The following is a 57,671-nucleotide window of genomic DNA, read 5'->3' on the forward strand; positions in this document are numbered from 1 at the left end:
GAAGTTGTTCTTGAAGTTGGAGAACGTGTTGTCCAGGCTGTCTTTGCTCCTTTCTTAATTGCAGATGGAGATGCGGCAGACGGCGTGCGGACTGGTGGATTTGGATCGACTGGGCACTAGGATGAAAATTATCTTTGTACGTCATGGAGAGCCAGATTACCGTGAGTTAGAGGAGCGCTCTTATACGGGATTTGGGATAGATTTGGCACCCTTGTCTGAGAAGGGACGGCAGCAAGCTCAGGAACTGAGCAAAGATCATTTCCTCTCTTCAGCAGAAATAATCGTATCTTCTGCAGTCACAAGAGCTTTAGAAACGGCTTCTTATGTGGCTTGTGCTACGGGACTTCCTTTGAGAGTGGAGCCATTATTGCATGAATGGCAGGTCTATGAAAGTGGAACAGATAATTTTGAAAAAGCTCGTACTATGTTTCTAGAAAATAATGGGGAGTTACTTCCTAATAGTCCTATTCAATATGAGACAGCTACGGAAATGAAGTCTCGTTTTCTAGAATGTATGTCTAAGTATCGAGAACACCAGACTGTGGTAGTTGTTGCTCATCGAATGCTCATGCGCCAGTTTGTACCAAATGAGAAGATTGATTTTTGCCAAGTGATTGAGTGTGAGTTAGAGATATAGAAAGAGGTTTATCATCGCAAAGAAAAAAGCGACATTTGTATGTCAAAATTGTGGGTATAATTCCCCTAAATATCTGGGACGTTGCCCCAACTGTGGATCTTGGTCTTCTTTTGTCGAGGAGATTGAGGTTGCCGAGGTAAAGAATGCGCGTGTGTCCTTGACAGGTGAGAAAACCAAGCCCATGAAACTAGCTGAGGTGACTTCAATCAACGTCAATCGAACCAAGACGGAGATGGAGGAATTCAACCGTGTACTTGGAGGCGGAGTGGTACCGGGAAGTCTCGTCCTCATCGGTGGGGATCCTGGAATCGGGAAATCAACCCTTCTCCTACAAGTCTCAACCCAGTTGTCCCAAGTGGGTACGGTTCTCTACGTCAGTGGGGAGGAGTCTGCCCAGCAGATTAAGCTACGAGCAGAGCGTTTGGGAGATATTGATAGCGAGTTTTATCTCTATGCAGAGACCAATATGCAGAGTGTTCGAGCTGAAGTGGAGCGCATCCATCCAGACTTTCTCATTATTGACTCCATCCAGACCATTATGTCTCCTGAGATTTCAGGGGTGCAGGGGTCTGTTTCTCAAGTGCGTGAGGTAACGGCTGAACTTATGCAGCTGGCCAAAACCAATAACATTGCCATCTTTATCGTAGGCCATGTGACTAAGGAAGGAACCTTGGCTGGTCCGCGTATGTTGGAGCATATGGTAGATACGGTGCTTTACTTTGAAGGGGAACGCCACCACACCTTTCGTATTTTGAGAGCGGTCAAAAATCGTTTTGGTTCTACCAATGAAATTGGGATTTTTGAGATGCAGTCGGGTGGTCTGGTTGAGGTACTCAATCCGAGTCAAGTTTTCCTAGAAGAGCGTTTGGATGGGGCGACTGGTTCCTCCATCGTTGTGACTATGGAAGGGACGCGTCCTATTTTGGCTGAGGTTCAGGCTTTGGTGACACCGACTATGTTTGGAAATGCTAAGCGTACGACGACAGGTCTTGATTTTAACCGTGCTAGCTTGATTATGGCTGTCTTGGAAAAACGAGCAGGTTTTCTCTTGCAAAATCAGGATGCTTATCTCAAATCTGCTGGTGGTGTAAAATTGGATGAGCCTGCTATTGACTTAGCTGTTGCAGTTGCCATTGCTTCGAGCTACAAGGACAAGCCAACCAATCCTCAGGAATGTTTTGTGGGAGAACTTGGCTTGACGGGAGAAATTCGCCGTGTCAATCGTATCGAGCAACGCATCAATGAAGCTGCTAAACTGGGCTTTACTAAGATTTATGTACCTAAGAATTCCTTGACAGGAATCACTCCACCCAAGGAAATTCAGGTCATTGGTGTGACAACGATTCAGGAAGTTTTGAAAAAGGTTTTTGCTTAATCTGTGACAAATCCTCTTAAAAATGATAAGATAGGAGAAATATTTGACTATCAAATTTTCGAGGAGGGAATCATGTCGTATTTTGAACAGTTTATGCAAGCCAATCAGGCTTATGTTGCCCTACATGGGCAGTTAAATCTGCCACTTAAACCCAAAACAAGAGTTGCCATTGTGACCTGTATGGACTCACGTTTGCACGTTGCGCAAGCTCTAGGTTTGGCACTTGGGGATGCTCATATCTTGCGGAATGCAGGTGGTCGAGTGACTGAGGACATGATTCGTTCGCTAGTTATTTCCCAGCAACAGATGGGGACAAGAGAGATTGTGGTGCTGCACCATACAGACTGTGGTGCTCAGACCTTTGAAAATGGTCCTTTTCAGGAGTATTTGAAAGAGGAACTGGGTGTCGACGTGTCAGACCAGGACTTCTTGCCCTTCCAAGATATAGAGGAGAGTGTGCGAGAGGATATGCAAGCCCTTATCGAATCTCCCTTAATACCAGACGATGTCATTATCTCTGGTGCTATTTATGATGTGGATACAGGAAGTATGACAGTCGTAGAATTATAAATACTTCATTTAGAAAGAAAGTGTATGAAGAAAAACAGTATTTTATTTATTTTTATTTTATTGCTCTGTATTGGTTTACAGTATGAAACCATCTACTATACGGACGGTTCGATGTCAGGTGCGGAATATGGACTAATGGGAGTTTCTATCTTTCTAGCTCTCTTTTACATGATTCCGGCTCTTTATTTCCTTTTCCGTATTGGGAAAAAATGGGAATTGCCAAAGAATGCCCTGATTTTGTCTTTATTGGGTGGGATGTTCCTTTCCGGCTGGTTATCTAGCTTTACGAATACCTATATCCATGATTTACTAGGTGTTCTTTTCCCAGATAGTGCATTTTTAAATGCCTTTGAAAGTGCTATTGTGGCTCCTTTGGTAGAAGAACCCTTGAAATTGTTGCCACTTGTCTTTGTTTTGGCTTTGGTTCCTGTACGAAAATTAAAATCTTTGTTTTTACTAGGGATTGCTTCTGGTTTGGGATTCCAAATGATTGAGGATATTGGTTATATTCGTACGGATTTGCCAGAGGGATTTGACTTTACCATTTCGAGAATTTTAGAGCGCATCATCTCAGGAATTGCCTCTCACTGGACTTTTTCAGGTCTGGCTGTAGTGGGTTTTTACTTGCTTTACAGAGCCTATAAAGGACAGAAGGTTGGAAAGAAACAGGGGATTATCTTCCTAAGTTTAGCCTTAGGAACTCACTTCTTGTTTAACTCTCCTTTTGTAGAATTAGAGACAGAGTTGCCACTAGCGATTCCAGTAGTTACAGCCATTACTCTCTATGGTTTTTATCAGGCTTATCGCTTTGTTGAGAAGCACAATGAGTTGATGAACTAGAATATTTTTCAAAAGAATGATGCAGGGGTACAAATATGGTGCCCTTCTTTTATTTTTGATTGAAAAATAGTGCAAAAAGCGCTACAATGGTAGATGGAAAAATCTTGTGAAAAGCACAAGCGATACATATATACCGGAGGAAATCATGTCTTTTTCTGATTTAAAGCTGTTTGCCCTTTCTTCTAATAAAGAATTGGCAGAACGTGTGGCGCAGGAGATTGGGATAGAGTTGGGGAAATCAAGTGTTCGCCAATTTTCAGATGGAGAGATTCAGGTCAACATCGAAGAATCAATCCGTGGGAAACACGTCTTTATCCTACAATCAACTAGTTCGCCTGTAAATGACAATCTGCTTGAAATTTTGATTATGGTAGATGCTTTGAAGCGTGCGAGTGCAGAATCTGTCAATGTTGTTATGCCTTACTATGGGTATGCACGTCAGGATAGAAAGGCGAGAGCGCGTGAGCCAATCACTTCAAAACTTGTCGCAAATATGCTTGAAGTAGCTGGAGTAGATCGTTTATTGACCATCGACTTGCATGCTGCGCAGATTCAAGGGTTCTTTGATATTCCTGTGGATCATTTGATGGGAGCTCCTCTGATTGCGGATTATTTTGAGCGTCGTGGCATGGTTGGTTCTGACTATGTGGTTGTCAGCCCAGACCATGGAGGGGTGACTCGTGCTCGTAAGTTGGCAGAGTTTTTGAAAACATCTATCGCTATCATTGATAAACGTCGTAGCGTTGATAAGATGAATACTAGTGAAGTCATGAACATCATCGGTAAGGTCGAAGGCAAGACTTGTATCTTGATTGATGATATGATTGATACAGCTGGAACGATTTGTCACGCTGCAGATGCCCTTGCAGAAGCTGGTGCTGTTGAAGTCTATGCAAGCTGTACGCACCCAGTTCTATCTGGTCCTGCTATGGACAATATCCAAAAATCAGCTATTAAGAAATTGGTTGTTTTGGATACCATCTATCTGCCAGAAGAACGTTTGATTGATAAGATTGAACAGATTTCAATCGCTCATCTCCTAGGGGATGCTATCGTACGTATCCATGAAAAACGCCCACTTTCTCCACTTTTCAGTATTGAGAAAAAGATTTAATGACCAAGCCTGAGATGATTCTCAGGTTTTTTTCATCTCTTTTCCGAATAAATAGATAGTAGCAGTGAATCTAGCCAATCTAGATTTAAAAATGTGCTATAATGAAAGGAGAGGAAAAGGATGATTCTAAGACATCCGGGCATCAGCCCAACCAATGATTTAGTGGCTAAGAAAATCTTTAGCAATCCAGAAATCACTTGTCAATTTATCCGCGATATGCTGGACTTGCCAGCCAAAAATGTGACGATTTTGGAGGGAAGCAACATTCACGTATTACCTTCCCTGCCGTACTCGGCACAGGATTTTTACACTAGTATAGATGTTTTGGCTGAACTAGATAATGGGACGCAAGTAATTATTGAAATTCAGGTGCATCATCAGAATTTTTTCATCAATCGCCTGTGGGCTTATCTGTGCAGTCAGGTCAATCAAAACCTAGAAAAAATTCGCCAACGGGAAGGTGATACCCATCAGAGTTACAAACACATCGCACCCGTTTATGCTATTGCCATTGTAGATAGTAATTACTTCTCAGATGATTTGGCTTTTCACAGCTTCAGTATGCGAGAGGACACTACAGGTGAAGTCTTAACCATCACAAATAATGGACAAGAAAACCATCTAGTAAAGATGGCATTCTTAGAATTAAGAAAGTACAGAGAAACCAGCAAAGATAAGGTTCGCAAACCGTGGTTGGAGTTTTTCGGCAACAAGCCCTTTACCCAAGAACCCGAGCGAGCCATAAGCCAAGCAGACCAACTGCTGGACTACAAGAGCTGGTCCGAGGAGGACAGGAAGATGTTTAGTCAACTACGTATGCGAGAAGAACAAGCTTTGTTAGCGCAGGGCTATGCCTTGGAAACCGCTAGGGCTGAGGGTATTGAACAAGGTTTAGAGCGTGGCCTTGAACGTGGTCGTGCAGAGGGTCTTGAACGAGGAAAAGTTGAAGGAAGTCTGTCTATGCTACTAAATCTCGTTCGCCAACATCTTCTGACTTCGGAGGTAGCCAGCCAGCAATTAGGCATGACAGTCGCTGAGTTTGAGGCACTCTTGTAAGACTATCACAAATAACGGTCAAGAAAACCATCTAGTCAAGATGGCGTTCTTGGAACTAAAAAAATACAGAGAAACCAGCAAAGACAAGGTTCGCAAGCCGTGGTTGGAGTTTTTTGGGAACAAACCCTTTACCCAGAACCCAGCGCGAGCCATCAGCCAAGCAGACCAACTGCTAGACTACAAAAGCTGGTCCGAGGAGGACAGGAAAATGTTTAGTCAACTACGTATGCGCGAAGAACAAGCCTTGTTAGCACAGGACTATGCCTTGGAAACAGCTAGGGCTAAGGGGATTGAACAAGGTATTGAACAGGGACTGGAGCGTGGACTTGAACGTGGGAAAGTTGAAGGGAGGGAAGAAGGAAAACTCTTTGCCTTCCTAGATATGGTCCGCCAAGGTCTTCTGACAGCTGAGGTTGCTAGTGAACAATTGGGTATGACTGTCGCTGAGTTTGAGACGCTGTTGTAAGACCATCACAAACAATGGGCAGGAAAATCATCTGGTCAAGATGGCATTCTTGGAATTAAAAAAATACAGAGAAACCAGCAAAGACGAGGTTCGCAAGCTGTGGTTAGAGTTTTTTGGGAACAAACCCTTTACCCAAGAACCCGAGCGAGCCATCAGTCGGGCAGACCAACTGCTGGACTATAAAAGCTGGTCCGAGGAGGACAGGAAAATGTTTAGTCAACTACGTATGCGCGAAGAACAAGCCTTGTTAGCACATAACTATGCCTTGGAACGAGCTGAAGAAAAAGGCCTAGAACGTGGTCGTCCAGAGGGTATTGAAGAGGGGGAAAAGTAGGTTTAGCAAATCTCGTTCGTCAAGGCCTTCTAACTTCAGATGTTGCCAGCCAGTAATGATTCGAATAGTCGGGAATATAAAGGATTATTGTTCGTTTGATTGAAATAAGTTAGCTTTTAAGAGTGATTAGAGTTCAACATTTAAAGTTTGGACTGTTTTCTCCAATATTTTCTTAAAAATAAGATAAAAATTGTTGACACCAATTATTTAAGTGGTATAATGGTGGTAGTAAAGAAAACTCTTTACAATCAAATAAAAAATAAAAGAGGAGATAAAACAATGAAAAAAGTTTTATTGACATCAGTAGCAGCTCTTGCAGTATTTTCTGCAGTAGCACCAGTATTCGCACAAGGTGAAAATCCTAATGCTTCTAACCAATTGCTTCAAAAGAAATATGTTTCTGAGCGTGATATCGCTGACGAAGCTAACACACAAGTAGCAGCACATGAGTCTGAAATCCGTGCTGAGGCAGAGCGTCAATTTGCTCAACAAGGTGGTCAAACAGTAGCGGCAGCAGAAAAAGCATTGCAAGACTTCTTGGATTCAGGATACAACGGACATGATTTTTCTGATAAAAAAGCAGCATTGGAAGCAAACATTGCAGCAGCAAAATCAAACCAAAAATTTGAAGATATCTATAATACTGTTCGTAACCGTTATGTTCAAAAATTACAAGAACAATATCGTGCAGCAGCTCAGAAACAAGGTAACTACTGGAATGACGCAACTGGTGTTGAAGATAATAAACCAAACGATGTTCGTAAATCAGAAGATCAAGCTAACCAAACTGGTAAAACTGCTCAAAACGGACAAACAGCTCCATCAGCTACTCCAGAACCAGGTAAACCAGGTGCAGTAGAGCAAGCTAAAAAAGCAGAAGCAGCAGCTAAACAAGCAGGTGCAACAGCTAAAGCTGGTCAAAAAGCTCTTCCAAAAACACACGCTTCTAAATAATTTATTTATTTAATGAAGTAACTAATCACTGAAACTTCGTTTCAGTGATTTTTTTGATAAAAGTAAATAAACAAGGGAGATAAAAATGAGCAGACGTTCAACTAAAAATAAGTCACCTATGAAGAAAATTATCGCTTCGCTTGTTGCTGTAGCTATTGTCGCTTTAGGAGGTTTATTCCTTTATAAGACATTCTTAGCTCCAACTGATCAGGCGAGTGAAACTAAGGTAGCGCAAACGACACAAAAAATTGATACGACATCAGCAGAGGAAAAAGAATATCTTAAGAATAAGTTCAGTGGTTTGCTGAATACAAACTCTGACACGATTGCCTATGTGTATGCGCCCGGAACAGAGTTGGATGAGCCAGTTGTTCAAACAACTGATAATTCAACTTATTTAGATAAGAGATTTGATGGTGGTCACGAACCTTATATGGGAACAGTGTTTATGGACACAGACAATAAAAAGGATTTTAGTGACCGTTTAACTTGGTTATTTGGTCATGCTCGTGGTAGTAAAGTTGGGGATCATCGTATGTTTAATGATGTGAACTACTATAGTCGTCAAGATTATTTTGATGAACATCCATATGTTGTGATTGAGACTCCAGAGAGAAAGTATTATTATGAAGCAGTTGCTATGATTATAGTACCGGAAGAAACAGCCTTTTATCGCACTTCATTTGATGATGATAAAGATTTTCAAACACAGTTAACAACTATTTATGAAACAGCTGAAGTTAAGAAACCAAATGTTAAAGTATCAGCTAAAGATAAGTATTTAGTTCTTTCAACTTGTCGTGAAGAAGATGAAACGATTCGTGCAAATCTATATCTTCGTCAAATACCAGACTCAGAAATGAGTGAGTTTGTCAAACAGCACAAAGATCAATTAACGTATAAACCAACAAGATAAATATATAGACTATTACTACAATAGGAATGAATATAGTCTAGCAAGAATAGAAGTTCTTTGCAGTTGAAAAGGATTTCACTTTTATAATTATAAAGCATAAAAACAGAATTTAGTCATGGGCTAAGTTCTGTTTTTTTTAAAACTAAATGGCTATATTCGGAAAAAGTTTGAAAAATACTTGCTCTTGCTCTTCCTAATGGTATTTTTTGGTGCTTTCCTTTATAATGGGTGTATGGATAAGAAAAAATTATTATTGATTGATGGGTCTTCTGTTGCTTTTCGGGCGTTTTTTGCGCTCTATCAGCAGTTGGACCGTTTTAAGAATGCGGCTGGTTTACATACCAATGCGATTTATGGTTTCCAGTTGATGTTGAGCCATTTGTTGGAGCGGGTTGAGCCGAGTCATATTTTGGTGGCTTTTGATGCGGGTAAGACGACCTTCCGTACAGAGATGTATGCGGACTATAAGGGTGGTCGAGCTAAGACTCCTGATGAGTTTCGTGAGCAATTTCCTTTCATTCGTGAGTTGCTGGATCATATGGGGATTCGCCACTATGAGTTGGCTCAGTATGAGGCGGATGATATCATCGGGACGCTGGATAAGTTAGCTGAGCAGGATGGTTTTGATATTACCATTGTCAGTGGGGACAAGGACTTGATTCAGCTGACGGATGAGCATACGGTGGTTGAGATTTCCAAGAAAGGTGTGGCTGAATTTGAGGCCTTTACGCCAGACTATCTCATGGAAAAGATGGGACTCACACCGACTCAGTTTATCGATCTCAAGGCGCTCATGGGTGATAAGTCGGATAATATCCCTGGGGTGACCAAAATCGGTGAAAAGACGGGTATCAAGCTCTTGCTGGAGCATGGTTCGCTTGAGGGTATTTATGAAAATATCGATGGGATGAAGGCTTCTAAGATGAAGGAAAATCTCATCAATGATAGGGAACAGGCCTTTTTGTCTAAAACACTGGCGACCATTGATACTAAGGCACCGATTGAGATTGGTTTGGAGGATTTAGTCTATAGTGGTCCAGATGTGGAAAGTCTCGGGAAATTCTACGATGAGATGGGCTTTAAACAGCTCAAACAGGCTTTAAATGTGTCGTCAGCTGATGTGTCTGAGAGTTTGGACTTTACTATCGTTGACCAAGTCAGTCAAGATATGTTGAGTGAGGAGTCTATCTTCCATTTTGAACTTTTTGGTGAGAATTACCATACGGATGATTTGGTTGGTTTTGCTTGGTCTTGTGGGGATAAGCTCTATGCTACAGACAAGCTTGAGCTTTTGCAAGAGCCTATTTTCAAGGACTTTTTAGAAAAAACACCTCTGAGAGTTTATGACTTTAAGAAGGCTAAAGTTCTCTTGAATCGTTTTGGTGTGGATTTGCAGGCGCCTGCTTTTGACAGTCGCTTGGCTAAATACCTCCTTTCGACTGTGGAGGACAATGAAATTGCGACCATCGTGAGTCTTTATGGTCAGACTTATTTGGTTGATGATGAGACTTTCTATGGCAAGGGTGTCAAGAAGGCCATTCCTGAACGTGAGAAATTCTTGGAGCATTTAGCTCGTAAGCTTGCTGTTTTGGTTGAGACTGATCCTGTTTTGCTTGGAAAACTCAGCGAAAATGGGCAATTAGAGCTTCTTTATGATATGGAGCAACCTCTAGCTTTTGTCCTTGCTAAGATGGAAATTGCTGGGATTACGGTCAAGAAAGAGACCTTGCTTGAGATGCAGGCTGAAAATGAGCTTGTCATTGAAAAACTCACTCAGGAGATTTACGAACTGGCTGGTGAGGAGTTTAATATCAACTCGCCTAAGCAGTTGGGCGTACTTCTCTTTGAAAAATTGGGACTTCCTCTAGAATATACCAAGAAAACCAAGACGGGTTACTCGACAGCGGTGGATGTGCTAGAGCGTCTGGCTCCGATTGCACCGATTGTTAAGAAAATCCTGGATTACCGTCAGATTGCTAAGATTCAGTCTACTTATGTGATTGGCTTGCAGGACTGGATTTTGGTTGATGGCAAGATTCATACTCGCTATGTGCAGGATTTGACCCAGACTGGGCGTTTGTCTAGTGTGGATCCAAACCTGCAAAATATCCCTGTGCGTTTGGAGCAAGGCCGTCTCATTCGTAAGGCTTTTGTGCCTGAGTGGGAGGATAGTGTGCTGCTCAGCTCCGACTATTCACAGATTGAATTGCGCGTTTTGGCGCATATTTCCAAAGACGAGCACTTGATTAAGGCCTTCCAAGAGGGGGCAGATATTCATACTTCGACAGCCATGCGTGTCTTTGGCATTGAACGTCCTGAGGATGTGACTGCAAATGACCGTCGTAATGCCAAGGCGGTGAACTTTGGAGTGGTTTACGGGATTTCAGACTTTGGCTTGTCTAATAATCTGGGCATCAGCCGTAAGGAGGCAAAAGCCTACATTGATACCTACTTTGACCGCTTCCCAGGTATTAAAAACTATATGGATGAAGTGGTGCGTGAGGCGCGTGATAAGGGCTATGTAGAGACCCTCTTCAAGCGTCGTCGTGAGTTGCCAGATATTAATTCGCGCAACTTCAACATTCGTGGTTTTGCGGAGCGGACAGCTATCAACTCACCTATCCAGGGTTCGGCAGCAGATATTCTCAAAATTGCTATGATTCAGTTAGATAAAGCCTTGGTTGCCGGTGGTTATCAGACTAAGATGCTGTTACAAGTGCACGATGAAATCGTCCTTGAAGTTCCTAAATCTGAATTGGCAGAGATGAAAAAGTTGGTGAAACAAACCATGGAAGAAGCTATTCAACTCAGTGTTCCCCTCATCGCAGATGAAAATGAAGGGGCAACCTGGTACGAGGCTAAATAAAAAGGGGGCTAGTCCTCCTTTTTTGTAGTAGAATTCTGCAAGCCTTTTCAAAATGTGCTATACTGATGAAAAAGGAGGATTTTTATGAGTCAAGAATTTATCAATCCAAGTGATGGCGTGATTCGTCAGTATCTAGCAACGAGTAAAACCCTTGCTGTGGTGGGCTTGTCTGACCGCGAAGAAACAACCAGCAATCGAGTGACTAAGGAAATGCAGGCTCGGGGTTATAAAATTATTCCAGTCAATCCCAAGGCGGCAGGTGGCGAAATCTTGGGTGAAAAGGCTTATGCTAGCCTAGCAGAGATTCCTTTTCCTGTAGATATTGTCAATGTTTACCGTCGCAGTGAGTTTTTGCCAGATGTGGCGCGTGATTTTCTCAAGGCTGATGCTAAGATTTTTTGGGCGCAGCTAGGACTTGAAAGTCTAGAGGCGGAAGAAATCTTGCGTGCTGGTGGATGTGATGACATCGTAATGAATCGTTGCATCAAGAGAGAACATACACGTTTGATTGGGGAAGCATAAGAAAAAGGTAGCTGATGGGCTACCTTTTGTATTAGAAAATGCCGATAAGGGTCTGCACACCAAGACTAGTGAGGATGATGGCAATCCAGCAAATGGCTCCGAGAACAATGGATTTTCCGCTGGATTTGATCATAGTGACAAGATTTGTTTTGAGGCCGATAGCACTCATGGCCATGACAATAAGGAATTTAGAGAGTTCTTTGAGAGGGGTAAAGAAACTACTGGACACACCTAGAGAGGTGAGTAGTGTAGTGAGGAGAGAGGCAAGGATAAAGTAAAGGATAAAAAGTGGGAAGACTTTTTTCAGTTGTAGGCTTTGCTTGTTTTCTTGTTGGCGACTTTGCCAGTAGGAGAGAAAGAGCGTGATAGGGATAATGGCCAAAGTACGTGTGAGTTTAACAATGGTTGCAGACTCGAGGGTATTGCTTTGGTAAAGACTGTCCCAAGCGCTGGCGGCAGCCGTTACAGAGGAAGTGTCGTTGACGGCAGTCCCTGCAAAGAGGGCGAAGCCTTCATTGGATAGATGAAGCCAGGTGCCGAGGGTTGGAAAGATGAGCGCAGCCAAGACATTGAAGAAAAAGATAACGGAAATGGCTTGGGCTACTTCCTTTTCCTTAGCATCAATAACGGGCGCTGTCGCCGCAATGGCAGAGCCACCACAGATAGAAGAACCTACTCCAACCAAGGTAGCCAGTTTTGTGTCTAGGGCAAAGAAGCGCTGGAAGAAGTAGGCAATAATCAGAGCTATTGAGATAGTGGACAGGATGACAGGGAGCGAAGATTGGCCAACTGCGAAGACCTGCGAGATATTGAGACCAAAACCAAGCAAGATAACGGCATACTGGAGCAATTTTTTAGAACTAAAGGACAAACCCGCATCCAGTTGTTTATAAGACGAGAGAAAGGGATGTAGGAGCATGCCTATGAAAATGGCAAAAACGGGCGCGCCAATCACAGGGAAGAATCCTCCTAAGTACCAAGATACGATAGAAATGAGAAGGCAGGCCAAGATACCTGCTCCATTTTTTGATAGAAATGACATAAAAACCTCCAAATAGAATCGGTTACTATTATAGACCTTTAAACAGGAAAAGTAAAATAGAAAGTGGAAAGCTATTCTCTAATGTATTTTTGCGGTCGGGGGGCTTTTGTAGTATAATAGAGATACGTTTTGAAAGTAGGAGGTATCTATGGACCTAACTAAGCGCTTTAATAAACAGTTAGATAAGATTCAAGTTTCGTTGATTCGTCAGTTTGACCAGGCTATTTCTGAGATTCCTGGGGTCTTGCGTTTGACCTTGGGGGAACCTGATTTTACAACGCCAGACCATGTCAAGGAGGCGGCCAAGCGAGCGATTGACCAGAACCAATCCTACTATACAGGGATGAGTGGTTTGCTGACTCTACGTCAGGCAGCCAGTGACTTTGTTAAGGAAAAATACCAACTGGACTATGCTCCTGAAAATGAAATCTTGGTTACAATTGGGGCGACAGAGGCATTGTCTGCTACTTTGACAGCTATTTTGGAAGAGGGAGACAAGGTGCTCTTGCCAGCTCCTGCCTATCCAGGTTATGAGCCGATTGTCAATCTAGTTGGGGCAGAGGTTGTCGAGATTGACACAACTGAAAATGGTTTTGTCTTGACTCCTGAGATGTTGGAGAAGGCCATTTTGGAGCAGGGAGACAAGCTCAAGGCGGTTATTCTTAACTATCCGGCTAATCCGACAGGAATTACCTATAGTCGGGAGCAGTTGGAAGACTTGGCAGCTGTTTTACGCAAGTACGAGATTTTCGTTGTCTGTGATGAGGTATACTCAGAATTGACCTACACAGGCGAAGCCCATGTGTCTCTGGGAACCATGTTGAGAGATCAGGCTATCATTATCAATGGTTTGTCTAAATCGCATGCTATGACCGGTTGGCGTTTGGGCTTGATTTTTGCTCCTGCGGCTTTCACAGCCCAGTTAATCAAGAGTCACCAGTACTTGGTAACTGCTGCCAATACCATGGCGCAACATGCTGCGGTGGAAGCCTTGACGGCTGGTAAAAACGATGCGGAGCCTATGAAGAAGGAATATATCCAGCGTCGGGACTATATTATAGCTAAAATGACTGCTCTTGGTTTTGAGATTATCAAACCAGACGGTGCCTTCTATATCTTTGCTAAGATTCCAGCGGGATATAATCAAGACTCCTTTGCTTTTTTGAAGGATTTTGCTCAGAAGAAGGCCGTTGCCTTTATCCCTGGAGCAGCCTTTGGGCGTTACGGGGAAGGATATGTTCGTCTGTCTTATGCGGCTAGCATGGAGACTATCACAGAAGCCATGAAACGGCTTGAGGAGTACATGAGAGAAGCATGATTCAGTCTATCACGAGTCAAGGCTTGGTGCTCTACAATCGTAACTTTCGTGAGGATGACAAGTTAGTTAAGATTTTTACAGAGCGGGCTGGCAAGCGTATGTTTTTCGTTAAACATGCTGGCCAGTCCAAACTGGCGTCGGTTATTCAGCCTTTAGTGCTGGCACGATTTCTCTTGCGAATCAATGATGACGGACTCAGTTACATTGAGGACTATCACGAGGTGATGACCTTTCCCAAGATTAATAGCGATCTCTTTGTCATGGCCTATGCGACCTATGTGGCGGCTCTTGCAGATGCTAGTTTGCAGGATAATCAGCAGGATGCTCCCTTGTTTGCCTTCTTGAGAAAGACCCTAGAGTTGATGGAAGAGGGCTTGGATTATCAAGTTTTGACCAATATTTTTGAAATTCAAATCTTGACCCGTTTTGGAATTAGCCTTAATTTTCATGAGTGTGTCTTTTGCCATCGGGTCGGTCAGGCTTTTGATTTTTCTTTCAAATATGGAGCCTGCCTCTGTCCAGATCATTATCATGAGGATGAAAGACGTTGCCATCTCAATCCCAATATTCCTTATCTGCTCAATCAGTTTCAAGCCATTGATTTTGAGACTTTGGAGACCATTTCGCTCAAGCCTGAAATTAAGCAAGAACTACGCCAGTTTATGGATCAACTCTATGAAGAGTACGTTGGGATTCACCTAAAATCAAAGAAATTTATTGATTCCCTATCAGACTGGGGACAATTACTAAAAGAGGAAAACAAATGAAAAAAATCGCAGTAGATGCCATGGGGGGCGATTACGCACCCCAAGCCATCGTTGAGGGTGTTAATCAAGCCCTAGCTGACTTTTCAGATATCGAGGTTCAACTCTACGGAGATGAAGCTAAAATCAAGCAATATCTGACAGCGACAGAGCGCGTCAGCATTATCCATACGGATGAGAAGATTGATTCAGACGATGAACCTACGAGAGCAATTCGGAAGAAGAAGAATGCCAGTATGGTATTGGCGGCCAAGGCTGTCAAAGAAGGCGAAGCAGATGCTGTTCTTTCGGCTGGGAATACAGGCGCTTTGTTGGCGGCAGGATTCTTCATCGTGGGTCGTATCAAGAATATCGATCGACCTGGGCTTATGTCAACATTGCCGACTGTAGATGGGAGAGGTTTTGACATGCTTGACCTCGGTGCTAATGCAGAAAATACGGCCCAGCACCTCTATCAATACGCGGTTCTAGGTTCCTTCTATGCTAAAAATGTCCGTGGAATTGCGCAACCACGCGTTGGCTTGCTCAACAACGGAACAGAGAGTAGCAAGGGCGACCCGCTTCGTAAGGAAACTTATGAATTACTGGCGGCTGATGAAAGTTTGAACTTTATCGGAAACGTGGAAGCGCGTGATTTGATGAGTAGCGTTGCGGATGTTGTCGTGGCAGATGGTTTCACGGGAAACGCTGTGCTCAAATCCATCGAAGGGACAGCCATGGGAATCATGGGTTTGCTCAAGACAGCTATTACAGGTGGTGGTCTTCGAGCGAAACTAGGCGCCCTCCTTCTAAAGGACAGCCTCAGAGGTTTGAAAAAACAGCTCAACTACTCAGATGTTGGTGGAGCAGTCTTGTTTGGTGTCAAGGCACCTGTTGTCAAGACTCATGGCTCCAGCGATGCCAAGGCTGTTTATAGTACAATCCGCCAGATTCGTACCATGCTAGAAACAGACGTAGTTGCCCAGACTGCGCGTGAATTTTCAGGAGAATAAAAGAGATGACAGAAAAAGAAATTTTTGACCGTATTGTGACCATTATCCAAGAGCGACAGGGAGAGGACTTTGTCGTAACAGAATCCTTGAGTCTGAAAGACGATTTGGATGCGGACTCAGTCGACTTGATGGAGTTTATCTTGACGCTGGAGGATGAATTTAATATCGAAATCAGCGATGAAGAAATTGACCAACTCCAAAGTGTAGGCGATGTGGTAGAAGTCGTCAAAAGTAAAGAATAGCAAGAAGCAACATGCAAGTCGTGTTGCTTTTTTATTGTCAGGAAAAATAAAAAATTTAGAACTTTTAGTGGGAATTACAAATAGATAAGAAAGAAAAAGGAGGAGTTTTATGTATGTGACTGGTTTTTATCCGTAGTTCATTAAATTATTTTTTAAATAAAATTTAATTTAGTTGTACATTTTTGAAATTTTTTTCGAATAGATAAGTAAGAGGAAACAGAAAGGAGTTTGCTTCATGTATCTACCAATTTTCTATCCATGGTTTACTAAATTATTTTTCAAATAAAATTTAATTTAGTTGTACATTTTCGAATTCTTTTTCGAATAAATAAGTAAGAAAGAAAAGGAAGGAGATTAGAAATGCTTATTTCAGTTATTTATCCAATCTGGCTATTTAAGTGGCTTAGAGTATAAACATTAAACATATACAAATTGAGGAGAAAAAAGATGACAAATTTTGACAAAATGGAACAGAACTTTGTAGCTCTTACAGAAGAAGAGTTGATGGATGTAGATGGGGGAATTGCACCAATTATTATTGGTGGTGTAGTTATTAGTTGGAAATTAATTGGAGGTGTAGCTGCGCTTGCTACAGCTTCAGCAGGTGCAGGCATAGCTGCAGGATATTATGCTAATCGATCATAATTTTGTAGATATATATGAAATTTGTTAAATTAATGTTGAAGATTTGGCCTGAGCTTATGGTATTACTTAGTTCAATATCTTATACAATTATCAGGTTGGTAGCTGATGTGAATAAGCTACCCTTACCTACATGGTTTGATAATTTTAATATACCAACAATTTCATTGTTTTTAATGGTATTCATTTTATTATATAGAAGTAAAGGAGAAAAGAATGGATAAATTTCAAGTAGTTGATGAGAAAGATTTGCAAGTAATTGAAGGAGGAATTGAACCTATTTCGATTATATTTGGCCTAAGTGCTATTGCATTTGGCGCATTTGGGGCTGGTTACACATTTGGTTCAGATTTGGCTCGTCGTGGGCGTTAGATAATGAGCAGTCGCAACCTTAATCTCAATACATTGTTACCTAAACTAGCCACGATATGTCCTTTGTTGGGAATAACTCTTAATGTCGCACTTCATGTGATTCGTACAGGTTCATTAGTATCCTTTAATTGGCAATGGACTTTGGTTGGTTTGTTTTTCTCAGCATATTTTGGTATTTTTTACAAAGATTTGTCAAAAAATAATCAAGATCATAAATGAAAAACATGAATCAAAAGGATTTTGTGTATGTGAATGGCAGCGTTTTTCCGCTATTCTTGTCAGGTAATTAGGAGTTTCTTATGAAAACATTTTTATTAGGTTTTGCTGAGGGTTATTTTATCGTATCGCTCATAATCTACATCGCAACGTATTTGATTTTGAAAAATCCGATCAATACCCTATTTTATCCAGAAATTTACCCTGTTTTATTTGGGCTCTTTTATCTAGGATATAAGGTCAATAAAAAGCAAGTAGAGTAAGCAGCTAAGAATGACTTGTTAGTCTGCTCTGAAAATGGTTAGGGTAGAATCTAAGAATGCATCACATTGGAGTTTAATATGAAATTCGTTAAATCAATATTGAAGGTTTTGCCTGAAATCATGGTATTACTTAGTTCAATGTCTTATATAATCATCAGATTAGTGGCTGACATAAATAAAGTATCTTTACCTACTTGGTTTGATAATTTTAATATACCCACGATTGCATTATTTATGATGGTCTTCATTCTTTTATACAGAAGTAAAGAAAAAAAGAATAGATAGATTTAAAGCAGTAGACGCTCTATAGGGAATAGGTGTCTTGTGGTAACGAATCAAAAAAGGAGTAACTATGAATCGTAATTTAGAACGGTGTTATCTATTCTGACTAGAAATAGATCATACCAGAGGTGGCTTAGAAATAACGGGGACATTGGAAATTGAAGTAACTTTAAATAGGATGTCACAATGTTGCTATCAATGATTTATTTGTCCCAAGCTTGCCTAGGGTGTCAGAAAAAAATCATTTTCCTTTCAATAGCATATTTTTAGTAGGTAGGACGTTTGTTCTGCCTATTTTTTTTATCCGAAAAGTGCAGTTGGGAGGGAGATAGGCGCATTTGGGGAGGAAGTCCAGTTTTTGTTTGGGGATTGGGGTAAGATAGGTATTATCAGATGAGTTTAGGAAAAAGGAGATGAATATGAAATTTGGGAAACGTCACTATCGTCCGCAAGTGGATCAGATGGACTGCGGTGTAGCTTCATTAGCTATGGTCTTTGGCTACTATGGTAGTTACTATTCTTTAGCTCACTTGCGAGAATTGGCTAAGACGACCATGGATGGGACGACGGCTTTGGGCTTGGTCAAGGTGGCAGAGGAGATTGGTTTTGAGACGCGAGCGATTAAGGCGGATATGACGCTCTTTGACTTGCCAGATTTGACCTTTCCTTTTGTTACTCATGTACTTAAGGAAGGGAAATTGCTCCACTACTATGTGGTGACTGGGCAGGATAAGGATAGCATTCATATTGCCGATCCAGATCCTGGAGTGAAATTGACCAAACTGCCACGTGAGCGTTTTGCGGAAGAATGGACAGGAGTGACTCTTTTTATGGCACCTAGTCCAGACTACAAGCCTCATAAGGATCAAAAGAATGGTCTGCTCTCTTTTATCCCTATATTAGTAAAGCAGCGTGGCTTGATTGCTAATATCGTTTTGGCAACACTCTTGGTCACCTTGATTAACATTGTGGGTTCTTATTATCTGCAGTCTATCATTGATACCTATGTGCCAGATCAGATGCGTTCGACGTTGGGGATTATTTCTATTGGGCTGGTCATCGTTTATATTCTCCAGCAGGTCTTGTCTTACGCTCAGGAGTATCTCTTACTTGTTTTGGGGCAACGCTTGTCGATTGATGTGATTTTGTCCTATATCAAGCATGTTTTTCACTTGCCCATGTCCTTCTTTGCGACACGCAGAACAGGGGAAATCGTGTCTCGTTTCACGGATGCTAACAGTATCATCGATGCGCTGGCTTCGACCATTCTTTCGATTTTCCTAGATGTGTCAACGGTTGTCATTATTTCCCTTGTTTTATTTTCACAAAATACCAATCTCTTTTTCATGACTTTATTGGCATTTCCCATCTATACAGTGATTATCTTTGCCTTTATGAAGCCGTTTGAAAAGATGAATCGGGATACCATGGAAGCCAATGCGGTTCTGTCTTCTTCTATCATTGAGGACATCAATGGTATTGAGACTATCAAGTCTTTGACCAGTGAAAGTCAGCGTTACCAAAAGATTGACAAGGAATTTGTGGATTATCTGAAAAAATCCTTTACCTATAGTCGGGCAGAGAGTCAGCAAAAGGCTCTGAAAAAAGTTGCCCATCTCTTGCTCAATGTCGGCATTCTCTGGATGGGGGCTGTTCTGGTCATGGATGGCAAGATGAGTTTGGGGCAGTTGATTACCTATAATACCTTGCTGGTTTACTTTACCAATCCTTTGGAAAACATCATCAACCTGCAAACTAAGCTTCAGACAGCGCAGGTTGCCAATAATCGTCTAAATGAAGTGTATCTGGTAGCTTCTGAGTTTGAGGAGAAGAAAACAGTTGAGGATTTGAGCTTGATGAAGGGAGATATGGACTTCAAGCAGGTTTCCTACAAGTATGGCTATGGTCGAGATGTCTTGTCGGATATCAATTTGACCATTCCCCAAGGTTCTAAGGTGGCTTTTGTGGGGATTTCGGGGTCAGGCAAGACGACCTTGGCCAAGATGATGGTTAATTTTTATGATCCAAGTCAGGGAGAGATTAGTCTGGGTGGTGTCAATCTTAATCAGATTGATAAAAAAGCCTTGCGCCAGTATATCAACTATCTACCTCAACAGCCCTATGTCTTTAACGGAACGATTTTGGAGAATCTTCTTTTGGGAGCCAAGGAGGGGACGACCCAGGAGGATATCTTACGGGCGGTCGAATTGGCAGAGATTCGGGAGGATATTGAGCGCATGCCACTGAATTACCAGACAGAATTGACTTCGGATGGGGCAGGAATCTCAGGTGGTCAACGTCAGAGAATCGCTCTGGCGCGTGCTCTCTTGACAGATGCGCCAGTCTTGATTTTGGATGAGGCGACCAGCAGTTTGGATATTTTGACAGAGAAGCGGATCGTAGATAATCTCATGGCTTTAGACAAGACCTTGATTTTCATCGCCCACCGTTTGACTATTGCTGAGCGGACAGAGAAGGTTGTTGTCTTGGATCAGGGCAAAATTGTTGAAGAAGGAAAGCATGCTGATTTGCTTGAACAGGGTGGATTTTACGCCCATTTGGTGAATAGCTAGAAAGAGGAGAGGATGAAACCAGAATTTTTAGAAAGTGCGGAGTTTTATAATCGTCGTTACCATAATTTTTCCAGTCGGGTGATTGTCCCCATGTCCCTTCTGCTCGTGTTTTTGCTTGGTTTTGCAACATTTGCAGAGAAGGAGATGAGTTTGTCCACTAGAGCGACTGTTGAGCCTAGTCGAATCCTTGCAAGTATCCAGTCTACTAGCAACAATCGTATTCTTGTTAATCATTTGGAAGAAAATAAGCTGGTTAAAAAGGGAGATCTTCTGGTTCAATATCAGGAAGGGGCAGAGGGTGTTCAAGTAGAGTCCTATGCCAGTCAGTTGGACATGCTCAAGGATCAAAAAAAGCAATTGGAGTATTTGCAAAAGAGTCTGCAAGAAGGGGAGAACCACTTTCCAGAGGAGGATAAATTTGGTTACCAAGCCACCTTTCGCGACTACATCAGCCAAGCGGGCAGTCTTAGGGCTAGTACATCGCAACAAAACGAAACCATCGCGTCTCAGAATGCAGCAGCTAGTCAAACCCAAGCCGAAATCGGTAACCTCATCAGCCAAACAGAGGCTAAAATTCGCGATTACCAGACAGCTAAGTCAGCTATTGAAACAGGTGCTTCCTTGGGCAATCAGAATCTAGCCTACTCTCTCTACCAGTCCTACAAGTCTCAGGGTGAGGAAAAGCCCCAAGCTAAATCCCAGGCAGTTGCGCAGGTTGAAGCGCAGCTTTCTCAGTTAGAATCTAGTCTTGCTACTTACCGTGTCCAGTATGCAGGTTCAGGTACCCAGCAAGCCTATGCGTCTGGTTTAAGCAGTCAATTGGAATCCCTCAAATCACAACACTTGGCTAAGGTTGGTCAGGAACTGACCCTTCTAGATCAGAAAATTTTGGAGGCAGAGTCAGGTAAGAAGGTACAGGGAAGTCTTCTAGACAAGGGGAAAATTACGGCTAGTGAGGATGGGGTGCTTCACATTAATCCTGAGACCAGTGATTCTAGCATGGTAGCAGAAGGTGCCCTACTAGCCCAAGTCTATCCGTCCTTGGAAAAAGAAGGGAAAGCCAAACTTACAGCTTATCTAAGTTCAAAGGATGTAGCAAGGATCAAGGTCGGTGATTCTGTTCGCTATACTACGACTCATGATGCCAAGAATCAAGTTTTCCTGGATTCTACGATTACAAGTATTGATGCGACAGCTACTAAGACTGAGAAAGGGAATTTCTTTAAAATCGAGGCTGAGACCGATCTGACTGCTGAGCAGGCAGAAAAACTTCGGTACGGGATGGAAGGTCGCCTACAGATGATTACAGGCAAGAAAAGTTATCTACGTTATTATTTGGATCAATTTTTGAACAAAGAGTAATGTTCGTGTTTTTAGAGTTATACTCAATGAAAATCAAAGAGCAAACTAGAAAACTAGCCGCAGGTTGTACTTGAGTACGGCAAGGCGACGTTGACGCGGTTTGAATTTGATTTTCGAAGAGTATTAAATGATTTTAAAACTGTGAGAAAGATGCTTCTTGCAGTTTTTTCTTTACGTTTTTTGAGATGCTTATTCTATTTATTCGGTTAAATTCTTGTAATTTTAGTTTTTTTGTGGTAGAATGTGCTCAAGTAATACGAAAGGCGAACTTTAAAATGTCAAAACAATTGATCTATTCGGGAAAAGCTAAAGATATCTATACAACTGAGGATGAAAATCTTATTATTTCAACTTACAAGGACCAGGCGACTGCTTTCAATGGTGTTAAGAAGGAGCAGATTGCGGGTAAGGGAGTGTTGAATAATCAGATTTCATCTTTTATTTTTGAGAAATTAAATGCGGCTGGTGTAGCGACTCACTTTGTGGAGAAACTTTCAGATACGGAACAACTCAATAAAAAGGTTGAGATTATTCCTTTGGAAGTCGTGCTTCGCAACTATACAGCGGGTTCCTTTTCAAAACGTTTTGGTGTAGATGAAGGTATTGCATTAGAGACTCCGATTGTTGAGTTTTATTATAAAAACGATGATTTAGATGATCCATTTATCAATGATGAGCATGTGAAATTCCTACAGATTGCGGATGAACAGCAAATCGCCTACTTGAAGGAAGAAACCCGTCGTATCAATGAACTTTTGAAGGTCTGGTTTGCTGAGATTGACCTCAAGTTGATTGACTTTAAGCTAGAGTTCGGTTTTGATAAGGATGGTAAGATTATCTTGGCAGACGAATTTTCACCAGATAATTGCCGTTTGTGGGATGCGGATGGCAACCACATGGATAAGGATGTTTTCCGTAGGGGATTGGGAGAACTAACAGACGTTTACGAGATTGTTTGGGAAAAGTTGCAGGAATTGAAATAACAACCTCAAAGTCGTTTGGAAACATTGCAAGAGCTAAAATAGAGGAATAAGAACGAATGAATAAACGTATTTTTGTTGAGAAAAAGGCTGATTTTCAGATTAAATCAGAAAGTTTGGTGAGAGAACTTCAGTATAATTTGAGTTTGTCTACCTTGAAAAATATTCGCATTGTGCAGGTTTATGATGTCTTTGATTTGGCAGATGACCTATTTGCGCGAGCAGAAAAACATATTTTCTCTGAGCAGGTGACAGACCATGTCTTGGATGAAGCGGCTGTGCAGGCGGATCTTGCTAACTATGCTTTCTTTGCTATTGAAAGCTTGCCAGGGCAGTTTGACCAGCGTGCGGCTTCTTCGCAAGAAGCCTTGCTTTTGCTGGGAAGTTCTAGTGATGTAACGGTCAATACAGCCCAACTTTACTTGGTCAATAAAGATATTGACGCGACGGAGTTAGAAGCAGTCAAGAACTACTTGCTCAATCCGGTTGATTCTCGTTTCAAGGACATCACGACAGGGATTGCCAAGCAGGAATTTTCAGAGTCAGACAAGACCATTCCAAAATTAACTTTCTTTGAAAGCTATACGGCAGAAGACTTTGCCCGTTACAAGGCTGAGCAAGGGATGGCAATGGAAGTGGATGATTTGCTCTTTATCCAAGATTACTTTAAGTCAATAGGGCGCGTGCCGACGGAAACAGAGCTCAAGGTTTTGGATACTTACTGGTCTGACCACTGCCGTCACACGACTTTCGAGACAGAGTTGAAACACATCGACTTTTCAGCTTCCAAATTCCAAAAACAATTACAGGCGACTTATGACAAGTATATTGCCATGCGTGAGGAACTAGGTCGGTCTGAAAAGCCACAAACCCTGATGGATATGGCGACTATTTTTGGTCGTTATGAGCGTGCTAATGGTCGTTTGGACGATATGGAAGTGTCAGACGAAATCAATGCTTGCTCAGTAGAAATCGAAGTGGATGTTGATGGTGTGAAAGAGCCATGGCTCCTAATGTTCAAGAATGAAACTCACAACCACCCAACGGAAATTGAGCCATTTGGTGGAGCGGCTACTTGTATAGGTGGTGCTATTCGTGACCCATTGTCAGGTCGCTCATATGTTTATCAAGCTATGCGTATCTCAGGTGCTGGAGATATTACCGCACCGATTTCGGAAACGCGTGCTGGGAAACTGCCACAACAGGTCATTTCTAAGACAGCGGCTCATGGTTATTCTTCGTATGGGAACCAGATTGGTCTGGCGACGACCTACGTTCGTGAATACTTCCACCCAGGTTTTGTAGCTAAACGTATGGAGCTAGGTGCAGTTGTTGGTGCGGCTCCCAAGGGCAATGTTGTCCGTGAAAAACCGGAAGCTGGTGATGTGATTATCTTGCTCGGTGGTAAGACTGGACGTGACGGTGTCGGTGGTGCGACAGGTTCTTCTAAAGTTCAAACGGTTGAGTCTGTGGAAACAGCTGGTGCTGAGGTTCAAAAAGGAAATGCCATCGAAGAACGCAAGATTCAACGACTTTTCCGTAATGGCGATGTCACTCGTCTCATCAAGAAGTCCAATGACTTTGGAGCAGGCGGTGTCTGTGTAGCCATCGGTGAATTGGCAGACGGTCTAGAAATCGACCTTAACAAGGTGCCTCTTAAATATCAAGGCTTGAATGGTACAGAAATTGCTATCTCTGAATCACAAGAACGGATGGCGGTTGTGGTGAGTCCTGAAGACGTAGATGCCTTTGTTGCAGAATGTAATAAAGAAAATATTGACGCGGTTGTGGTTGCGAAAGTGACTGAGAAACCAAATCTAGTCATGCACTGGAATGGTGAAACGATTGTCGACTTGGAACGTCGTTTCCTTGATACAAACGGTGTGCGCGTAGTCGTTGATGCCAAGGTTGTGGACAAGGATGTCAAACTTCCAGAAGAACGCACAACAAGCGCTGACACACTTGAAGCTGATACCCTTGCGGTTCTGTCTGATCTCAACCATGCGAGTCAAAAAGGCTTGCAGACCATCTTTGATAGCTCAGTTGGTCGTTCAACAGTCAATCACCCACTCGGTGGTCGTTACCAAATCACACCAACGGAAGCTTCTGTACAGAAATTGCCAGTCCAACATGGTGTAACGCATACGGCTTCAGTTATGGCGCAAGGATTCAACCCTTACGTAGCAGAATGGTCTCCATACCATGGTGCTGCTTATGCGGTTATCGAAGCAAGCGCTCGTTTGGTTGCTGCTGGTGCAAACTGGTCTAAGGCTCGTTTCTCTTATCAAGAGTATTTCGAGCGCATGGATAAACAAGCAGAGCGTTTCGGTCAGCCAGTAGCCGCCCTTCTAGGCTCTATCGAAGCACAAATCCAACTTGGTTTGCCATCAATCGGTGGTAAGGACTCCATGTCTGGTACCTTTGAAGAATTGACCGTACCGCCAACCTTGGTAGCCTTTGGGGTGACGACGGCAGATAGCCGTAAGGTCCTCTCTCCAGAGTTCAAAACTGCTGGTGAAAACATTTACTACATCCCAGGTCAAGCTCTTGCTGCAGAGATTGATTTTGACTTGATTAAGTCTAACTTTGCTCAATTTGAAGCTATACAAGCTGAACACAAAGTAACATCTGCATCAGCTGTCAAATATGGTGGTGTGGTTGAAAGTTTGGCTCTTGCTACTTTTGGGAACCATATTGGTGTAGAGGTGATCTTGTCTGAACTTGAAAGTTCTTTGACAGCTCAATTAGGCGGATTTGTCTTCACATCTCCTGAAGAAATCGCCGGAGTGGAGAAGATTGGACAAACAAGCGCAGGCTTTACACTCGTTGTCAACGGTGTGAAGCTAGATGGACACAAACTTGACAGTGCTTTCCAAGGGAAACTGGAAGAAGTTTACCCTACTGAATTTGCCCAAGCCAAAGAATTGGTTGAAGTACCAGCTGTGGCATCAGATGTTGTGATTAAAGCCAAAGAAAAAGTTGAAAAACCTGTGGTCTATATCCCAGTCTTCCCAGGAACCAACTCAGAATATGACTCAGCTAAGGCCTTTGAGAAAGAAGGTGCAGAGGTTAACTTGGTGCCATTCGTGACCTTGAATGAAGAAGCCATTGTCAAGTCAGTTGAAACCATGGTTGACAATATCGACAAGGCCGACATTCTCTTCTTTGCAGGTGGCTTCTCAGCTGCGGACGAGCCAGATGGATCAGCTAAGTTTATTGTCAATATCCTTCTTAATGAAAAAGTGCGTGCAGCCATTGATAGCTTTATCGCTCGTGGTGGCTTGATTATCGGTATCTGTAATGGATTCCAGGCCTTGGTCAAATCAGGTCTTCTTCCATACGGAAACTTCGAGGATGCCAGCAGTACTAGCCCAACCCTCTTCTACAATGATGCCAACCAACACGTGGCCAAGATGGTGGAAACCCGTATTGCCAATACCAACTCGCCGTGGTTGACTGGGGTGCAAGTGGGCGATATCCACGCTATTCCTGTTTCGCACGGTGAAGGGAAGTTTGTCGTGACGGCTGAGGAATTTGCAGAGCTCCGTGACAATGGCCAAATTTTCAGCCAATATGTTGACTTTGACGGCAAACCAAGTATGGACTCTAAGTACAATCCGAATGGTTCTATCCATGCCATTGAAGGAATTACCAGCAAGAACGGTCAAATCATCGGTAAGATGGGACACTCAGAACGTTATGAAGACGGTCTTTTCCAAAATATCCCAGGAAATAAAGATCAACACCTCTTCGCATCGGCGGTTAAATACTTTACTGGAAAATAGGACTTACAGATTTTCTAATAGATAGTATCAGTAATGTAAAAGTCATGTAGATTTATCTCTTGATGATTGCAAATGAAAATTAGGTATAAAAAATGACATACGAAGTAAAATCTCTTAATGAAGAATGTGGTGTTTTCGGTATCTGGGGACATCCAGATGCTGCTAAATTGACCTATTTTGGTCTCCATAGTCTTCAGCACCGTGGTCAGGAGGGGGCAGGAATCCTATCCAATGACCAAGGAAAACTAAAGCGCCATCGTGACATGGGACTTTTATCAGAAGTCTTCAGAAATCCTGCTAACTTAGATAAATTGACAGGAACTGGTGCAATTGGGCACGTGCGTTATGCGACTGCTGGCGAAGCTTTTGTAGATAACATCCAGCCCTTCCTCTTCCGTTTTCATGATATGCAGTTTGGTTTGGCTCATAATGGAAATCTGACCAATGCAGCCTCTCTCAAGAAAGAACTGGAACAAAGAGGAGCGATTTTCAGCGCGACTTCTGATTCAGAAATCTTGGCTCACCTCATTCGTCGTAGTCACAATCCTAGTCTGATGGGCAAAATCAAGGAGGCACTCAGCCTTGTCAAAGGTGGCTTTGCTTATATCTTGCTGTTTGAGGACAAGTTGATTGCGGCTCTTGATCCAAATGGTTTCCGTCCGCTTTCTATCGGGAAAATGGCTAATGGAGCGGTGGTTGTTTCCTCTGAAACTTGCGCTTTTGAAGTCATTGGTGCCGAGTGGATTCGTGATTTGAAGCCAGGTGAGATTGTGATCATTGATGACAAGGGCATCCAGTATGATAGCTATACAGATGATACTCAGTTAGCAATCTGTTCTATGGAGTATATCTATTTTGCCCGCCCTGATTCTAATATCCACGGTGTCAATGTCCATACGGCACGTAAGAGAATGGGGGCTCAACTAGCGCGTGAATTCAAGCATGAAGCAGATATTGTGGTCGGTGTCCCCAATTCCTCCCTCAGCGCAGCCATGGGTTTTGCGGAAGAATCTGGTTTGCCAAATGAAATGGGCCTTATCAAGAACCAATACACCCAACGTACCTTTATCCAGCCGACTCAAGAATTGCGAGAGCAAGGGGTGCGTATGAAACTCTCTGCTGTTTCTGGTGTTGTCAAAGACAAGCGTGTGGTTATGATTGATGACTCTATTGTACGTGGAACAACCTCTCGTCGTATTGTTCAGCTCTTGAAAGAAGCGGGTGCGACTGAGGTTCACGTTGCCATTGGTAGTCCAGCGCTAGCTTATCCATGTTTCTATGGGATTGATATCCAGACTCGTCAGGAACTGATTGCAGCCAATCATACGGTTGAAGAAACGCGCCAAATCATTGGAGCTGACAGCTTGACTTACCTTTCTGTTGAAGGTTTGATTGATTCGATTGGGATTGAAACAGATGCGCCAAATGGTGGTCTATGTGTCGCTTACTTTGACGGTGACTACCCAACACCTCTCTATGACTACGAAGAGGACTATCGTAGAAGTTTGGAAGAAAAGACTAGTTTTTACAAGTGAGTTACTGAGATTCTCCATAAAAGAAAAGGAATAAAGAAATGACAAATAAGAATGCTTATGCCTCATGTCTCACTACTGACTAAAAGCTAAAGTATTTGTCAGTAGACGCTTTCCCCTATGGGATCAAAGCTAGAGCCCTGACTAGTATTGTTAGATAAAATAATTGTTTATCTAAAAATACGTCGCAATCTTCTCAAAGAAAAGGAAATATAAAAATGACAAATAAGAATGCGTACGCCCAGTCGGGCGTGGATGTTGAAGCGGGTTATGAAGTTGTTGAACGAATCAAAAAGCACGTGGCTCGTACGGAGCGTGCAGGTGTCATGGGAGCTCTTGGTGGTTTTGGTGGTATGTTTGACCTTTCAAAAACAGGTGTCAAAGAACCTGTCTTGATTTCAGGGACTGATGGTATCGGAACCAAGCTCATGTTGGCTATCAAGTATGACAAGCACGATACCATCGGTCAGGACTGTGTGGCCATGTGTGTCAATGATATCATCGCTGCAGGTGCCGAGCCCCTCTATTTCCTTGACTACGTCGCAACTGGCAAGAATGAACCAGCTAAACTAGAACAAGTAGTCGCTGGTGTTGCAGAAGGCTGTGTGCAGGCTGGTGCTGCCCTCATTGGTGGGGAAACGGCTGAAATGCCTGGCATGTACGGCGAAGATGACTATGACTTGGCTGGTTTTGCGGTCGGTGTGGCTGAAAAATCTCAAATCATTGACGGTTCAAAGGTGGCAGAAGGCGATGTTCTTCTCGGACTTGCTTCAAGTGGGATTCACTCAAATGGTTACTCTCTCGTCCGTCGTGTCTTTGCGGATTACACAGGTGAGGAAATCTTGCCAGAATTGGAAGGCAAGCAACTCAAGGAAGTTCTTCTTGAGCCGACTCGTATCTATGTTAAGGCTGTTTTGCCACTCATCAAGGAAGGCTTGGTAAATGGTATTGCCCACATCACAGGTGGTGGCTTTATCGAAAATGTTCCTCGTATGTTTGCTGCTGACCTAGCAGCTGAGATTGAGGAAGACAAGGTTCCAGTTTTACCGATTTTCAAAGCTCTTGAGAAATACGGTGAAATCAAACATAAAGAAATGTTTGAAATCTTCAATATGGGTGTGGGACTCATGTTGGCAGTTAGTCCTGAAAATGTAGGTCGTGTCAAGGAATTGTTGGATGAACCAGTCTATGAAATTGGTCGCATCGTCAAGAAAGAAAACGAAAGTGTCATCATCAAATGAAAAAAATAGCGGTTTTTACCTCTGGTAATGGCTCAAATTTTCAGGTGATTGCCGAAGAATTTCCAGTAGAGTTTGTCTTTTCAGACCATCGTGATGCCTATGTGCTCGAACGTGCAGACAAACTCGGCGTTCTGTCCTATGTTTTTGAACTCAAGGAGTTTAAGAGCAAGGCAGACTACGAAGCAGCCCTTGTTGAGCTCTTGGAAGAACACCAGATTGACTTGGTTTGTCTAGCAGGATATATGAAAATCGTTGGGCCAACCTTATTGGCGGCTTATGAAGGTCGAATCATCAATATCCATCCAGCTTACCTGCCAGAATTTCCAGGAGCTCATGGGATTGAGGATGCTTGGAATGCTGGCGTTGCTGAGAGTGGCGTGACCATTCATTGGGTGGATTCAGGTGTGGATACAGGAAAGGTTATCAAACAAGTACGTGTACCGCGACTAGCTGATGATACGATTGAAAGTTTTGAAACTAGGATTCATGAGGCAGAGTACAAGTTGTATCCAGAAGTAGTGAAGGCTCTATTTACAGATTGATTTTTTGATGATTCATATGATATCTTTGATTTTAAATTGGAGTCAGTGTTTGTTGAAAAAGGCTTCAAACGGAGGTATTTGTAATGTTAGAATCTAAAAAAACAACTCGATATGTATTTTATGTCTATCTGATTTTATTAACTTGGGGAATCTTATTTAAGTTTGAAACCAATCCTGAATTTATAGCATTTTTCTTAGCCCCAAGGTACATCAATTTGATTCCATTTTCAGAACCACTAATAGTAGATGGAAAAATTGTTTTTGCTGAAATGTTATTTAATCTGATTTCCTTTATCCCATTAGGTGTTTGTTTCTCTCTGATAAAAACTAATTTATCTAGTTTAAAAATAGTCGGAACAGGTTTCTTGATTAGTCTATTGTTTGAGTGCTTACAGTATATTTTAGCAATAGGTATAACAGATATCACGGATTTGACTTTAAATACGCTAGGTGTTTGTGTAGGCTTACTGATTTATCAAATTTTTATAAGAGTGTTCAAATCACAGACTAGAAAATGGGTCAATATCTTAGGTATGCTTAGCCTTGGTTTTGCTTATCTTGTTTTACTGTTACTGCATTTAATTGGTGTTTAACTAATGATTAAAAAGGAGAATATAATGACTAAACGCGCCTTAATCAGCGTCTCAGATAAAGCGGGCATTGTTGAATTGGCCCAAGAGCTCAAAAAACTGGGTTGGGAGATTATCTCGACGGGTGGGACCAAGGTTGTCCTTGACAATACTGGGGTGGAGACCATTGCAATCGATGATGTGACGGGCTTCCCAGAGATGATGGATGGTCGTGTTAAGACCCTTCATCCAAATATCCACGGTGGGCTCCTCGCTCGTCGTGATTTGGATAGCCACTTGGAAGCAGCCAAGGAGAACCAAATTGAGCTTATCGACCTTGTAGTGGTCAACCTTTATCCTTTCAAGGAAACGATCCTCAAACCAGACGTGACGTACGCTGATGCGGTTGAGAACATCGATATCGGTGGGCCATCTATGCTTCGTTCAGCAGCGAAGAATCATGCTAGCGTAACAGTTGTTGTAGACCCAGCGGATTATGCTGTGATTCTTGACGAATTGTCAGCAAATGGTGAAACAACTTATGAAACTCGTCAACGTTTGGCAGCCAAGGTTTTCCGTCACACAGCGGCTTATGACGCCTTGATTGCAGAGTATTTCACAGCTCAAGTTGGGGAAAGCAAACCTGAAAAGCTCACTTTGACCTATAATCTCAAACAAGCTATGCGTTACGGTGAGAACCCTCAACAAGACGCGGATTTCTACCAAAAAGCCTTGCCTACTGACTACTCCATTGCTTCAGCGAAACAGCTCAACGGGAAAGAATTGTCATTCAACAATATCCGTGATGCTGACGCTGCCATTCGTATCATCCGTGACTTCAAAGATCGTCCAACCGTTGTGGCTCTCAAACACATGAACCCATGTGGAATCGGTCAGGCTGATGACATCGAGACTGCTTGGGACTACGCTTATGAGTCTGACCCAGTGTCTATCTTTGGTGGTATCGTTGTTCTTAACCGTGAGGTGGATGCTGCGACAGCTGAGAAGATGCATGGTGTATTCCTTGAAATCATCATTGCACCAAGCTATACGGATGAAGCGCTAGCCATTTTGACCAACAAAAAGAAAAACTTGCGTATCCTTGCCTTGCCATTTGATGCTCAAGAGGCTAGTGAAGTGGAAGCAGAATACACAGGTGTAGTTGGTGGACTTCTGGTGCAAAACCAAGACGTGGTCAAAGAAAGCCCAGCTGACTGGCAAGTGGTGACCAAACGCCAGCCAAATGAGACAGAAGCGACAGCTCTTGAGTTCGCTTGGAAGGCTATTAAATACGTCAAATCAAACGGTATCATCGTGACCAACGACCACATGACACTGGGTGTTGGCCCAGGTCAAACCAACCGTGTGGCCTCCGTTCGTATTGCCATTGACCAAGCTAAAGACCGTCTTGACGGTGCTGTGCTTGCTTCGGATGCCTTCTTCCCATTTGCGGATAATGTGGAAGAAATCGCCAAAGCAGGTATTAAGGCTATTATACAGCCAGGTGGATCGGTCCGTGATCAGGAATCCATCGAAGCTGCTGACAAATATGGCTTGACAATGGTCTTCACAGGCGTGAGACATTTTAGACATTAAGAACGTAAAGGAAAGAAAACAGTTTCTTTCCTTTTTTGGGGAAGGAGAATATTTAAAAAAATTAAAGAGAGTATTGCATCTGTTATTTAGTCTAACTATCTAGAAATTCGCCAAGTAATTTAAGTTGATTAGTAATATGATTTGCAAAGCCTATATTGAGATAAGCTGAAAATGAGATTGATGATAATTTTGTTTAGAAGAATGATGATGAAAATTGATTGAAATGTTTGTGATGGGTTATGTAAGCAATCTATAGAAAATTTTGGTAGAATACTAGTTACTGAAACAAATAGTATTGCAAGGAAAATACTTGTAACAATGGAGGAGAAATGGATATTGTACGTGGTGTTATAAAGAACCAGTTTGCTGCAAATAAACTGATAGAATGTTTAGAAACTTTAATCGATGATGGGACGTTATATTTGGGATATCCATTACGGGCTCAGGATGAATCTAAGACTACACTAGATGCACTGCTATTATCATTAGAATATGGAATTGTGAGTTTTTCGTTTGAAAATTTTGCTACTCTAGAGGAAATAAGGGATTATCAAGATAGTCTATATTATCAAATTGAATATAATTTCCAAAGGTATTCCTCTTTGAGATCAGGAAGAAGATTAGCATTTGAACCGATAATCTTTACTTTTCTTGCTGAGACTCCAAAAAAATTAGAATCTGAGTTTATTTTAACTATTGATGACTTTAAGGAAAAGTTTACTTCACAAAAGCAGACAGTAGAATTGACATTATATAGAAAAATAGTTGCAGCTCTACAGAAAATGGGACAAGGTGGGAGTAAAACTAAGAGGGAAATTACATCAAGTACTTCAAAGGGCTACAAGATACAAGCAATTGAAAAAGAAATTGCTAATTTGGATAAGTGGCAAAATCATGCAGCATTTGAGGATCCGGAAGGAATTCAGCGTATTCGAGGATTGGCAGGTTCTGGGAAAACAGTGGTACTGGCTAAGAAGGCAGCATATTTACATTTCCAATATCCAGAGTGGAAAATAGCAGTGACATTCTATACTCGTAGTCTGGGTCAACAATTTTATGATATGATTAACATGTTTTACAAAGAGTACTCAGATGAACCAATAAATGAAGATAAACTACAAATTCTTCATGCTTGGGGGGCCGGTACAGAAATAGGAGTATACTCAGAAGTATGTCATAATCTAGGTATTGTTCCAGAAAATTATAATCTCGCATTACAGAAATATGGTAGGAATCGTGAGTTTCAGGGGGCAATCTCAGGTATCATAAATTTGGTATCTGATAGTTACACTCATAAATATGATGCAATTTTAATTGATGAAGCGCAAGATATGCCTGCTAATTTTTTTCAACTCTGCTATAAGATAACTAAAGATTCTCACAAAATAGTTTATGCTTATGATGAATTACAGAATCTTAACACAGAACAAATGCCCTCTCTAGAAGAGATGTTTGGAACAAATGAAGATGGTACTGCTAAAATAAGTATTGAAAATCGTCCCGACCAACCTCAAAGTGATATTGTGTTGCCAGTTTGTTATAGAAATACCAAATGGGCGTTAACTCTAGCTCATTCAATTGGGTTTGGAATATATCGCGATGAGTTAATTCAATTTTTTAATAATGATGAATTGTGGCAAGATATAGGTTATGAAATTGTAGAAGGTAGTTTGAGAGCTGGACAGATTGTCTCGTTAAAAAGAAAAAGAGAATCATCCCCTAGATATTTTGATGAATTGGAAATTAATCCAGAAAATTCGATAATTATTAATAAATTTGATTCAATGTTTGATCAATATGAATATATTGCAGAACAGATTCAAAAAAATATTGCAGAGGATGACCTCTTACCTGAAGATATTTTGGTAATTTTTCCAGATGCCTATACATCGAAGAAAGAGTATTATAAATTACAGGATTCGTTACTTAAAAGGTCAATTTCTAGTAATTTAGCTGGTGTGACAACAGATCGAGATACTTTCAAAGAGAAAGGCTATGTCACTTGTTCTAGTATCTATAGGGCAAAAGGGAATGAATCAGCGGTAGTATATGTAGTTAATGCCGACTACTGTATATCAGGTCCAGAACTTATAAAGAAGAGAAATGCGATCTTTACAGCCATCACAAGATCTAAAGCTTGGGTTTGTATTACTGGTGTAGGTGATGAAATGGAACAGTTAATGGACGAAATAAACGAATGTCGTTCTAACAATTATCATTTACAATTTAAAGTTCCTACTGATGAACAAATTAGGAAAATGAGAAGAGTTCATAGAGAGCTAAGTCACAATGATCATAAGGCAAGGAAGATAATTGATGAGTTGAAGAAGATGATTACCTCTGGGGAGTTAAATGAGGAGTATCTTGAAGAATTAGGAAAGTTCACTCAATATGACTGATGAAAAAAATTTAAATTATATAAAGTCTCCTAAAAAAGTTAAACTGCATTATGATCAAATGAAAAATACTATTGATTTATTGGAGGGTTCTGGATTTGCTAAGGAGAAAATTTATCCAGTAATAGATATTGAATCAGATACTGATCCAAAAAAGACTCGGTATAATATATGTTGGAGTAAAAAAGTTTCAGGAGTGAATGAGGGTAATTTTTTATCAATTAATTCATATGAAAAAATTATAGAAGCAAAAAGTTTTCAAATGCTTTTGTTTGATAATAGTGTAATACGATGTTCGTTAATTTTTGATGGAAGAGAAAAATTATTAAAACAAAATTTTTCTTATGTACCATGTCCTTTAAATAGATTATACGAGGAATATGAAGTTGAAGCATTAACTCAACTATTGGATGAAATTTCAGTAGGTATTTACGAAAAAGATAAGTTATTAATGCGAACTGCTATAAGGCTTGATTTTGATTTGGAAAAAGATACAGAGTTGCACCCTGCAAGCCATATGCATCTTCAGAATTCTAGTACAAGATTATCTGTTTCAGGGCCAATTTGTTTTAATAGCTTTATTAAACATATTATTGAAACATATTATCCACAAGCGTATTATGTTAAAAATAAAATTTTAAGCGAGTCATTATACGAAAGCATTAATCTTGATAATTGGTGCGGATTGATTATAAATAATACGAATCAAAAAATTAAATATAAAAATCAATCAGAAATTTTTATCCCTCAAATAAAGCATTGATTACCAGATTTTCAGGTTACTCTAATACAAAGCTAAGACCGTTTCTTTTTAGAATTTTTACAAGTTGGTTTTAGTAACTCCATTTTCTAATCCACTTATTCTCTATTTGCATCGGAGGCATTCTTTTTATCTGGATTCGAAGATTGATTCTATATCGTAATTTCATAGAAGCTTAGCATATGCTAGGCTTTTTCTATTTTTTCGTATCAAAAAATTATCAGTTTAATGATTGTTAATTATTATACTAATTTTAAGGTGTCTGCTTTTTGCTTATCTATAAATAGAAAAATATATTTAATCTTGTATTGCTTGTGTATTTATCTTGAAATCATTAACATGAATATGAACAATCCTAGTTTAAATTGGATAAATGGATATGTGGATTAAATCCCTTATATTTTTATTCAGTTGGATAAAAGACTTAGAAATTAGAATTGGAATAAATAGGGATTTGAATTTTTTGGTGTCTCTATGAATATTTCTAAGGTGGAGTATTAATCGCTATGAGTGAAGGAAAGTTGGAATATCTGTGTAAAATAGTTAAGTAATACGACTCTTTGGAAATACTTTAGCTATAGTATAGGAATTTGATTCTACTAATAATCAAATATTTATGATATTCATTGGATTAAAACGAACGTTTGTGTTATAATATTAGTAAATAATTCGCAAAGAGGTTGTAAGATGAAGCTGTTAGTTGTCGGTTCGGGTGGTCGTGAGCATGCGATTGCTAAAAAGTTACTTGAATCAAAAGACGTTGAAAAAGTATTTGTAGCTCCTGGGAATGACGGTATGACTCTGGATGGGTTGGAATTGGTAGATATCTCTATTTCCGAACATTCTAAATTGATTGAGTTTGCAAAAGACAACGATATCGCTTGGTCCTTTATCGGGCCAGATGACGCCCTTGCGGCTGGGATTGTGGATGATTTTAACCAAGCAGGCCTCAGGGCTTTTGGTCCGACAAGATTAGCAGCGGAGCTGGAGTGGTCCAAGGATTTTGCCAAGGAAATCATGGTCAAATACGGCGTTCCGACAGCAGCTTATGGCACATTCTCAGATTTTGAGGAAGCCAAGGCCTATATCGAAAAGCAGGGTGCGCCTATCGTAGTCAAGGCGGATGGCTTGGCGCTCGGGAAAGGTGTCGTTGTTGCTGAGACAGTCGAGCAAGCGGTCGAAGCAGCTCACGAGATGCTTTTGGATAATAAATTTGGTGACTCAGGTGCGCGTGTGGTTATTGAGGAATTCCTTGAAGGAGAGGAATTTTCTCTCTTTGCCTTTGTCAATGGGGACAAATTCTACATCATGCCAACGGCTCAGGACCACAAACGAGCCTACGACGAGGACAAGGGTCCTAACACTGGTGGGATGGGTGCCTATGCGCCAGTTCCTCATTTACCACAGAGTGTAGTTGATACAGCGGTTGACACCATTGTCAAGCCAGTCCTCGAAGGGATGATTAAAGAAGGTCGCCCTTATCTGGGAGTTCTTTACGCAGGGCTTATCTTGACAGCTGATGGACCTAAGGTTATCGAGTTTAATGCTCGCTTTGGAGATCCTGAAACCCAGATTATCCTACCTCGTTTGACATCTGACTTTGCCCAAAATATCACAGATATTCTGGATGGCAAGGAGCCAAACATCACATGGACGGACAAGGGTGTGACACTTGGTGTAGTTGTCGCATCCAATGGGTACCCGCTAGACTATGAAAAAGGTGTCAAGTTGCCAGCTAAAACCGATGGCGACATCATCACCTACTATGCAGGGGCTAAGTTCGCTGAAAATGAGCAAGACCTTCTTTCAAACGGTGGCCGTGTCTATATGCTCGTCACCACAGCAGACACCGTTAAAGAAGCCCAAAGTACCATCTACCAAGAACTCGCCCAACAACAAACAGAAGGCCTCTTTTACCGAACAGATATTGGAAGCAAGGCTATTCGATAAAGATATAAGAAGAAGCGACGAAGTCGCCAAGTACGATAATGGTCGCCGTGGTGAAAAGACCTGAATAACATCTGTTCTGGCCGGGGGAAACTTTGAGACTTTAGAATCAAAGTTTAGGAATGAAACCAAAGGTTTGCTTCCGTCCCTCACAACCTAAAGTGATTGAAAAAAGAAAGAAAAGGAAAATTATGACCAAACCAATTATTTCCATCATCATGGGCTCAAAATCCGACTGGGCCACCATGCAAAAAACAGCAGAGGTTCTAGACCGCTTCGATGTAGCCTACGAAAAGAAAGTTGTCTCTGCCCACCGTACACCTGATTTCATGTTCAGACATGCCGACGAAGCTCGTAGCCGCGGGATCAAGGTCATCATCGCGGGTGCTGGTGGTGCCGCACATTTGCCAGGAATGGTAGCGGCTAAAACCACCCTTCCAGTCATTGGTGTACCTGTCAAATCACGTGCCCTTAGTGGCGTGGATTCTCTTTATTCGATTGTGCAGATGCCGGGCGGTGTACCTGTGGCAACTATGGCTATTGGGGAAGCGGGTGCGACAAATGCAGCGCTCTTTGCCCTCCGTCTCCTTTCAGTAGAGGATCAGTCTATCGCGACAGCATTGGCAGATTTCGCAGAAGAGCAAGGAAAAATCGCAGAGGAGTCGACGAATGAGCTCATCTAAAACAATCGGAATTATCGGTGGCGGCCAGCTAGGTCAAATGATGGCCATTTCTGCTATCTACATGGGCCACAAGGTTATCGCGCTGGATCCTGCGGCGGATTGCCCGGCCTCTCGCGTGGCGGAGATCATCGTGGCTCCTTATAATGACGTGGATGCTCTGCGTCAGTTGGCTGAGCGTTGCGATGTCCTCACCTATGAGTTTGAAAATGTCGATGCCGACGGATTGGATGCGGTTGTCAAGGATGGGCAACTTCCACAAGGGACAGACCTGCTTCGCATTTCGCAAAATCGTATTTTTGAAAAAGATTTTCTCTCAAACAAGGCCCAAGTAACGGTGGCTCCTTACAAGGTTGTGACTTCTAGCCAAGACTTGGCAGATATGGACCTGTCGAAAAACTATGTCCTCAAGACTGCGACAGGTGGCTATGATGGGCATGGACAAAAGGTCATTCGCTCGGAAGCAGACTTGGAAGAAGCCTATGCGTTAGCTGACTCAGCAGCTTGCGTTTTAGAGGAATTTGTCAACTTTGACCTTGAGATTTCTGTCATCGTGTCTGGTAATGGTAAGGACGTGACGGTTTTCCCAGTTCAGGAAAATGTCCACCGTAACAACATTCTATCTAAGACCATTGTTCCAGCTCGAATTTCTGAGAGTTTAGCAGACAAGGCCAAAGCCATGGTAGTGCGAATCGCAGAACAACTGAACTTGTCTGGAACACTTTGTGTGGAAATGTTTGCGACTGCTGATGACATCATTGTCAATGAAATTGCGCCACGTCCACACAATTCTGGTCACTACTCGATTGAAGCCTGTGATTTCTCTCAATTTGATACCCACATTTTAGGCGTTCTGGGAGCACCATTGCCAGACATCAAACTACATGCGACAGCTGTCATGCTCAATGTCCTCGGCCAACACGTCGAGGTTGCTGAAAAATATGTCACAGAAAATCCAAGCGCCCACCTCCACATGTATGGTAAAATAGAGGCGAAGCACAACCGCAAGATGGGGCATGTGACTTTGTTTAGTGATGTGCCAGATAGTGTGGATGAATTTGGGAAAGGGATTGATTGAAGAGGTGAGTTTGAAAGAGTGTTCTTAAATTTTAAAAAATTTTATAGTTTATGTAGTATTGGATTATTTTTATTAGCAGTATACTCAAATAATAAAATTTTATTATTAATATCCTTCATACTACTTCTATCTATTTCTAGATATTATTATATTAAAATAGATGATCCATTTAACAATATAAAGGATTTAATTAAAGAAGTAAGGGATAAAAATTATTTTTACATTTTAGATGAATCTATGAAAACAGATATTGAAAAAAGAAGAATTATAGATAAAAAATTATTCGAATTTTCGTCTTTTATTATCATGATAATAATGAGTGTGTTTGCATTAATTCTTATTTTTTTTTCAAATGAAGCTGTTATATTCGTTCTAGGAATAATAAGCTACATTTTATTTTTTGTAGATTTGATGATATATTTGTTGAGATATAGGTACTACTGGGTGAGCTTCCAATATTACTTAATTCCAATAGCAGTTTCAATATTAATTCTTAATTCCTTTGATGATATTCAAAAGTTTAGTGTAATTTTATTTTACTTTTTTTTAGTGCTTGTTTGTTACCTTGCTCTAACAATTGTTTTACCTCTCCCCTACCTAAGAAAAGTTTCGAAAAGCACATTTTTTGTGGGAGTTATCTTATCGGTTACTATTCCAATAATCATTAATAATTTTTTAAATCCATATATGGTAGATACAATAAAAAAGAGTATCCAAATTGTTGTAACTCCAGAAATGATAGAACAAATTGGATTACCTAAAGAAATAAATGAATACTTTAGCAATAAACAATTAGCTGAGATTATTAGTCAATATAGAGAGATTGTTATAGATGTAAAATTGGATGCTGAGAAAGAGGTGTTTACAACCATTGGAAATATGTGTATTTCATCTTATACTTTAGGGACAATAATAATAAATTATAAGATAAAGCTCGGAGACGATATTGCAAAAGATAAATATAGACAGCTAAGTAAATACACTGGGATGGATTTGTATAGGGAAATTCGTGGTTGTGTATTTTATGGTGGTGAAAATTATAAAGATAAAATAATGGAAAATGAAAACTATGAAAAATTAGTGCAAATAATTGAATCAAATAAAAATATCCCCAAGCAAAATATTCCAGATACCTTTTTTTTAAGAATGTTACTATGATTACATTTGTGAAAAGGTGAAAGCTAAGTTTGAAGAGCTGGTTACTCAATACTCTGAGAAACATTTAGCGATATATGATTTGTTGTTGGATGTCTATTTTAACACTTTATCGAACTACCCATCTGTGTTTATTTGGAAAAGAGGGGGTGAGTAAGGAAAGGAAATTGATGAAAAAAGTATACCTTGATGAATCTGGTAATACAGGCGGTATTGCTGAAAAAAATGGAAAATTTAATATTGGGCAACAAAATTATTTTGTATATGGTGGAGTTATTACAGATGAATCAGAGGAACCTCTTCTATTAAGTCAATATTCTCAGTTTAAGTTAGAACATAAATCTATTCAAGATGAGAAAAATGAAATAAAAGGAAATGATCTCTTTATAAACAAAGAGATGAATAATAGAGCATTAGAAGATTTTATTTCTAATTACTTAGATAGCAGTCATTTTTATGTTAATATATACGACAAATATTTTTATATTGCTACTGAATTAGTTATTAGCATTTTAGGTTTTGAATTTCGTGATAAAAATCTAGCATATTTTTATGAATTGATAAATTCGTTATTAAAATATGATGGCTTTTTGCAGATTGAAAATCTGTTTTTAAAAGCTACGAATATAGATAAATCGGATTTAAAGGAGCGTGAGAAAGCTTTACTAACAGCATTGAGACAATTTCGTAAATTGATTCGAAAAGATTCCCAATTTGAATTTCTTAACTCGAGAATAAAGAAATTAATTAAAGATAAGCAATCAATTTCTCAGATATCAAATTCGATTTTATATAAAGGGGCTTATACTCAAGATCGCAAAATTAGTAATTTAATAAATTTAACTGCATTAGGAGAGCTATTAGTACAACTAATCAAACAGGGTAGAATTTATGAGAATAGCTCTATTATTATAGATCCAATTTGTAGTATAGATGAAGTTATACTGAGTGAGTTAGCAGCTACGTCATTAGATGTACGTATTTCCGAGGGAAGCCATGTTGATGAATTAATTCAATATGCAGATAATGTAGTTTCAGTTGTTTATAAGTCTTTTAGTAATATTATCAAAGACTTTAAAAATAAAGGTACTTCTTGGACAATTAGCACGAATAATATTTGGAGTTTGCTAGTATTTTCATTTGTCTTATCAAAAATAGATTGTAATAATATAAAATTCACGTTATCAATTGATGATTGGGCGTTTTGTTTAGCAATCGCTAGATTACAATTTGGAGTTGCGGCCTTAGAGCAAAATTCGAATATGAATCAACTTGTATCAGTAATTACACAGTTATTAAGTAGTAATCTATCGAAAATAAATGAATCATTTTGGATAGAGTATCAAAATTCACGTAGTCTGATTATTAATAATTATAACAGTATGAATTATAATGTTTTAGAAGATTTGAATCAATTGCTTAATTAAAAATAAAAAAGAAAGGAACAAGGGCACCTATATTCATTAAAACTGAATACGGGCTACGGACTTTATCAATTATATGATACAACTCATTGTCAACGCATTTGTTGAAAAAGATAATACTGGAGCAGTCGTCGAAGTCTTGTATGCTAGTAGTAATCACGAAAAGGTGAAATCTAAGTATGAAGAGTTGCTTGCTCAATACCCTGAAAACTATTTAGCAATTTATGACTTGCCACTGGATACAGACCTTAATTCATTGGAACATTACCCGTCTGTATGGATTGGGAAAGAAGAATTTGAATAATTTGGCTAATCAATGTTCTATGCTTTGTTTTCACATCGTGAAGTAGAAAAAGAAAGGAAAAATTAACAACATGATCAACCGTTACTCTCGCCCTGAGATGGCGAACATTTGGAGTGAAGAAAATAAATACCGTGCTTGGCTTGAGGTGGAAATCTTGGCTGACGAGGCATGGGCTGAGTTGGGGGAAATCCCTAAGGAAGATGTGGCTTTGATTCGCGAGAAGGCGGACTTTGACATCGACCGTATTTTGGAGATTGAGCAGGAGACGCGTCACGATGTGGTTGCCTTCACACGTGCGGTTTCTGAGACGCTTGGTGAAGAGCGCAAGTGGGTCCACTATGGGTTGACTTCTACCGACGTGGTGGATACTGCCTACGGCTACCTCTACAAGCAGGCCAACGACATCATCCGTCGTGACCTTGAAAACTTTACCAACATCATCGCTGATAAGGCTAAGGAGCACAAGTTTACCATCATGATGGGTCGTACCCACGGTGTGCACGCTGAACCTACAACCTTTGGTCTGAAATTGGCGACTTGGTATAGCGAAATGAAGCGCAACATCGAGCGTTTCGAGCATGCGGCTGCTGGTGTGGAAGCTGGTAAGATTTCTGGTGCGGTTGGAAACTTTGCCAACATCCCACCATTCGTTGAAAAATATGTCTGCGACAAATTGGGTATTCGTGCTCAAGAAATCTCTACACAGGTCCTTCCTCGTGACCTTCATGCTGAGTACTTTGCAGTTCTTGCTAGCATCGCGACTTCAATAGAACGTATGGCGACTGAGATTCGTGGTTTGCAAAAATCAGAACAACGCGAAGTGGAAGAATTCTTTGCTAAAGGGCAAAAAGGGTCTTCAGCAATGCCTCACAAACGCAACCCTATCGGTTCTGAAAACATGACAGGTCTTGCGCGTGTTATCCGTGGTCACATGATTACGGCCTATGAGAATGTCGCTCTCTGGCATGAACGCGATATTTCGCACTCATCAGCTGAGCGTATCATCACACCAGATACAACCATTTTGATTGACTACATGCTCAACCGTTTTGGAAATATTGTTAAGAACTTGACTGTCTTCCCAGAAAACATGATCCGCAACATGAACTCGACTTTTGGTCTTATCTTCAGCCAACGCGCTATGTTGACCTTGATTGAAAAAGGGATGACCCGTGAGCAAGCCTATGACTTGGTACAACCAAAAACAGCTTACTCTTGGGACAATCAAGTAGACTTTAAACCACTTCTTGAGGCAGATCCAGAAGTAACATCACGTCTCACACAAGAGGAAATCGACGAAATTTTTAACCCTCTTTACTACACCAAACGAGTGGATGATATCTTTGGACGTCTTGGACTTGGTGATTAATTAAAAAATAAACAGCGAGGTTCATAATCTCGCTGTTTATTTTTTATCCAAAAGACTTAGTCTTCTTTTCTTTTAGTGAGTCCGTAGGCTGCTAGTGTGGTCATGAGTCCTGCGACTACTAGTCCTGCAGAATGGTGACTTCCTGTTTCAGGAAGTTTTTTCTCTGTGGCTACAGGAGCTGGACCTTGAGGAAGAGCTTTGTTTTCCTCAGCAGGAACAGTTGTTGGAGCCGATTCGCCTGGAATCTCTAGTACTGATTTTTCTTCTACCGCAGGAGTTGGCACACTTGGGATTTCTTGTGCTGGTTTTTCTTCTTTGACAGCGGCTTGTCCGTTTTCATCGCCTACATGTGTTACCAGAGTTCCGACTTCGACTACTTGTGTAACAGCTTCCTGCGCTACGACACTGGTAACCAATGTTCTAACTTCAGTTCCGTCTGCAGCCGTAGTTACAGAATAGAAGTGACTTATACGACCGTTTACACCTTCTGTTAAGACACGAGATTGTCCTTTAGGCAATTGATTGGTTTCACGAGTGATGGTGGTGAATGGAATTTCTTCCTCTTGGACATCTAGTCTAGGTTTTGCATCACTAGTTGCTGCAAGACCACTTTCATCACCCTTGTGAGTTACAGGAGCACCAACTTCAACAACTTGGTTCACAGCTTCTTTGGTTACCTGGCTATCAAGAACGGTTTCTGTTGATTTCCCATTTTCTGTAAGAACAGAGATGTAAGAAGTACGTTCACCTAGAACTCCAGCTTTGACAACTTTTTCTTGTCCAGCTGGGAGATTTGGATTGTCTTTCTTGATAACTTCAAACGGGATTTCTTCTGTCTTCACAAGAAGTTCTGGTCGGTTTTCAACGTTAGCAGCCAGTTCATTTTCATCTAGGCTTCCTAAGTGAGTGGCAGCTGGTTTCAGACCTTTAAGGGCAGTCTTTAGTTTATCTACTAGTGCGTCTAGTTCAGCTTGTTTGCTGCGGTTGAGGTTAAGGTTGAGTCCATCTTTTGCTGCCTTGAGGGCTGCTAGGCTTTCTGCGCTATATCCGTCTAAGTTTGTAGGAATTTTAGCTAATAATTCACGGAGCGTATTATAATTAGCGCGGAAGTAGTCTTTGTTGTGGTCTGCAAAGGCAGTCATGAGTTTAAAGATTTCTTCTTCCTTGTATTCAGCGCTTGGTTTATCTGCCCAGATAGCAAGCATACTTCCGACTGTTGGAAGGTCTACTTCAGGATATTTGGTAGAAGCAAGTTGATTGAATGGAACTTTTCCAGAATTTTCAATTGCTTTTGAAAGAGGATAAGCTTCGTCTGGTTTGTGATTGCCTAAAACATAGTACCAATCCCCATTTGTATTCAAGAACTTATAGCCCTTGCTTGCGAGGTATTGAGGTGATGCAAGATTGTAGCCCCACCATCCTTTAGACCAGTAAGAAATCAAGACATCTTTGTCAAACTGAACATCGTCCTTATCCTCATAGTAGAAGCCATCGTTGAAGGCCATTGGTTGAAGCCCTCTTTCCTTGGCCATAGCAGCTAGGCTGTTAGAATAATCTGCGAACTTGTTATAGAGTCCATACCATTTGAGGTAGTACCAACCTTGGGCATTTGTCGCATCATTGGCATATTCATCGGTACCATAGTTGAAAATCTTTGATTTATCAGCAAAGTAATCCATGTACTTACCGATAAGCGCTTTGGTAAAGTTAAGGGCTTCTTGATTTTCAAGGTCCATGGTTGTTTTTGAAACTTTATCAAAGTTGGCTTGAGGATTCTTGATGCCGAGTTTTTCCATGGCAACCAGCATGGCATCCATATGTCCAGGACTATTGATAGCTGGAATCAGACCAATACCTTTTTCCTTAGCGTATTGAACAAGCTCTGTCACTTCTGCCTGTGTCAACGCAGTACCGTTTGGATCGTCGTAGTAAGCTTTCGTTCCTTCGATAATAGCTTTTTTAACGTCATCACTAGCATAGGTTTTTCCGTTGGCAGTAATGGTCATATCATCGAGTAGGAAACGAAGACCATCATTTCCTAGAAGGAGATGGGCATCAGAGTAGCCGAGTTCGCTAGCCTTATCTACGATACGTTTGAGTTGATCTAGAGAGAAGTATTTGCGACCTGCATCGATGGAAATGACTTTATTCTTATTAAGTTTTTCAAGTTCGCGTTTAGCATCTTCTTCTTTTTGAGCTTCTGGGGTGAAGATTAGCTGACTAATAGCTTCTTGAAGTTTTGCGATTGCTTGATCAATCGTGTCTTGTTGAGCACGGCTTAGGTTGCTATCGAGGGAACGGATTGCTTTTTCAGCTTCTTTGACAGCATTAACGCTTTCTGTTGTGTAGCGCTTGAGGTCTGCTGGAATTTCTTTCAGTGCTTGTTCAGCAGACTGGTAGTCTGCTGCGAAGTATTCAGCGTTGGCATTTGCAAAATGACGCATGAGTTTGAAGAGGCGAGATGGGGAATAACGTGCAGATGGTGTATCAGCCCAAGCGGCTACCATACCACCGATGAATGGAACATCAGCTCCTTCTGTTTTTGGAACAGAAGTGATTGGTGTATTTTTAATACCATTGAGCCCCTGATCGAGATTGTACCAACCTTGGCTGTCAGCATTTCGTCCGAGGACGTAGTACCAAGCATCGTTGGTATTAAGGATTTGGTGGCCCTTTTCAGCTAGTAGTTTAGAAGAAGCAACATCGTAGCCACCCCAACCACCAGTCCACATAGAAACGATGATATCTTTGTCAAAACTACCAAAGCTTGTGTCGCTATTGTAGTAGATACCGTCGTTAAAGGCCATTGGTTTGAGACCGTGAGATTTTACAATACGAGCGAGGTCATTAGCGTAAGAGATGAATTTTTCATATCCTTTTTCAGGGTAACCTTCATTTGGATAATATTTATCAGCTTGAAGCACACTCCAACCTTTAGCATCTGTCGCATCATTGGCATATTCATCTAGTCCAATATTGAAAATTTCAGATTTGTTAGAGAAGTAGTGAGCGTATTTGTCAATCAGAGTTTTTGTGAAATCGACTGCTTGTTTATTATTTAAGTCAACAGTTCGTTCCGATTTTTTACCAAAATAATCAAAGTTAGGATTCTCAATGCCAAGTTCTTTCATAGCATGGAGCATAGCATCCATATGTCCAGGACTATTGACAGTTGGAATTACTCCAATTCCTTTATCTTTGGCATAATTAATCAAATCTGTCATCTGACTTTCAGTGAGATGGTTACCATTTGGATCATTGTAATAAGCATTTGTTCCATTTTCAATGGCGCGTTTGACATCATCACTAGAGTAGGTTTTATCGCCCACTTTCATAGACATATCATCCAACATGAAACGGAGGCCATCGTTACCTACCAAGAGATGAAGATCTGTGTAACCATATTCTTTAGCTTTGTCGATAATTTCTTTGAGCTGCTCAGGTGAGAAATATTTACGTCCGGCATCAATTGAAACGATTTTTCGTTTAGCTAATTTTTCATTTTGAGTTGCAGCGCGTTCCTTTCCTGCCTCTGTTGCTGGTTTATCAGCTTCTGCTTTCGTTTCATCTTTTTTAGCTGGTTTATCTTTGTCAGCTTCTGACTTATCAGTCTTGTCTGTATCCGACTCTTTAGAATTAGCCTCTTTCTGCTCTTCCTTTTTAGGGCTAGCTTCTTCTGCCTTTTTATCGGCAGCTTCTTTTTCAACAGAAGTTGGAGTTACCACTTCTTCTTTATCACTAGGAGTTGGACTAACTTCCTCTTGTGTTTTTTCCTCTGTTTTTGGAAGATTAGCTACCTTATCAGTAGCTGGAGTTTCTGTTTCTACAGTTTTTGGAGTTTCTGGTTGAAGCTCTGCTTTAGGTGTTTCCTCAGTAGTCAGATTTTCAGATGCTTGAGGGGAATCGGAAACCGTATGGATGGTCGATTGGCTTTCTGTAGTAGGAGTAACTCCATCGGCTGCAACAGCCTGTGCTTGGAAGGCAAATCCAATTAGAACAGAAGCTGCTCCTACAGCGTATTTACGAATGGAAAAACGTTGTTGTTTTTCTTGTTTCATTGCAAAACCTCCTGATTGTATTTTATATTGATAGCGTTTACATAAAACAACACCCTTATTTTATTTCTTATATTAACAAGAGTCAAGAGGAGACGATGGAAAACTATAATAAGTATAAAAACTAATAAAAATTAAATAAAGAATTCTATTTATTAACATATGCATATGTAGTGTAATTCAATCCTATTTCTATAAAATATTCTACAAAATATAGAAGGTCATACAAAAAGTAAGCGCTTTCTTATTATTGTGGTATAATATGTATAGAAAAAAGCCCAAGCGATTAGGCTTAGGCTTTATTCTTAGTGATCACGGTCACATGAAATGAATTTGATTTTGTAATAATCCGCTCGTTTATAAGTTTCGCTGTAAGCGAGAACTTGACCAGTAGACTCTAGCTTAGTAGTCTTGGTTTGTAAAACGGTTGGGAATTGCTCATCGACTCCGAGGACCGAAGCCGCATGTTCTGGAGTTGGAAATGCTATTTCATTGATTTCTTCAAAATGTTCATCATTCATGTGAATGTGGTAATCTGATTTGAAACGGTTATAGATAGAACTATAATATTCAAGATTTGGATAATTTGCGTTGATGTATTGTTCTGGGATATATGATGTGTGGTAGATGTATGCGACACCATTTGTTTCGCGGACACGTTCAATCTTGTAGTAGAACTGATCACCACGTAATCCAAGTTTTTCCAAGTAGTTTAGTTTATTTCCGCGTTCAATAGAAAGGACGGTCACCTTATCATCTTTAGTTTCAAAAACTTCTACATCTGAAAACTCTACGAGTTTGTGTTTGCGTGCGCGTGAAACGAATGTACCCTTTCCTTGTTGGCGGACAATATAACCATCTTTGGCAAGGTCGTTTAAGGCACGGACAACTGTGATAGAACTAACATCATACATTGCAATCAATTCAGCTTCAGTGTAAAATTTATCTCCACTTGCAAATTGCCCAGAGATGATTTTGTTCTTTAATTCATCTTTTATATATTGATATTTTGGAATTGCCATAATTTCACCTCGATTTTCCTTCTCCGTTAAAGATTTTACCATAAAAACGGAAAGAATAGTAGTCTTTTGAATAAAAAAATTAGAATAATAGACTATAAGGTTAATTTACATATAAAAAAGGAGATTTTATACATTTTTATACATGCTAGCTATTTGAAGCTCTATGTCTGTAAAATCTATATCTTTATAATTTTTTTGTGTAAAAGTTGGTAAAAAATGAAAAAAATTGTGAAAACCTATTGACAAATGCAGGATATTGAGATATATTTACTATATCAACAAATGAAAGCGTGAACTTTAATTGTCAGAAGGTAATAATATGACACGATTTGAGATTAGGGACGATTTCTATTTAGATGGAAAACCGTTCAAGATTCTGTCCGGCGCCATTCATTATTTTAGGATTCCGCCAGAAGATTGGTCTCATTCGCTCTACAACTTGAAGGCTCTTGGTTTTAACACGGTAGAGACTTACGTTGCTTGGAATCTACACGAACCCCGTGAGGGTGAGTTTAACTTTGAAGGAGCTCTGGATTTGGAGAGATTTCTCCAAATAGCACAAGATTTAGGCCTCTATGCTATTGTACGTCCGTCACCATTTATCTGTGCGGAGTGGGAATTTGGTGGTTTACCGGCTTGGCTCTTAACCAAAGATATGAGGATTCGTTCATCAGACCCAGCCTATATTGAAGCTGTCGGTCGCTACTATGACCAGCTCTTGTCACGACTGGTCCCACATTTGTTGGACAAGGGTGGCAATATCCTTATGATGCAGGTTGAAAATGAGTATGGTTCTTACGGAGAAGATAAGGCTTACCTGAGAGCGATTCGACACTTGATGGAAGAGCGTGGCGTAACCTGTCCCCTCTTTACATCAGACGGTCCATGGAGAGCAACTCTGAAAGCTGGAACCTTAATCGAAGATGATCTCTTTGTAACAGGGAACTTTGGTTCTAAGGCACCTTACAACTTTTCACAGATGCAGGAATTCTTTGATGAGCATGGCAAGAAATGGCCACTCATGTGTATGGAGTTCTGGGATGGTTGGTTCAACCGTTGGAAAGAACCGATTATCACACGGGATCCAAAAGAATTGGCAGATGCAGTTCGAGAGGTTTTGGAACAAGGCTCCATCAATCTGTACATGTTCCATGGTGGTACAAACTTTGGCTTCATGAATGGTTGCTCAGCTCGAGGAACTTTGGACTTGCCACAAGTTACATCGTATGACTACGACGCTCTTCTTGATGAAGAAGGAAATCCAACTGCCAAATATCTGGCAGTTAAGAAGATGATGGCAACACATTTCCCAGAGTATCCGCAGTTGGAACCACTCTACAAAGAGAGTATGGAGTTGGATGCTATTCCACTGGTTGAAAAAGTTTCCTTGTTTGAAACCTTAGATAGCTTGTCTAGTCCAGTAGAAAGTCTCTATCCTAAAAAGATGGAGGAGTTGGGACAAAGTTATGGCTACTTACTCTATCGAACAGAAACAAACTGGGATGCAGAAGAAGAAAGACTTCGTATCATTGATGGTCGAGATAGAGCCCAGCTTTATGTCGATGGTCAGTGGGTTGAAACCCAATATCAGACAGAAATTGGGGAAGATATTTTCTATCAAGGAGAAAAGAAAGCGCTGTCTAGATTGGATATCTTGATAGAAAATATGGGGCGTGTCAACTATGGTCACAAGTTCTTAGCGGATACGCAACGTAAGGGAATTCGGACAGGGGTTTGTAAGGATTTGCATTTCTTACTAAACTGGAAACACTATCCACTCCCACTAGATAATCCTGAGAAAATTGATTTTTCAAAAGGATGGACAGAAGGACAACCAGCCTTTTACGCTTATGACTTTACAGTCGAGGAGCCGAAAGATACTTACCTAGACTTGTCTGAGTTTGGTAAGGGAGTTGCCTTTGTCAATGGGCAAAATCTAGGACGTTTTTGGAATGTCGGCCCAACACTCTCGCTTTATATTCCGCATAGCTATCTCAAGGAAGGTGCCAACCGCATCATTATCTTTGAAACAGAAGGTGAATATAAAGAAGAGATTCATTTAACTCGTAAACCTACACTAAAACATATAAAGGGGGAAAATTTATGACAATTGTAGGATGCCGTATCGATGGACGTTTGATCCACGGACAAGTAGCCAATCTTTGGGCTGGGAAACTAAATGTTTCACGTATTATGGTTGTAGATGACGAAGTTGTCAACAACGACGTTGAAAAGAGTGGTTTGAAACTTGCGACACCACCAGGTGTAAAATTGAGTATTTTGCCAATTGAGAAAGCGGCAGCCAATATTCTTGCTGGTAAATACGATAGCCAACGTCTCTTTATCGTGGCTCGTAAACCAGACCGTTTCCTTGGTTTGGTAGAAGCAGGTGTACCACTTGAAACCCTTAATGTTGGGAATATGTCTCAAACACCAGAAACTCGCGCTATCACACGTTCTATCAACGTAGTGGATAAGGATGTGGAAGATTTCCACAAATTGGCAGAAAAAGGTGTTAAACTTACTGCTCAAATGGTTCCAAATGATCCAATTTCAGACTTTTTGAGCTTATTAAAATAGGAAAAAATTTTTAGGAGGTCATTGTTATGATACAATGGTGGCAAATTTTACTTCTCACTTTGTACTCAGCTTATCAAATCTGTGATGAGTTGACGATCGTTTCATCTGCAGGTTCCCCTGTATTTGCTGGTTTCATTACTGGTTTAATTATGGGAGATGTGACTACTGGTCTGCTTATCGGTGGTAACTTGCAATTGTTCGTTCTTGGGGTTGGTACCTTCGGTGGTGCTTCTCGTATCGACGCAACTTCTGGTGCGGTTCTTGCGACAGCCTTCTCTGTTTCACAAGGAATTGATACAGCACTTGCGATTACAACAATCGCTGTGCCAGTAGCAGCTCTCTTGACTTACTTCGACGTTCTTGGACGTATGACAACTACTTTCTTCGCTCACCGTGTGGATGCTGCAATCGAACGCTTTGACTATAAAGGTATCGAACGCAACTACCTACTTGGTGCGATTCCTTGGGCTTTATCTCGTGCCCTTCCAGTCTTCTTCGCGCTTGCCTTTGGTGGTGCCTTTGTACAATCAGTAGTAGACTTAGTTGAAGCCTACAAATGGGTTGCGGATGGTTTGACACTTGCAGGTCGTATGCTTCCAGGTCTTGGATTTGCAATCTTGCTTCGTTACCTTCCAGTTAAACGTAACCTTCACTATCTTGCAATGGGATTTGGTTTGACAGCTATGTTGACTGTTCTTTACTCATATGTAACAGGTCTTGGTGGCGCTGTTGCTGGTATCGTAGGTACTCTACCGAAAGATGTTGCTGAAAAAATTGGTTTCGTGAACAACTTCAAAGGTTTGTCTATGATCGGTATCTCTATCGTAGGTATCTTCCTTGCAGTGCTTCACTTCAAAAATAGCCAAAAAGTAGCTGTAGCAGCACCTTCTACACCATCAGAAAGTGGGGAAATCGAAGATGACGAATTCTAATTACAAACTTACAAAAGAAGATTTTAATCAAATCAACAAACGTAGCTTGTTTACTTTCCAATTAGGTTGGAACTACGAACGTATGCAAGCTTCTGGTTACCTTTACATGATTTTGCCTCAATTGCGTAAAATGTATGGGGATGGAACTCCTGAATTGAAAGAAATGATGAAAGTTCATACTCAATTCTTCAATACTTCACCATTCTTCCATACCATTATCGCTGGTTTTGACCTTGCCATGGAAGAAAAAGATGGTGTAGGTTCAAAAGATGCCGTTAACGGTATCAAGACAGGTTTGATGGGACCATTCGCTCCTCTTGGAGATACAATCTTTGGTTCCCTTGTACCTGCTATCATGGGGTCAATCGCAGCAACTATGGCTATCGCTGGCCAACCATGGGGTATCTTCCTTTGGATCGCAGTTGCAGTAGCGTATGACATCTTCCGTTGGAAACAGTTGGAATTTGCCTACAAAGAAGGGGTTAACCTTATCAACAACATGCAAAGTACTTTGACAGCTTTGATTGACGCTGCATCTGTACTTGGTGTCTTCATGATGGGTGCTCTTGTAGCAACAATGATCAACTTTGAAATTTCTTACAAATGGGCAATCGGTGAGAAAATGATTGACTTCCAAGACATCTTGAACTCAATCTTCCCACGCTTGCTTCCAGCAATCTTTACTGCCTTTATCTTCTGGTTGCTTGGTAAGAAAGGTATGAACTCTACTAAAGCTATCGGTATTATTATCGCACTTGCCTTGGCTCTATCTGCCTTTGGTAAATTTGTACTTGGAATGGGCGCATAATTTATGGCTAAATCATTAATTTTGGTGAGTCATGGTCGTTTCTGTGAAGAGCTTAAAGGTAGCACAGAAATGATCATGGGTCCACAAGACAATATTCATGCAGTGGCTCTTCTTCCAGAAGATGGCCCAGAAGAATTTACTGCAAAATTTGAAGCTGCTATTGAAGGATTGGATGATTTCCTAGTCTTTGCGGATCTTCTCGGTGGAACACCATGTAACGTGGTAAGTCGTTTGATTATGGAAGGTCGTGATATTGACCTTTACGCAGGGATGAATCTTCCAATGGTGATTGAATTTATCAATGCGAGTCTTACAGGCGCAGATGCGGACTATAAGAGCCGTGCTGCAGAAAGCATCGTGAAAGTCAATGACCTGTTAGCGGGCTTCGATGATGACGAAGATGAATAAGATGTGACAACGTGAAAATCGTTAGAACATTTTATATAGAATATACATGGGAATGGGGCTTACTCCCATTCCCATCTTTAATAGAAAAAGAGGAACTCAATGCTACATTATACAAAAGAAGACTTACTCGAATTGGGTGCAGAAATCACTACACGTGAAATCTACCAACAACCTGATGTATGGAAAGAAGCTTTTGAATCTTATCAAGCAAAACGTGAAGAAATTGTAGCCTTCCTACAAGGGATTGCTGATAAACATGACTATATCAAGGTTATCTTGACAGGTGCTGGGACTTCTGCTTATGTGGGAGATACCTTGGCACCTTACTTTAAGGAAGTTTATGACGAACGCAAATGGAATTTCAATGCTATTGCGACAACAGATATCGTTGCCAATCCAGAAACTTACTTGAAAAAAGATGTGGCGACTGTCCTTGTATCTTTTGCTCGTAGTGGGAACTCGCCTGAAAGTGTGGCGACTGTTGATTTGGCAAAAGCCTTGGTGGATGAGCTTTATCAAGTGACGATTACGTGTGCGGCAGATGGTAAATTGGCTCTTCAAGCTCATGGAGATGACCGTAATCTCTTGCTTTTGCAACCAGCTGCTTCTAATGATGCTGGCTTTGCCATGACTTCTAGCTTTACGTCTATGATGTTAACAGCTCTCTTGGTCTTTGATCCTACAGAATTTGCTGTTAAAGCTGAACGTTTTGAAGTTGTATCTAGTCTTGCCCGTAAAATTCTAGACAAGGCAGAAGATGTCAAAGAGCTTGTTGATTTAGACTTTAACCGTGTCATCTATCTAGGCGCTGGTCCTTTCTTTGGACTTGCTCATGAAGCTCAGCTCAAGATTTTGGAACTAACTGCTGGTCAAGTTGCGACTATGTATGAAAGCCCAGTCGGCTTCCGTCACGGTCCAAAATCTCTTATCAACGAAGATACAGTTGTTTTGGTCTTTGGTACAACAACAGACTACACTCGCAAGTACGACTTGGACTTGGTTCGTGAAGTTGCGGGTGATCAGATTGCTCGTCGTGTTGTGCTTTTGAGTGATCAAGCTTTTGGTCTTGAAAATGTCAAAGAAGTTGCCCTTGGTTGTGGCGGTGTCTTGAATGATATTTACCGTGTCTTCCCATACATCGTTTATGCCCAACTCTTTGCCCTATTAACTTCACTCAAGGTAGAAAATAAACCTGATACACCGTCTCCTACAGGTACCGTAAACCGTGTGGTACAAGGTGTTATCATTCACGAATATCAAAAGTAAGACAGTGTTTATGAATTCTTGACAAGAGGATTTGTAAATTATCAGATAAACCATAGATTGTCAGTCGGCTTTCTATGGTTTGTTTGCTTGAGAGAAATAGTAAAAGGAGAACAGAATGAAAGCATACACAGAGCGTGTATTTGGAAATGTTGAGGGTAAGGATGTCTTGGCCTATCGCTTTGAGACTGAGGCAGGTTATCAGCTAGAGGTCATGACTTATGGTGCGACCATCTTGCGCTATGTCACACCTGACAAGGCTGGAAATTTTGCCAACGTTATCTTGGGATTTGATGATTTTGATAGCTATGTAGGCAATAGTCCCAAGCATGGAGCGAGTGTAGGTCCTGTAGCAGGACGTATCGCAGGTGCGACCTTTGAGATCGATGGTAAGACCTATGACCTTGAAGTCAACAATGCTAGCAACTGTAACCACAGTGGTTCAACTGGTTGGGATTCTAGCTTGTTTGAACTAGTTGAAGTGAGCGACCATGGCTTGACTCTCTACACAGAGCGTACAGATGGGACAGGAGGGTTCCCTGGAAATCTCAAGATTTGGATCAGTTATCACTTGGAAGAAACTGGTGCCTATGAAATCAGCTACAAGGTAACGACCGATCAAGATACGCTGGTCAATCCAACCAACCACAGCTATTTCAACTTGTCTGGTGATTTCACGCAGACGATTGACCGCCATGTCTTCCAACTAAACACAGAAGGCATTTATCCAATCGCTCCCGACGGTGTTCCGTCCAAAACTCCAGATGCCAATCGTGACGTAGTAAAACACATCTACAATGGTGCCTTGTTGAAAGACATCTTTGCAGAAGAAGATGAGCAAATCCAACTGGTATCTGGTTTGGATCATCCATTTGCCCTTCCTGCAGGTCATGACAATGCTGGATTTCTTTATGACCAAAACTCAGGTCGCTTCCTGCTTTTCAAGACAGAGGCTCCTTGCTTTGTGGTCTACACAGCAAACTTTGTGGATGAAAGTGTTATCATAGGAGGCCAGCCAATGTTACAGCACAATGGGATTGCTCTTGAATCGCAAGCTTTACCAGATGCCATTCACAGTGACCTCAAAGACCAAGTGATTCTCAAAGCTGGTCAAACCTTTACAAGCAAGACACGTTATGAGCTTGTTGTGAAGTAAAAAAAGCTGGTCAAAAAGTCTTTAAAATTAAAATAACGCATATTGTCAGGTGCTGAAAAGTTTGATAATATGCGTTTTATTATGGAAATATTTACTTTATCTTATCCTGAAATGGCCTTATTTTTGAGTTGTCTGGCTTGACTTTCTTGATGGAAATTATATAATAGTTGTAATAAAAATGATTACAACTGAAAAAGAGGACTATTTATGACCTATGAATACAAGAGCCACATTTATTTAGCAGAGGTAGTTTTAAATGTAAAGGATTTGGCAAGTCAAACAGCCTTTTATCAGCAAATCATTGGTTTAGAAATCTTATCTCAGACTGAGACAGAGACGATTCTAGGACTTGATGGAAAGGCCTTGGTACACCTGATTCAAGCACAAGAGAGTGGACAAGTAAGGGAACATTATGGCCTTTACCATCTGGCCATTCTCTTGCCGACACGTAAGGCTTTGGCTGATGTTTTGAAACACCTGACAGACTTACAGATTCCTCTTGTCGGCGGTGCAGATCATGGTTACAGTGAGGCCCTTTACTTGGAGGACTTGGAGGGGAATGGTATTGAACTCTATCGAGATAAGCCAATTTCCACATGGGATATTCGAGAAGATGGACGCATTATCGGAGTGACGGAGGCTCTTGCTGCACAGGATATCTATGAGTTGGGGGAAAGAGTAGAGCCCTTTACTTTAGCCGAGGGTACGAGAATGGGGCATATTCATCTTTCTGTCAAGGATAGTCGAAAGTCCAGCCAGTTTTATCAAAAGGTGTTAGGGCTAGAGGATAAATTCAGTGTACCTAGTGCTAGTTGGATTGCAGCTGGAGACTACCATCATCATTTGGCTGTCAACGAATGGGGAGGAAAAGGCCTAGCTCCGCGTAAGCAAGGCTTGCCAGGCTTAGCCTATTATGTTATTGAAGTTGCAAGTAAAGAAGAACTATTAACGATTGCGCAGCGAGCACAAGAAGTTGAGGCACTAATCAAGTGGCTGACATCTAGCCAGCTGGAAATCACAGACCCAGATGGAATAGTGACTCGTGTTCGCTTAGATAGATAAAACTAGGAATTTCTATCAAGTTATCAGCATGGCTAGTTTGCCTTTTGAAAAGCCTGTGGTAACAGAACTGCGTGAGACGGATGGGCGAGAATTTTGACAAAGGAGCTTATTAGAGATATAATGAAGAAAAATCGAGCAAGGAAAAAGAAATGACAAACTCAAAGTATATTACTCGTTTGAAACGTTCAGAGGGTCAGTTGCGTGGGATTCAAAAGATGATTGAAGAAGATCGTGACTGTGCTGATATTGTGACGCAACTGACAGCCGTGAAATCTAGTGTGGAGCGCGTGATTGAGATGATAATTACCGAAAACCTTACTGAATGTATCAATCAGCCGCTAGATGATCCTGAAGCTCAAAAGGAACGCCTAGAAAAGGCTATCCGATACTTGATTAAACGGAAATAAAGAGATGAGAGTTGCAAAGATCTCTGCTATTAGAATAGTTTAATGTGAATCAAGAGAGGCTGGAAACAGTCTTTAAAATAAAAGAACGCATACTATCAGGTGTTGAAAACCTTGATAGTATGCGTTTTATTGTGGGGAGATTTACTTCATTTTCTCCTGAAATTGAGTTTTTGCTCAGTTCCTCTTGATTATTCTACTTGACCAGGCCAAGCATTCATGCCACCTTCTACGTTGGTAACGGTGAGGCCTTGGGAACTGAGAAATTTGCAGGCAGATGCAGATCGGACTCCTCCTTGACAGATGACATGATATGCATGGTCAGGTTTGAGTTCTTTGTATCCTTGTTCCAAGGTACTTAATGGAAGATTTTTGGCACCTGGTGCATGTCCTGCTTGGAATTCATGTACTTCACGGACATCGATAAGCTCTAGATTTTCATTTTGATATTTTTTATAAAAGTCAGCCATGCTGATATTAGTTTCCATATTCTACTCCTTCTGGCTTAGCCATTTTGTATAGTGAATAAGCGCCGTCAAGGTTTTGGACGGTAAATCCTGCTTGTTTGAGGATACGCTCTGCGATATAGCTGCGCAAACCACTGTGGCAGCTAACGATGTAGGCTTGGTTCTTGTCCAGTTCATCCAAGCGTTCCCGTAGTTCGTTTAGGGGAATGTGGATGGTGTCGACTTTGAGTCTACCACTTTGGAATTCACCACTTGTCCGTACATCTAGAAATTTCTTACCTTTAGCCAGTTCGTCTTCGAGCTGGTACCATTGAACATTGTCGCTGAGACCTTCGATAAGGTTCAAGGCTGCGTAGCCCAGCATATTGACGGGATCCTTGGCCGAGCCAAATGGTGGCGCATAGGTAAACTCCAATTCTGGTAAGTCAAAGACGGTGA

The 57,671-nt window shown here is 41.0% G+C and carries 52 protein-coding genes and 2 pseudogenes (2 of these 54 cut by a window edge); 49 read left to right on the top strand and 5 right to left on the bottom strand.

Going from position 1 to position 57,671, the window contains the following annotated elements:
* From AXK38_00365 to AXK38_00425, 13 genes and pseudogenes are all read left to right on the top strand, one after another.
* Positions 1–120, top strand: partial view of a deoxyuridine 5'-triphosphate nucleotidohydrolase gene (locus AXK38_00365; protein AMH87852.1) — the 3' end only. The gene continues 324 nt to the left of window position 1, outside the view; only the last 120 of its 444 coding nucleotides appear in the window; the start codon falls outside the window, past its left edge; it ends in the stop codon at positions 118–120.
* A 1-nt stretch (position 121) separates the two neighbouring features.
* Positions 122–637, top strand: coding sequence for a phosphoglycerate mutase (locus tag AXK38_00370; GenBank protein ID AMH87853.1), 516 nt, complete (start codon positions 122–124; stop codon positions 635–637).
* A gap of 181 nt (positions 638–818) precedes the next feature.
* On the top strand, positions 819–2,012 hold the full coding sequence (locus AXK38_00375) for a DNA repair protein RadA (GenBank protein AMH89584.1): 1,194 nt from the start codon (positions 819–821) through the stop codon (positions 2,010–2,012).
* 72 nt (positions 2,013–2,084) lie between these two features.
* Entirely contained in the window at positions 2,085–2,582 is a 498-nt protein-coding gene (locus AXK38_00380) for a carbonate dehydratase (GenBank protein AMH87854.1), read from the top strand.
* Positions 2,583–2,606: 24 nt separating this feature from the next.
* On the top strand, positions 2,607–3,422 hold the full coding sequence (locus tag AXK38_00385) for a hypothetical protein (protein ID AMH87855.1): 816 nt from the start codon (positions 2,607–2,609) through the stop codon (positions 3,420–3,422).
* 145 nt (positions 3,423–3,567) lie between these two features.
* Positions 3,568–4,536 carry a ribose-phosphate pyrophosphokinase gene (locus tag AXK38_00390; protein AMH87856.1) on the top strand — a complete coding sequence of 323 codons (969 nt, stop codon included), beginning with the start codon at positions 3,568–3,570 and terminating at the stop codon, positions 4,534–4,536.
* Positions 4,537–4,656: 120 nt separating this feature from the next.
* The gene (locus AXK38_00395) at positions 4,657–5,592 is read left to right on the top strand and encodes a damage-inducible protein CinA (GenBank protein ID AMH87857.1); all 936 of its coding nucleotides are present in this window, start codon (positions 4,657–4,659) and stop codon (positions 5,590–5,592) included.
* Position 5,593: 1 nt separating this feature from the next.
* Positions 5,594–6,058 (top strand): annotated as a pseudogene (locus tag AXK38_00400) (damage-inducible protein CinA).
* A gap of 40 nt (positions 6,059–6,098) precedes the next feature.
* Positions 6,099–6,448 (top strand): annotated as a pseudogene (locus tag AXK38_00405) (flagellar assembly protein).
* A 223-nt stretch (positions 6,449–6,671) separates the two neighbouring features.
* Complete coding sequence (locus AXK38_00410; protein ID AMH87858.1) at positions 6,672–7,346, top strand: amylase-binding protein; 675 nt, start codon at positions 6,672–6,674, stop codon at positions 7,344–7,346.
* A gap of 85 nt (positions 7,347–7,431) precedes the next feature.
* Positions 7,432–8,262, top strand: a complete 831-nt coding sequence (locus AXK38_00415) for an SrtB family sortase (protein ID AMH87859.1) — start codon at positions 7,432–7,434, stop codon at positions 8,260–8,262.
* A 232-nt stretch (positions 8,263–8,494) separates the two neighbouring features.
* The gene (locus AXK38_00420) at positions 8,495–11,128 is read left to right on the top strand and encodes a DNA polymerase I (GenBank protein AMH89585.1); all 2,634 of its coding nucleotides are present in this window, start codon (positions 8,495–8,497) and stop codon (positions 11,126–11,128) included.
* A gap of 84 nt (positions 11,129–11,212) precedes the next feature.
* Positions 11,213–11,650, top strand: a complete 438-nt coding sequence (locus AXK38_00425) for a CoA-binding protein (protein AMH87860.1) — start codon at positions 11,213–11,215, stop codon at positions 11,648–11,650.
* 31 nt (positions 11,651–11,681) lie between these two features.
* On the opposite strand, the gene AXK38_00430 is transcribed toward AXK38_00425, so the two are convergent.
* A complete protein-coding gene (locus AXK38_00430) occupies positions 11,682–12,692 on the bottom strand; it encodes a hypothetical protein (protein AMH87861.1) in 1,011 nt (336 codons plus the stop codon).
* 148 nt (positions 12,693–12,840) lie between these two features.
* On the opposite strand from AXK38_00430, the gene AXK38_00435 reads away from it, so the two are divergent.
* The 27 genes from AXK38_00435 to AXK38_00565 all read left to right on the top strand — a co-directional run bounded on the left by AXK38_00435 (position 12,841) and on the right by AXK38_00565 (position 43,076).
* Positions 12,841–14,010, top strand: a complete 1,170-nt coding sequence (locus AXK38_00435; GenBank protein ID AMH87862.1) for an aromatic amino acid aminotransferase — start codon at positions 12,841–12,843, stop codon at positions 14,008–14,010.
* A complete protein-coding gene (locus AXK38_00440; protein AMH87863.1) occupies positions 14,007–14,777 on the top strand; it encodes a DNA repair protein RecO in 771 nt (256 codons plus the stop codon). Before AXK38_00435 ends, AXK38_00440 begins: the two co-directional genes overlap by 4 nt.
* A complete protein-coding gene (locus AXK38_00445; protein ID AMH87864.1) occupies positions 14,774–15,766 on the top strand; it encodes a phosphate acyltransferase in 993 nt (330 codons plus the stop codon). The genes AXK38_00440 and AXK38_00445 overlap by 4 nt, the downstream gene beginning before the upstream one ends.
* A gap of 5 nt (positions 15,767–15,771) precedes the next feature.
* Complete coding sequence (locus tag AXK38_00450) at positions 15,772–16,008, top strand: acyl carrier protein (protein ID AMH87865.1); 237 nt, start codon at positions 15,772–15,774, stop codon at positions 16,006–16,008.
* Positions 16,009–16,455: 447 nt separating this feature from the next.
* Entirely contained in the window at positions 16,456–16,653 is a 198-nt protein-coding gene (locus tag AXK38_00455; protein ID AMH87866.1) for a bacteriocin, read from the top strand.
* A 14-nt stretch (positions 16,654–16,667) separates the two neighbouring features.
* Entirely contained in the window at positions 16,668–16,874 is a 207-nt protein-coding gene (locus AXK38_00460) for a bacteriocin immunity protein (protein ID AMH87867.1), read from the top strand.
* Positions 16,867–17,022, top strand: a complete 156-nt coding sequence (locus AXK38_00465) for a bacteriocin (GenBank protein AMH87868.1) — start codon at positions 16,867–16,869, stop codon at positions 17,020–17,022. Before AXK38_00460 ends, AXK38_00465 begins: the two co-directional genes overlap by 8 nt.
* A gap of 299 nt (positions 17,023–17,321) precedes the next feature.
* Complete coding sequence (locus AXK38_00470; protein AMH87869.1) at positions 17,322–17,501, top strand: hypothetical protein; 180 nt, start codon at positions 17,322–17,324, stop codon at positions 17,499–17,501.
* A 78-nt stretch (positions 17,502–17,579) separates the two neighbouring features.
* Positions 17,580–17,786 (top strand): bacteriocin immunity protein, encoded by a 207-nt coding sequence (locus AXK38_00475; protein ID AMH87870.1) that lies wholly within the window; start codon positions 17,580–17,582, stop codon positions 17,784–17,786.
* Positions 17,787–18,202: 416 nt separating this feature from the next.
* Positions 18,203–20,356, top strand: a complete 2,154-nt coding sequence (locus tag AXK38_00480; GenBank protein AMH87871.1) for a peptide ABC transporter ATP-binding protein — start codon at positions 18,203–18,205, stop codon at positions 20,354–20,356.
* Positions 20,357–20,368: 12 nt separating this feature from the next.
* Positions 20,369–21,718: a competence protein ComB gene (locus tag AXK38_00485; protein AMH87872.1), complete on the top strand. Its 1,350-nt coding sequence runs from the start codon at positions 20,369–20,371 to the stop codon at positions 21,716–21,718.
* Between the two features lie 275 nt (positions 21,719–21,993).
* Entirely contained in the window at positions 21,994–22,701 is a 708-nt protein-coding gene (locus tag AXK38_00490; GenBank protein AMH87873.1) for a phosphoribosylaminoimidazolesuccinocarboxamide synthase, read from the top strand.
* Positions 22,702–22,757: 56 nt separating this feature from the next.
* Positions 22,758–26,483 (top strand): phosphoribosylformylglycinamidine synthase, encoded by a 3,726-nt coding sequence (locus tag AXK38_00495; GenBank protein ID AMH87874.1) that lies wholly within the window; start codon positions 22,758–22,760, stop codon positions 26,481–26,483.
* 92 nt (positions 26,484–26,575) lie between these two features.
* Positions 26,576–28,018 carry an amidophosphoribosyltransferase gene (locus AXK38_00500; GenBank protein AMH87875.1) on the top strand — a complete coding sequence of 481 codons (1,443 nt, stop codon included), beginning with the start codon at positions 26,576–26,578 and terminating at the stop codon, positions 28,016–28,018.
* A gap of 215 nt (positions 28,019–28,233) precedes the next feature.
* Entirely contained in the window at positions 28,234–29,256 is a 1,023-nt protein-coding gene (locus AXK38_00505) for a phosphoribosylaminoimidazole synthetase (protein ID AMH87876.1), read from the top strand.
* Positions 29,253–29,798 (top strand): phosphoribosylglycinamide formyltransferase, encoded by a 546-nt coding sequence (locus tag AXK38_00510; GenBank protein AMH87877.1) that lies wholly within the window; start codon positions 29,253–29,255, stop codon positions 29,796–29,798. Before AXK38_00505 ends, AXK38_00510 begins: the two co-directional genes overlap by 4 nt.
* Before the next feature lie 83 nt (positions 29,799–29,881).
* Positions 29,882–30,391, top strand: a complete 510-nt coding sequence (locus AXK38_00515; GenBank protein ID AMH87878.1) for a teicoplanin resistance protein VanZ — start codon at positions 29,882–29,884, stop codon at positions 30,389–30,391.
* A 24-nt stretch (positions 30,392–30,415) separates the two neighbouring features.
* Positions 30,416–31,963 carry a bifunctional phosphoribosylaminoimidazolecarboxamide formyltransferase/inosine monophosphate cyclohydrolase gene (locus AXK38_00520; GenBank protein AMH87879.1) on the top strand — a complete coding sequence of 516 codons (1,548 nt, stop codon included), beginning with the start codon at positions 30,416–30,418 and terminating at the stop codon, positions 31,961–31,963.
* A 329-nt stretch (positions 31,964–32,292) separates the two neighbouring features.
* The gene (locus tag AXK38_00525; protein AMH87880.1) at positions 32,293–34,362 is read left to right on the top strand and encodes a hypothetical protein; all 2,070 of its coding nucleotides are present in this window, start codon (positions 32,293–32,295) and stop codon (positions 34,360–34,362) included.
* Positions 34,355–35,122, top strand: coding sequence for a hypothetical protein (locus tag AXK38_00530; protein AMH87881.1), 768 nt, complete (start codon positions 34,355–34,357; stop codon positions 35,120–35,122). The genes AXK38_00525 and AXK38_00530 overlap by 8 nt, the downstream gene beginning before the upstream one ends.
* Positions 35,123–35,806: 684 nt before the next feature.
* Entirely contained in the window at positions 35,807–37,069 is a 1,263-nt protein-coding gene (locus AXK38_00535) for a phosphoribosylamine--glycine ligase (protein ID AMH87882.1), read from the top strand.
* A 188-nt stretch (positions 37,070–37,257) separates the two neighbouring features.
* Complete coding sequence (locus AXK38_00540) at positions 37,258–37,749, top strand: phosphoribosyl carboxyaminoimidazole mutase (protein ID AMH87883.1); 492 nt, start codon at positions 37,258–37,260, stop codon at positions 37,747–37,749.
* A complete protein-coding gene (locus tag AXK38_00545; GenBank protein ID AMH87884.1) occupies positions 37,736–38,824 on the top strand; it encodes a 5-(carboxyamino)imidazole ribonucleotide synthase in 1,089 nt (362 codons plus the stop codon). Before AXK38_00540 ends, AXK38_00545 begins: the two co-directional genes overlap by 14 nt.
* An 18-nt stretch (positions 38,825–38,842) precedes the next feature.
* A complete protein-coding gene (locus tag AXK38_00550; GenBank protein ID AMH87885.1) occupies positions 38,843–39,982 on the top strand; it encodes a hypothetical protein in 1,140 nt (379 codons plus the stop codon).
* A 167-nt stretch (positions 39,983–40,149) separates the two neighbouring features.
* Positions 40,150–41,406 carry a hypothetical protein gene (locus AXK38_00555; protein ID AMH87886.1) on the top strand — a complete coding sequence of 419 codons (1,257 nt, stop codon included), beginning with the start codon at positions 40,150–40,152 and terminating at the stop codon, positions 41,404–41,406.
* A 73-nt stretch (positions 41,407–41,479) separates the two neighbouring features.
* On the top strand, positions 41,480–41,707 hold the full coding sequence (locus AXK38_00560; protein ID AMH87887.1) for a phosphoribosylaminoimidazole carboxylase: 228 nt from the start codon (positions 41,480–41,482) through the stop codon (positions 41,705–41,707).
* Positions 41,708–41,777: 70 nt separating this feature from the next.
* On the top strand, positions 41,778–43,076 hold the full coding sequence (locus tag AXK38_00565) for an adenylosuccinate lyase (protein ID AMH87888.1): 1,299 nt from the start codon (positions 41,778–41,780) through the stop codon (positions 43,074–43,076).
* 56 nt (positions 43,077–43,132) lie between these two features.
* Here the strand turns inward: AXK38_00565 and AXK38_00570 are convergent, their stop codons facing one another.
* Together AXK38_00570 and AXK38_00575 are read right to left on the bottom strand one after the other, a co-directional pair.
* The gene (locus AXK38_00570; protein AMH87889.1) at positions 43,133–47,134 is read right to left on the bottom strand and encodes a beta-N-acetylhexosaminidase; all 4,002 of its coding nucleotides are present in this window, start codon (positions 47,132–47,134) and stop codon (positions 43,133–43,135) included.
* Positions 47,135–47,436: 302 nt separating this feature from the next.
* On the bottom strand, positions 47,437–48,153 hold the full coding sequence (locus AXK38_00575; GenBank protein ID AMH87890.1) for a GntR family transcriptional regulator: 717 nt from the start codon (positions 48,151–48,153) through the stop codon (positions 47,437–47,439).
* 319 nt (positions 48,154–48,472) lie between these two features.
* Here AXK38_00575 and AXK38_00580 point away from each other — a divergent pair, with 319 nt between their 5' ends.
* From AXK38_00580 to AXK38_00620, 9 genes are all read left to right on the top strand, one after another.
* Complete coding sequence (locus AXK38_00580) at positions 48,473–50,260, top strand: beta-galactosidase (GenBank protein ID AMH87891.1); 1,788 nt, start codon at positions 48,473–48,475, stop codon at positions 50,258–50,260.
* Positions 50,257–50,733 carry a PTS mannose transporter subunit IIAB gene (locus tag AXK38_00585; GenBank protein AMH87892.1) on the top strand — a complete coding sequence of 159 codons (477 nt, stop codon included), beginning with the start codon at positions 50,257–50,259 and terminating at the stop codon, positions 50,731–50,733. The genes AXK38_00580 and AXK38_00585 overlap by 4 nt, the downstream gene beginning before the upstream one ends.
* A gap of 26 nt (positions 50,734–50,759) precedes the next feature.
* On the top strand, positions 50,760–51,665 hold the full coding sequence (locus AXK38_00590; GenBank protein AMH87893.1) for a PTS fructose transporter subunit IIC: 906 nt from the start codon (positions 50,760–50,762) through the stop codon (positions 51,663–51,665).
* Positions 51,652–52,473, top strand: a complete 822-nt coding sequence (locus AXK38_00595) for a PTS fructose transporter subunit IID (protein AMH87894.1) — start codon at positions 51,652–51,654, stop codon at positions 52,471–52,473. Before AXK38_00590 ends, AXK38_00595 begins: the two co-directional genes overlap by 14 nt.
* 69 nt (positions 52,474–52,542) lie before the next feature.
* The gene (locus tag AXK38_00600; GenBank protein ID AMH89586.1) at positions 52,543–52,881 is read left to right on the top strand and encodes a PTS fructose transporter subunit IIA; all 339 of its coding nucleotides are present in this window, start codon (positions 52,543–52,545) and stop codon (positions 52,879–52,881) included.
* A gap of 99 nt (positions 52,882–52,980) precedes the next feature.
* Positions 52,981–54,147 (top strand): tagatose-6-phosphate ketose isomerase, encoded by a 1,167-nt coding sequence (gene agaS, locus AXK38_00605; protein AMH87895.1) that lies wholly within the window; start codon positions 52,981–52,983, stop codon positions 54,145–54,147.
* Positions 54,148–54,262: 115 nt separating this feature from the next.
* Positions 54,263–55,300: a galactose mutarotase gene (locus tag AXK38_00610; GenBank protein AMH87896.1), complete on the top strand. Its 1,038-nt coding sequence runs from the start codon at positions 54,263–54,265 to the stop codon at positions 55,298–55,300.
* Positions 55,301–55,507: 207 nt separating this feature from the next.
* A complete protein-coding gene (locus AXK38_00615) occupies positions 55,508–56,362 on the top strand; it encodes a glyoxalase (protein ID AMH87897.1) in 855 nt (284 codons plus the stop codon).
* 149 nt (positions 56,363–56,511) lie between these two features.
* The gene (locus AXK38_00620) at positions 56,512–56,769 is read left to right on the top strand and encodes a hypothetical protein (GenBank protein ID AMH87898.1); all 258 of its coding nucleotides are present in this window, start codon (positions 56,512–56,514) and stop codon (positions 56,767–56,769) included.
* A gap of 188 nt (positions 56,770–56,957) precedes the next feature.
* Here AXK38_00620 and AXK38_00625 read toward each other — a convergent pair whose 3' ends face one another.
* Together AXK38_00625 and AXK38_00630 are read right to left on the bottom strand one after the other, a co-directional pair.
* Positions 56,958–57,254: a rhodanese gene (locus tag AXK38_00625; protein ID AMH87899.1), complete on the bottom strand. Its 297-nt coding sequence runs from the start codon at positions 57,252–57,254 to the stop codon at positions 56,958–56,960.
* On the bottom strand, positions 57,244–57,671 hold the end of the coding sequence (locus AXK38_00630; protein AMH87900.1) for a CoA-disulfide reductase. 1,228 nt of this gene lie beyond the right edge of the window; the window shows 428 of its 1,656 coding nt (coding positions 1,229–1,656); the start codon falls outside the window, past its right edge; it ends in the stop codon at positions 57,244–57,246. The genes AXK38_00625 and AXK38_00630 overlap by 11 nt, the downstream gene beginning before the upstream one ends.

This window comes from Streptococcus mitis (genome assembly GCA_001560895.1).
In the GTDB taxonomy this organism is placed as follows: Bacteria; Bacillota; Bacilli; order Lactobacillales; family Streptococcaceae; genus Streptococcus; species Streptococcus mitis_Q.

What these genes read in the sequence shown, in the direction of transcription:
- AXK38_00540 (AMH87883.1), top strand. Translation starts at nt 37,258, where the DNA reads ATGACCAAACCAATTATTTCCATCATCATGGGCTCAAAATCCGACTGG.
- AXK38_00565 (AMH87888.1), top strand. Translation starts at nt 41,778, where the DNA reads ATGATCAACCGTTACTCTCGCCCTGAGATGGCGAACATTTGGAGTGAA.
- AXK38_00460 (AMH87867.1), top strand. Translation starts at nt 16,668, where the DNA reads ATGAAATTTGTTAAATTAATGTTGAAGATTTGGCCTGAGCTTATGGTA.
- AXK38_00595 (AMH87894.1), top strand. Translation starts at nt 51,652, where the DNA reads ATGACGAATTCTAATTACAAACTTACAAAAGAAGATTTTAATCAAATC.
- AXK38_00395 (AMH87857.1), top strand. Translation starts at nt 4,657, where the DNA reads ATGATTCTAAGACATCCGGGCATCAGCCCAACCAATGATTTAGTGGCT.
- AXK38_00445 (AMH87864.1), top strand. Translation starts at nt 14,774, where the DNA reads ATGAAAAAAATCGCAGTAGATGCCATGGGGGGCGATTACGCACCCCAA.
- AXK38_00415 (AMH87859.1), top strand. Translation starts at nt 7,432, where the DNA reads ATGAGCAGACGTTCAACTAAAAATAAGTCACCTATGAAGAAAATTATC.
- AXK38_00525 (AMH87880.1), top strand. Translation starts at nt 32,293, where the DNA reads ATGGATATTGTACGTGGTGTTATAAAGAACCAGTTTGCTGCAAATAAA.
- AXK38_00510 (AMH87877.1), top strand. Translation starts at nt 29,253, where the DNA reads ATGAAAAAAATAGCGGTTTTTACCTCTGGTAATGGCTCAAATTTTCAG.
- AXK38_00450 (AMH87865.1), top strand. Translation starts at nt 15,772, where the DNA reads ATGACAGAAAAAGAAATTTTTGACCGTATTGTGACCATTATCCAAGAG.
- AXK38_00375 (AMH89584.1), top strand. Translation starts at nt 819, where the DNA reads ATGAAACTAGCTGAGGTGACTTCAATCAACGTCAATCGAACCAAGACG.
- AXK38_00585 (AMH87892.1), top strand. Translation starts at nt 50,257, where the DNA reads ATGACAATTGTAGGATGCCGTATCGATGGACGTTTGATCCACGGACAA.
- AXK38_00575 (AMH87890.1), bottom strand. Translation starts at nt 48,153, where the DNA reads ATGGCAATTCCAAAATATCAATATATAAAAGATGAATTAAAGAACAAA.
- AXK38_00410 (AMH87858.1), top strand. Translation starts at nt 6,672, where the DNA reads ATGAAAAAAGTTTTATTGACATCAGTAGCAGCTCTTGCAGTATTTTCT.
- AXK38_00425 (AMH87860.1), top strand. Translation starts at nt 11,213, where the DNA reads ATGAGTCAAGAATTTATCAATCCAAGTGATGGCGTGATTCGTCAGTAT.
- AXK38_00370 (AMH87853.1), top strand. Translation starts at nt 122, where the DNA reads ATGAAAATTATCTTTGTACGTCATGGAGAGCCAGATTACCGTGAGTTA.
- AXK38_00500 (AMH87875.1), top strand. Translation starts at nt 26,576, where the DNA reads ATGACATACGAAGTAAAATCTCTTAATGAAGAATGTGGTGTTTTCGGT.
- AXK38_00505 (AMH87876.1), top strand. Translation starts at nt 28,234, where the DNA reads ATGACAAATAAGAATGCGTACGCCCAGTCGGGCGTGGATGTTGAAGCG.
- AXK38_00530 (AMH87881.1), top strand. Translation starts at nt 34,355, where the DNA reads ATGACTGATGAAAAAAATTTAAATTATATAAAGTCTCCTAAAAAAGTT.
- AXK38_00455 (AMH87866.1), top strand. Translation starts at nt 16,456, where the DNA reads ATGACAAATTTTGACAAAATGGAACAGAACTTTGTAGCTCTTACAGAA.
- AXK38_00470 (AMH87869.1), top strand. Translation starts at nt 17,322, where the DNA reads ATGAAAACATTTTTATTAGGTTTTGCTGAGGGTTATTTTATCGTATCG.
- AXK38_00520 (AMH87879.1), top strand. Translation starts at nt 30,416, where the DNA reads ATGACTAAACGCGCCTTAATCAGCGTCTCAGATAAAGCGGGCATTGTT.
- AXK38_00620 (AMH87898.1), top strand. Translation starts at nt 56,512, where the DNA reads ATGACAAACTCAAAGTATATTACTCGTTTGAAACGTTCAGAGGGTCAG.
- AXK38_00560 (AMH87887.1), top strand. Translation starts at nt 41,480, where the DNA reads ATGATACAACTCATTGTCAACGCATTTGTTGAAAAAGATAATACTGGA.
- AXK38_00435 (AMH87862.1), top strand. Translation starts at nt 12,841, where the DNA reads ATGGACCTAACTAAGCGCTTTAATAAACAGTTAGATAAGATTCAAGTT.
- AXK38_00480 (AMH87871.1), top strand. Translation starts at nt 18,203, where the DNA reads ATGAAATTTGGGAAACGTCACTATCGTCCGCAAGTGGATCAGATGGAC.
- AXK38_00555 (AMH87886.1), top strand. Translation starts at nt 40,150, where the DNA reads ATGAAAAAAGTATACCTTGATGAATCTGGTAATACAGGCGGTATTGCT.
- AXK38_00465 (AMH87868.1), top strand. Translation starts at nt 16,867, where the DNA reads ATGGATAAATTTCAAGTAGTTGATGAGAAAGATTTGCAAGTAATTGAA.
- AXK38_00475 (AMH87870.1), top strand. Translation starts at nt 17,580, where the DNA reads ATGAAATTCGTTAAATCAATATTGAAGGTTTTGCCTGAAATCATGGTA.
- AXK38_00590 (AMH87893.1), top strand. Translation starts at nt 50,760, where the DNA reads ATGATACAATGGTGGCAAATTTTACTTCTCACTTTGTACTCAGCTTAT.
- AXK38_00440 (AMH87863.1), top strand. Translation starts at nt 14,007, where the DNA reads ATGATTCAGTCTATCACGAGTCAAGGCTTGGTGCTCTACAATCGTAAC.
- AXK38_00625 (AMH87899.1), bottom strand. Translation starts at nt 57,254, where the DNA reads ATGGAAACTAATATCAGCATGGCTGACTTTTATAAAAAATATCAAAAT.
- AXK38_00385 (AMH87855.1), top strand. Translation starts at nt 2,607, where the DNA reads ATGAAGAAAAACAGTATTTTATTTATTTTTATTTTATTGCTCTGTATT.
- AXK38_00495 (AMH87874.1), top strand. Translation starts at nt 22,758, where the DNA reads ATGAATAAACGTATTTTTGTTGAGAAAAAGGCTGATTTTCAGATTAAA.
- AXK38_00485 (AMH87872.1), top strand. Translation starts at nt 20,369, where the DNA reads ATGAAACCAGAATTTTTAGAAAGTGCGGAGTTTTATAATCGTCGTTAC.
- AXK38_00380 (AMH87854.1), top strand. Translation starts at nt 2,085, where the DNA reads ATGTCGTATTTTGAACAGTTTATGCAAGCCAATCAGGCTTATGTTGCC.
- AXK38_00490 (AMH87873.1), top strand. Translation starts at nt 21,994, where the DNA reads ATGTCAAAACAATTGATCTATTCGGGAAAAGCTAAAGATATCTATACA.
- AXK38_00580 (AMH87891.1), top strand. Translation starts at nt 48,473, where the DNA reads ATGACACGATTTGAGATTAGGGACGATTTCTATTTAGATGGAAAACCG.
- AXK38_00390 (AMH87856.1), top strand. Translation starts at nt 3,568, where the DNA reads ATGTCTTTTTCTGATTTAAAGCTGTTTGCCCTTTCTTCTAATAAAGAA.
- AXK38_00545 (AMH87884.1), top strand. Translation starts at nt 37,736, where the DNA reads ATGAGCTCATCTAAAACAATCGGAATTATCGGTGGCGGCCAGCTAGGT.
- AXK38_00615 (AMH87897.1), top strand. Translation starts at nt 55,508, where the DNA reads ATGACCTATGAATACAAGAGCCACATTTATTTAGCAGAGGTAGTTTTA.
- AXK38_00570 (AMH87889.1), bottom strand. Translation starts at nt 47,134, where the DNA reads ATGAAACAAGAAAAACAACAACGTTTTTCCATTCGTAAATACGCTGTA.
- agaS (AMH87895.1), top strand. Translation starts at nt 52,981, where the DNA reads ATGCTACATTATACAAAAGAAGACTTACTCGAATTGGGTGCAGAAATC.
- AXK38_00430 (AMH87861.1), bottom strand. Translation starts at nt 12,692, where the DNA reads ATGTCATTTCTATCAAAAAATGGAGCAGGTATCTTGGCCTGCCTTCTC.
- AXK38_00600 (AMH89586.1), top strand. Translation starts at nt 52,543, where the DNA reads ATGATCATGGGTCCACAAGACAATATTCATGCAGTGGCTCTTCTTCCA.
- AXK38_00610 (AMH87896.1), top strand. Translation starts at nt 54,263, where the DNA reads ATGAAAGCATACACAGAGCGTGTATTTGGAAATGTTGAGGGTAAGGAT.
- AXK38_00515 (AMH87878.1), top strand. Translation starts at nt 29,882, where the DNA reads ATGTTAGAATCTAAAAAAACAACTCGATATGTATTTTATGTCTATCTG.
- AXK38_00420 (AMH89585.1), top strand. Translation starts at nt 8,495, where the DNA reads ATGGATAAGAAAAAATTATTATTGATTGATGGGTCTTCTGTTGCTTTT.
- AXK38_00535 (AMH87882.1), top strand. Translation starts at nt 35,807, where the DNA reads ATGAAGCTGTTAGTTGTCGGTTCGGGTGGTCGTGAGCATGCGATTGCT.